This window comes from Staphylococcus sp. HMSC62D11, assembly GCF_001839145.1.
Classification (GTDB): domain Bacteria; phylum Bacillota; class Bacilli; order Staphylococcales; family Staphylococcaceae; genus Staphylococcus; species Staphylococcus lugdunensis.
The window spans coordinates 212,724-270,394 of record NZ_KV840184.1; the positions used below are offsets into that span (position 1 = coordinate 212,724).

At 33.2% G+C, this 57,671-nt stretch carries 49 protein-coding genes, 1 riboswitch and 1 other annotated feature (2 of these 51 cut by a window edge); of the genes, 4 read left to right on the forward strand and 45 right to left on the reverse strand.

Translation table 11 applies throughout. The features are described from left to right. The 28 genes from hemL to HMPREF3267_RS04110 all read right to left on the reverse strand — a co-directional run. On the reverse strand, window positions 1-1,007 hold the 5' portion of the coding sequence (gene hemL, locus HMPREF3267_RS03975) for a glutamate-1-semialdehyde 2,1-aminomutase (protein ID WP_002458906.1). The gene continues 277 nt to the left of window position 1, outside the view; only the first 1,007 of its 1,284 coding nucleotides appear in the window; its start codon is at window positions 1,005-1,007; its stop codon lies beyond the left edge, outside the window. Between the two features lie 13 nt (window positions 1,008-1,020). After that, window positions 1,021-1,995 (reverse strand): porphobilinogen synthase, encoded by a 975-nt coding sequence (gene hemB / locus HMPREF3267_RS03980; protein WP_002458905.1) that lies wholly within the window; start codon window positions 1,993-1,995, stop codon window positions 1,021-1,023. Next, a complete protein-coding gene (locus tag HMPREF3267_RS03985) occupies window positions 1,985-2,665 on the reverse strand; it encodes a uroporphyrinogen-III synthase (protein WP_002458904.1) in 681 nt (226 codons plus the stop codon). Before HMPREF3267_RS03985 ends, hemB begins: the two co-directional genes overlap by 11 nt. Before the next feature lie 28 nt (window positions 2,666-2,693). Continuing rightward, the gene (hemC, locus tag HMPREF3267_RS03990) at window positions 2,694-3,626 is read right to left on the reverse strand and encodes a hydroxymethylbilane synthase (RefSeq protein WP_012990824.1); all 933 of its coding nucleotides are present in this window, start codon (window positions 3,624-3,626) and stop codon (window positions 2,694-2,696) included. A 60-nt stretch (window positions 3,627-3,686) separates the two neighbouring features. After that, complete coding sequence (locus tag HMPREF3267_RS03995) at window positions 3,687-4,499, reverse strand: cytochrome C assembly family protein (RefSeq protein ID WP_002458902.1); 813 nt, start codon at window positions 4,497-4,499, stop codon at window positions 3,687-3,689. Between the two features lie 21 nt (window positions 4,500-4,520). After that, window positions 4,521-5,867, reverse strand: a complete 1,347-nt coding sequence (hemA, locus tag HMPREF3267_RS04000; protein WP_062077714.1) for a glutamyl-tRNA reductase — start codon at window positions 5,865-5,867, stop codon at window positions 4,521-4,523. A gap of 142 nt (window positions 5,868-6,009) precedes the next feature. Further along, complete coding sequence (gene yihA, locus HMPREF3267_RS04005) at window positions 6,010-6,597, reverse strand: ribosome biogenesis GTP-binding protein YihA/YsxC (RefSeq protein WP_002478064.1); 588 nt, start codon at window positions 6,595-6,597, stop codon at window positions 6,010-6,012. 136 nt (window positions 6,598-6,733) lie between these two features. Beyond that, a complete protein-coding gene (clpX, locus tag HMPREF3267_RS04010; protein ID WP_002458899.1) occupies window positions 6,734-7,996 on the reverse strand; it encodes an ATP-dependent Clp protease ATP-binding subunit ClpX in 1,263 nt (420 codons plus the stop codon). Between the two features lie 203 nt (window positions 7,997-8,199). Further along, window positions 8,200-9,507 (reverse strand): trigger factor, encoded by a 1,308-nt coding sequence (gene tig / locus HMPREF3267_RS04015; RefSeq protein ID WP_002458898.1) that lies wholly within the window; start codon window positions 9,505-9,507, stop codon window positions 8,200-8,202. Window positions 9,508-9,670: 163 nt separating this feature from the next. Next, window positions 9,671-10,594 (reverse strand): hypothetical protein, encoded by a 924-nt coding sequence (locus HMPREF3267_RS04020; RefSeq protein ID WP_002478062.1) that lies wholly within the window; start codon window positions 10,592-10,594, stop codon window positions 9,671-9,673. 16 nt (window positions 10,595-10,610) lie between these two features. Next, window positions 10,611-11,222 (reverse strand): NUDIX domain-containing protein, encoded by a 612-nt coding sequence (locus HMPREF3267_RS04025; RefSeq protein WP_002478061.1) that lies wholly within the window; start codon window positions 11,220-11,222, stop codon window positions 10,611-10,613. A gap of 279 nt (window positions 11,223-11,501) precedes the next feature. Next, window positions 11,502-11,858 carry a 50S ribosomal protein L20 gene (gene rplT, locus HMPREF3267_RS04030; protein WP_002458895.1) on the reverse strand — a complete coding sequence of 119 codons (357 nt, stop codon included), beginning with the start codon at window positions 11,856-11,858 and terminating at the stop codon, window positions 11,502-11,504. Window positions 11,859-11,905: 47 nt separating this feature from the next. Further along, window positions 11,906-12,106 (reverse strand): 50S ribosomal protein L35, encoded by a 201-nt coding sequence (rpmI, locus tag HMPREF3267_RS04035; protein WP_002458894.1) that lies wholly within the window; start codon window positions 12,104-12,106, stop codon window positions 11,906-11,908. 28 nt (window positions 12,107-12,134) lie between these two features. Continuing rightward, window positions 12,135-12,662: a translation initiation factor IF-3 gene (infC, locus tag HMPREF3267_RS04040; protein ID WP_002478060.1), complete on the reverse strand. Its 528-nt coding sequence runs from the start codon at window positions 12,660-12,662 to the stop codon at window positions 12,135-12,137. 23 nt (window positions 12,663-12,685) lie between these two features. Then, window positions 12,686-12,811, reverse strand: a sequence feature (ribosomal protein L20 leader region). Window positions 12,812-12,873: 62 nt separating this feature from the next. Beyond that, a complete protein-coding gene (locus HMPREF3267_RS04045) occupies window positions 12,874-14,367 on the reverse strand; it encodes an amino acid permease (RefSeq protein ID WP_002458892.1) in 1,494 nt (497 codons plus the stop codon). A gap of 238 nt (window positions 14,368-14,605) precedes the next feature. After that, window positions 14,606-14,781, reverse strand: a riboswitch (Lysine riboswitch). Between the two features lie 49 nt (window positions 14,782-14,830). Then, window positions 14,831-16,768: a threonine--tRNA ligase gene (thrS, locus tag HMPREF3267_RS04050; protein WP_062077716.1), complete on the reverse strand. Its 1,938-nt coding sequence runs from the start codon at window positions 16,766-16,768 to the stop codon at window positions 14,831-14,833. Between the two features lie 359 nt (window positions 16,769-17,127). Then, window positions 17,128-18,048 (reverse strand): primosomal protein DnaI, encoded by a 921-nt coding sequence (gene dnaI / locus HMPREF3267_RS04055; protein WP_062077717.1) that lies wholly within the window; start codon window positions 18,046-18,048, stop codon window positions 17,128-17,130. Then, complete coding sequence (locus HMPREF3267_RS04060; RefSeq protein ID WP_002478057.1) at window positions 18,048-19,424, reverse strand: replication initiation and membrane attachment family protein; 1,377 nt, start codon at window positions 19,422-19,424, stop codon at window positions 18,048-18,050. Before HMPREF3267_RS04060 ends, dnaI begins: the two co-directional genes overlap by 1 nt. Continuing rightward, window positions 19,425-19,895, reverse strand: coding sequence for a transcriptional regulator NrdR (gene nrdR / locus HMPREF3267_RS04065; protein ID WP_002458887.1), 471 nt, complete (start codon window positions 19,893-19,895; stop codon window positions 19,425-19,427). It lies immediately after the preceding gene. Window positions 19,896-20,211: 316 nt separating this feature from the next. Further along, complete coding sequence (gene bioB, locus HMPREF3267_RS04070; RefSeq protein WP_062077719.1) at window positions 20,212-21,219, reverse strand: biotin synthase BioB; 1,008 nt, start codon at window positions 21,217-21,219, stop codon at window positions 20,212-20,214. Between the two features lie 174 nt (window positions 21,220-21,393). Beyond that, a complete protein-coding gene (gene gap, locus HMPREF3267_RS04075; protein WP_062077721.1) occupies window positions 21,394-22,395 on the reverse strand; it encodes a type I glyceraldehyde-3-phosphate dehydrogenase in 1,002 nt (333 codons plus the stop codon). Window positions 22,396-22,541: 146 nt separating this feature from the next. Then, a complete protein-coding gene (gene coaE / locus HMPREF3267_RS04080; RefSeq protein ID WP_070823832.1) occupies window positions 22,542-23,147 on the reverse strand; it encodes a dephospho-CoA kinase in 606 nt (201 codons plus the stop codon). Window positions 23,148-23,162: 15 nt separating this feature from the next. Next, complete coding sequence (mutM, locus tag HMPREF3267_RS04085; protein WP_062077723.1) at window positions 23,163-24,035, reverse strand: bifunctional DNA-formamidopyrimidine glycosylase/DNA-(apurinic or apyrimidinic site) lyase; 873 nt, start codon at window positions 24,033-24,035, stop codon at window positions 23,163-23,165. Window positions 24,036-24,051: 16 nt separating this feature from the next. Further along, window positions 24,052-26,685, reverse strand: coding sequence for a DNA polymerase I (gene polA / locus HMPREF3267_RS04090; RefSeq protein ID WP_062077725.1), 2,634 nt, complete (start codon window positions 26,683-26,685; stop codon window positions 24,052-24,054). A gap of 373 nt (window positions 26,686-27,058) precedes the next feature. Further along, entirely contained in the window at window positions 27,059-28,768 is a 1,710-nt protein-coding gene (gene pnpS, locus HMPREF3267_RS04095; protein ID WP_002458881.1) for a two-component system histidine kinase PnpS, read from the reverse strand. Then, window positions 28,768-29,478, reverse strand: coding sequence for a response regulator transcription factor (locus HMPREF3267_RS04100; protein WP_002478052.1), 711 nt, complete (start codon window positions 29,476-29,478; stop codon window positions 28,768-28,770). The genes pnpS and HMPREF3267_RS04100 overlap by 1 nt, the downstream gene beginning before the upstream one ends. A gap of 203 nt (window positions 29,479-29,681) precedes the next feature. Further along, the gene (gene icd, locus HMPREF3267_RS04105) at window positions 29,682-30,950 is read right to left on the reverse strand and encodes an NADP-dependent isocitrate dehydrogenase (RefSeq protein ID WP_002478051.1); all 1,269 of its coding nucleotides are present in this window, start codon (window positions 30,948-30,950) and stop codon (window positions 29,682-29,684) included. A gap of 47 nt (window positions 30,951-30,997) precedes the next feature. After that, window positions 30,998-32,116, reverse strand: a complete 1,119-nt coding sequence (locus tag HMPREF3267_RS04110; RefSeq protein WP_002458878.1) for a citrate synthase — start codon at window positions 32,114-32,116, stop codon at window positions 30,998-31,000. Between the two features lie 346 nt (window positions 32,117-32,462). On the opposite strand from HMPREF3267_RS04110, the gene HMPREF3267_RS04115 reads away from it, so the two are divergent. Beyond that, a complete protein-coding gene (locus HMPREF3267_RS04115; protein WP_002458877.1) occupies window positions 32,463-33,821 on the forward strand; it encodes an amino acid permease in 1,359 nt (452 codons plus the stop codon). Between the two features lie 553 nt (window positions 33,822-34,374). On the opposite strand, the gene pyk is transcribed toward HMPREF3267_RS04115, so the two are convergent. The 8 genes from pyk to HMPREF3267_RS04155 form a co-directional block, all read right to left on the reverse strand. Next, window positions 34,375-36,135, reverse strand: coding sequence for a pyruvate kinase (pyk, locus tag HMPREF3267_RS04120; protein ID WP_002478049.1), 1,761 nt, complete (start codon window positions 36,133-36,135; stop codon window positions 34,375-34,377). Between the two features lie 17 nt (window positions 36,136-36,152). Further along, entirely contained in the window at window positions 36,153-37,121 is a 969-nt protein-coding gene (gene pfkA / locus HMPREF3267_RS04125) for a 6-phosphofructokinase (protein WP_002458875.1), read from the reverse strand. A gap of 162 nt (window positions 37,122-37,283) precedes the next feature. Next, window positions 37,284-38,228 (reverse strand): acetyl-CoA carboxylase carboxyltransferase subunit alpha, encoded by a 945-nt coding sequence (locus HMPREF3267_RS04130; RefSeq protein ID WP_002478048.1) that lies wholly within the window; start codon window positions 38,226-38,228, stop codon window positions 37,284-37,286. Between the two features lies 1 nt (window position 38,229). Beyond that, entirely contained in the window at window positions 38,230-39,087 is an 858-nt protein-coding gene (gene accD / locus HMPREF3267_RS04135) for an acetyl-CoA carboxylase, carboxyltransferase subunit beta (RefSeq protein ID WP_002458873.1), read from the reverse strand. Between the two features lie 88 nt (window positions 39,088-39,175). Then, window positions 39,176-40,405, reverse strand: a complete 1,230-nt coding sequence (locus HMPREF3267_RS04140; RefSeq protein ID WP_002458872.1) for an NADP-dependent malic enzyme — start codon at window positions 40,403-40,405, stop codon at window positions 39,176-39,178. Between the two features lie 204 nt (window positions 40,406-40,609). After that, window positions 40,610-43,804, reverse strand: coding sequence for a DNA polymerase III subunit alpha (locus tag HMPREF3267_RS04145; RefSeq protein WP_062077729.1), 3,195 nt, complete (start codon window positions 43,802-43,804; stop codon window positions 40,610-40,612). A 19-nt stretch (window positions 43,805-43,823) separates the two neighbouring features. Further along, window positions 43,824-44,768: a DHH family phosphoesterase gene (locus tag HMPREF3267_RS04150; protein ID WP_002492619.1), complete on the reverse strand. Its 945-nt coding sequence runs from the start codon at window positions 44,766-44,768 to the stop codon at window positions 43,824-43,826. Window positions 44,769-44,784: 16 nt separating this feature from the next. Further along, window positions 44,785-46,086, reverse strand: coding sequence for a DRTGG domain-containing protein (locus HMPREF3267_RS04155; RefSeq protein ID WP_002478044.1), 1,302 nt, complete (start codon window positions 46,084-46,086; stop codon window positions 44,785-44,787). A 240-nt stretch (window positions 46,087-46,326) separates the two neighbouring features. Between HMPREF3267_RS04155 and HMPREF3267_RS04160 the strand changes: the two genes are divergently transcribed. Next, window positions 46,327-46,740, forward strand: a complete 414-nt coding sequence (locus HMPREF3267_RS04160; RefSeq protein ID WP_002478043.1) for a universal stress protein — start codon at window positions 46,327-46,329, stop codon at window positions 46,738-46,740. Window positions 46,741-46,821: 81 nt separating this feature from the next. Here the strand turns inward: HMPREF3267_RS04160 and HMPREF3267_RS04165 are convergent, their stop codons facing one another. Continuing rightward, window positions 46,822-47,511: a metal-dependent hydrolase gene (locus HMPREF3267_RS04165; protein ID WP_002478042.1), complete on the reverse strand. Its 690-nt coding sequence runs from the start codon at window positions 47,509-47,511 to the stop codon at window positions 46,822-46,824. Window positions 47,512-47,671: 160 nt separating this feature from the next. On the opposite strand from HMPREF3267_RS04165, the gene HMPREF3267_RS04170 reads away from it, so the two are divergent. Beyond that, window positions 47,672-48,727, forward strand: a complete 1,056-nt coding sequence (locus HMPREF3267_RS04170; protein ID WP_002458866.1) for a M24 family metallopeptidase — start codon at window positions 47,672-47,674, stop codon at window positions 48,725-48,727. Window positions 48,728-48,783: 56 nt separating this feature from the next. Here HMPREF3267_RS04170 and ald read toward each other — a convergent pair whose 3' ends face one another. Beyond that, the gene (gene ald / locus HMPREF3267_RS04175; RefSeq protein ID WP_002478041.1) at window positions 48,784-49,905 is read right to left on the reverse strand and encodes an alanine dehydrogenase; all 1,122 of its coding nucleotides are present in this window, start codon (window positions 49,903-49,905) and stop codon (window positions 48,784-48,786) included. Between the two features lie 141 nt (window positions 49,906-50,046). Here ald and HMPREF3267_RS04180 point away from each other — a divergent pair, with 141 nt between their 5' ends. Next, window positions 50,047-50,547 carry a universal stress protein gene (locus HMPREF3267_RS04180; protein ID WP_002458864.1) on the forward strand — a complete coding sequence of 167 codons (501 nt, stop codon included), beginning with the start codon at window positions 50,047-50,049 and terminating at the stop codon, window positions 50,545-50,547. 360 nt (window positions 50,548-50,907) lie between these two features. On the opposite strand, the gene HMPREF3267_RS04185 is transcribed toward HMPREF3267_RS04180, so the two are convergent. From HMPREF3267_RS04185 to ezrA, 7 genes are all read right to left on the reverse strand, one after another. Further along, entirely contained in the window at window positions 50,908-52,104 is a 1,197-nt protein-coding gene (locus HMPREF3267_RS04185; RefSeq protein ID WP_002458863.1) for an acetate kinase, read from the reverse strand. 81 nt (window positions 52,105-52,185) lie between these two features. Further along, entirely contained in the window at window positions 52,186-53,133 is a 948-nt protein-coding gene (locus tag HMPREF3267_RS04190; RefSeq protein WP_002478040.1) for a class I SAM-dependent methyltransferase, read from the reverse strand. Window positions 53,134-53,251: 118 nt separating this feature from the next. Continuing rightward, window positions 53,252-53,746: a thiol peroxidase gene (gene tpx, locus HMPREF3267_RS04195; RefSeq protein ID WP_002478039.1), complete on the reverse strand. Its 495-nt coding sequence runs from the start codon at window positions 53,744-53,746 to the stop codon at window positions 53,252-53,254. 105 nt (window positions 53,747-53,851) lie between these two features. Beyond that, the gene (locus tag HMPREF3267_RS04200) at window positions 53,852-54,622 is read right to left on the reverse strand and encodes a TSUP family transporter (protein ID WP_002458860.1); all 771 of its coding nucleotides are present in this window, start codon (window positions 54,620-54,622) and stop codon (window positions 53,852-53,854) included. 37 nt (window positions 54,623-54,659) lie between these two features. Further along, window positions 54,660-55,883, reverse strand: a complete 1,224-nt coding sequence (gene thiI, locus HMPREF3267_RS04205; RefSeq protein WP_002478038.1) for a tRNA uracil 4-sulfurtransferase ThiI — start codon at window positions 55,881-55,883, stop codon at window positions 54,660-54,662. Beyond that, window positions 55,883-57,016 (reverse strand): cysteine desulfurase family protein, encoded by a 1,134-nt coding sequence (locus tag HMPREF3267_RS04210; RefSeq protein WP_002478037.1) that lies wholly within the window; start codon window positions 57,014-57,016, stop codon window positions 55,883-55,885. Before HMPREF3267_RS04210 ends, thiI begins: the two co-directional genes overlap by 1 nt. Before the next feature lie 264 nt (window positions 57,017-57,280). Then, window positions 57,281-57,671, reverse strand: partial view of a septation ring formation regulator EzrA gene (ezrA, locus tag HMPREF3267_RS04215; RefSeq protein WP_002478036.1) — the 3' portion only. Its footprint extends 1,304 nt past the window's final position; the window shows 391 of its 1,695 coding nt (coding positions 1,305-1,695); its start codon lies off the right edge, out of view; the stop codon is at window positions 57,281-57,283.

The window sequence follows — 57,671 nt, forward strand, 5'->3', positions numbered from 1 at the left end:
AATCCTTGTTCTAATAAATCCCCTAATTCTTGGAAGTAATCATAAGATGCTGGGGTTAGCTGACTTAGCGTTTCATAGCCGCTTGTCATTGCCAACGGATTACCTGATAAGGTTCCCGCTTGATAAATATCGCCTTCAGGAGCAATATGGTCCATGATTTCTTTTTTACCACCGAAGGCTCCTACTGGCAAACCGCCGCCGATGACTTTTCCTAAACATGTTAAATCAGGAATTACATTAAAATAACCTTGAGCACAATGGTATCCAACACGAAAACCAGTCATTACTTCATCAAAAATAAGCAACGCTCCATATTGAGTCGTAATATCTCTTAAACCTTGTAAAAAGCCATCAACTGGTGGGACGACTCCCATATTTCCAGCTACTGGTTCAACGATTATACCAGCAATATCATCACCATAGTTTTCAAATGCCAATTTGACTGCATCTAAATCATTATACGGCACTGTAATTGTATTTTTCGCTGTGCCTTCTGGAACACCTGGTGAATCAGGTAATCCTAATGTAGCAACACCTGAACCTGCTTTAATTAGTAAAGAGTCACTATGACCGTGATAACAGCCTTCAAATTTGACAATTTTATTGCGTCCTGTATAACCACGAGCTAATCGTAAAGTATCTAATGTTGCCTCGGTACCTGACGATACCATACGTATCTTCTCAATTGATGGTACCCGTTCAATAACAAGTTTAGCAAGTTGATTCTCTTTTAGCGTTGATGCACCAAAACTCGTCCCTTTATCAACAGCTTCATGCAACTTTTCAATAACTTGTGGGTTCTTATGCCCTAAGATCAGCGGCCCCCAACTCAATACGTAATCAATATATTCATTGCCATCTATATCGTAAATTTTGGATCCTTCAGCATGATCCATAAATATTGCAGGCGTATCTACTGATTTAAAAGCTCTAACAGGACTATTTACACCACCAGGCATTAAATTTTCAGCTATAGCCATTGCTTCTATTGATTTTTCGTAACTCATAGTCTACCTCCCTCTATTTATCTAAATAACGACATATATCTTTTGCAAAATAAGTAATAATCATATCTACACCGGCACGTTTCATTGATACCATTTGTTCCATTACAACACGTTCTTCATCAATCCAACCATTTATTGCTGCAGCTTTTGTCATTGCATACTCACCACTGACGTTGTATGCCACTACAGGGATATTCGTATTATTTTTAACGTCCCGCACAATATCCAAATAACTTAAAGCGGGTTTAACAATCATCATATCTGCGCCTTCTTTTAAATCACTTTCTAATTCTCTTAATGCTTCTAAACGATTTGCTGGGTCCATTTGGTAAGTCTTTCTATCACCAAATGATGGTGCAGAATCAGCAGCGTCTCTAAATGGTCCAAAGAAACTAGAAGCATATTTAATACCATAACTCATAATTGGTACATTATAGTAGCCTGCGTCATCCAAACCTTGGCGTATTTCAGCCACAAACCCATCCATCATATTGCTAGGTGCAATAATATCTGCACCAGCTTCAACTTGAGAAACAGCTGTTTTAACAAGTAATGGCAATGATTTGTCATTATCAACATCATGTGTATGTTCATCAATGACACCACAATGGCCATGGTCAGTGTATTCACACAAACAAGTATCTGCAACAATTAATAAATCTTCGTGCAATGATTTCGCTTTACGAGTTGCCTGTTGAACAACACCATTAAGATCATACGCACCTGAACCAACTTCATCTTTAGCATTTGGAACACCAAAGAACATAATTGCTCTAATTCCTAAATCATATGCTTCATTAATTTCATCATCTAATAAATTTAAGCTTATTTGATATACTCCAGGTAGAGAAGTAATCTCACTTTTTACATTGTCCTTTTCAACTACGAATATAGGATAAATTAAGTCTTCTTTTCTTACGTGATTTTCTCTTACTAAATTGCGCATCGTTTCTGAAGTACGCAATCTTCTGTGTCTATCAAATTTCATTGTAATTCCTACTTTCTATAATTTTATTTATCAATGATTCTAAGGTTTGATTATCAGCAATCTTAGGTTCATACCCATAATATCTAATCGTGTTAGCAGTCTGACGGCCAATTGCGTAGTAAGCATAAAAGTTTGGAAGGTTAGCTTCTTCAAAAAAGTAATGCACAGCTGAAGAACTTGAAAATGTAAGTGCATCGATTTTGTTATTTGATATCAACTTAATTACTTCATGGATATTATCTCTATGTGCAATAGGTGTATACAAGTCAATCTTTACTACCTTATTATTTTGTGATAGTTTCCGTTGCAAATAAGGTCGCGCTTGTGCGCTACTAGGTATTAGAAGCTTTTGATTTTGCAACTTCAACTTAGAAATAAGTCCTTCTTGGGAATAATCATCAGGTATAAAATCAACTTTTATACCTAGTTCTTGGCATAGTTGTGCTGTTTTATCCCCTATCGCTGCTACATACTTTATATTAACGCTATTAAAAAAAGGATAAAATAATTGTACAGCATTTTTAGAAGAAAAAATAATCCAGTCATAGTTATCGTGCAATAGCTGAGTGTTAAATTCAAGCGATTGGATTTTAATAAACGGTTTATGCACAATCTCAATCAAATCACTTTTTACATTACTCGTTTGCGTCATTACTACAACTGGCTTCATTTTTCATTACACCTCAATATTTATGGTATTAATGCAATTGTTGGTCGTTTAATTTTCTAATTATTTCATAAGCACCTTGTTCAATTAAAACATCGCTAACTTTATTACCTAATTCTATAGGATTATTGCCGCTTTCAGTATGCTCATATCGTTCTTTTCCATCAGGAGTCATAATCAATCCAGTAAATTCAATATCTCCATTAGGTTTATTCATTGCATAACCCCCTATTGGAACTTGACAACTGCCGTCCATTGCTGCAAGAAATGTTCTCTCTGCTGTTACACAGTCAGCTACTTGTTGATTGTGCACTTGCTTAAGTAAAGCTAACAACTCAACATCATCACTACGACATTCTATCCCTAATGCACCTTGTCCAATTGCGGGTAATAAAACATCTTTATCTAAATAAGTTGTGACAATATCATCTGACCAACCCATACGCTTTAGTCCTGCTGCAGCTAAAATAATAGCATCATAATTTTCAGTTTCTAATTTATGAAGACGCGTATCTATGTTACCTCTTATCCATTTAATCTCAAGATTAGGATATTTTGCTAAAATTTGTGCGCCGCGTCGTAAAGAACTAGTGCCAATAATACTACCATCTGGCAACTGATCAAGTGGCGTATGATTTTTTGCAATGTACGCATCAAATGGATTTTCTCTATCGGGAATGCAGCCTAAAGTTAAACCTTCAGGCAGAATACTTGGAACATCTTTTAAAGAATGTATCGCAAAATCAATTTCTTTATTAAAAAGTTCGTGTTGGATTTCTTTGACAAACAAGCCTTTGCCCCCAACTTTAGATAATTGTTTATCTAAAATCTGGTCACCTTTTGTCACAATTTCTTTAATTTCTATTTCTAAATCCGGATTAATTTCTTTTAATTTATCAATAAATTGCTTGCTTTGTGTCAAAGCTAATTTACTTCTTCGTGATCCCACAACCAATTTGCGCATAGACTATCCTCCTAAAAATACATCTGCAAAGTAAATAGCATCATAAGCCATAATATAAACCTATGAAAAATGTGTTGTACAGAAAAGATTTATCATACATAGGCAAAACAAAATAATATTAAAATAAATGAGATGCTTCGCACTTAGCCATCGTTTAACATGGCATAATAAATAAATAGCATAAAGTGAAGTAATAATTGATGATAAAATCACTTTAGGATCTATAAAAATACTTTTACCAACTGAAAACACACCCCATTGTGCTCCTAAAATAATGCTCATTATCATTAGGACAAAGCCGGCTAATGATGAATAAAAAACAATATTTTCTAATGAAGCAACACTGCCAATGCGAAAATATTTTTGATCAAAATTTTTCTCTTTAAGGTTGCGATATTGAATAATAAAAAGTAGTGCATTGACAAATGCTAATGCATAAAATGCATAACTAAGTACCGCAAGCCCAATATGGACTAAAAGAAGCTCATTAATTACAGCGCTTTTTTCTACGTGGGTTGAGTAGTTATCAGGTTGGAATGTACTCATTGTTAACAGCACTAATCCTATTAAATTCAAGAAAAATACTGAGAAACTCATACTCTTTATTAAATTTAATATTAATGAAATTGTGATTAATATCCAAGCCAAAAAGAAAAAAACATCGAATATAGAACCTAATGGCACTTCATGTTGCGAAGTGATATATACAGACAAAGAGATTGTTTGTAACATCCAAACAATCCCTAGTGTGTAATTTCCAAAAGTTCTCACTTTATGTGTTTTTCTAACAAAATCCCAAAAATAACATAATAAACTTAAAACATATATGATTAAAATAACTTCGTGAAATCTAATAAACAGGGTTTCTTGCATATCATCACCATATTAATATGCTTATTCAAAACTAAAAATACGACGCACTGCTAATTCACTTTCTTGATCTGCCTTGCGTTCTTTTACTTGCTGATATGGATCTTCTGCATCTATATCAAAAATGTTTTGAAATAGCTCTAATTTTTCATAACTGTTTTTATCATTACTTAATTCTTTAGCTTGTTTAATAGGATCCTTTAGCATTTGATTGATGATACTTTTAGTGTGTTTAGAGATAACTTTACGTTCCCTTTCACTTAGATCAGGCAATTTGCGATCTATGCTTTCCATCGTTTCAGCCTGAATCGCCATAGCTTTTTCTCTAAGCGCTCGAATAACCGGAACTACTCCTAACATATTAACCCAATCATTATGGGCATCGATTGCTGAAGGAATCTGCTGTGCAATAATATCTGCAGCCAATTGACGCTCTCTTAAATTAGCATCAACTAATCCGTTTAAGTCATCCACATCATAACTAAAAATATTATCTGTTACAGACACTTGAGGATCTATGTCTCTAGGTACTGCGATATCAAGTAACAATAAAGAAGCCACTGAACGATATTGTACAACATACTCCATCATTTGTTTAGTAATAACATAATCAGGCGAACTTGTTGAACTAATTACCATGTCAGCTTGAATTAATAATTCTGGAAGCTCGTTCAAAGTTGCATAACTTACATTGTGTTTTTCAGCTAATTCTTGTGCTTTTGAATGTGTTCTATTAACTACTGTAATATTTGTTAATCCAGCACCTAATAAGTTAAGTAAAGATAGTTCACTCATTTCCCCTGCACCAATAATGATTGCTTGTTTACTTTTCAGTTTACCAAATACCTTTTTAGCTAATTCAACAGCAGCATAAGAAACACTTACCGCATTATCTGCAATATCTGTTTCATTATGTGCTTTTTTAGCAAAAGTAATCGCCTGTTTAAATAAATGATTAAAAATTGTACCAGTTGTTTGATTATCTTGGGCTAAGAAAAATGCATCTCTAATTTGACCTAAGATTTGTGTTTCACCTAATACAATTGAATCTAAGCCAGAAGTGACTCGCAATAAATGTTCTACTGCTTCGTCCCCCACTTTAACTTCTGACATCGCTTTAATATCATCTACTTCAAATCCAAATGAACGTGCTAAAAATCGTTGAATATAATAGCGACCCGTATGAATTTGATCAACAATAGCGTATACTTCAGTACGATTGCACGTAGAAAGAATAACGTTTTCCAAAATAGACTTCGTTTCAAATAAATCTAAATGTGCAATACGTAAGGCATCATTTCTAAAAGCAACTTGCTCTCTAAGTGCAACATCGGCAGTGCGATGATTTATACTTATAGCAATAAAATGCATTTTAACGCCCTCCATATACTTACAATAACCATAGTATAACATATATTATAATGTGTTTAAGTACCTTGCTTAAATAATTTAGAAACATTCTAATTTAGTTTCAAAAAATTGTCATAGTTTATGATGAACATATAGTGAATCTTTATAGATAAGGTTCAAGTAAATTCCATATTTGTTGTTGTCTACTGTTTTTAATTGAAGAATAACTAATGATATTATCTTCATCTTCTAAATCTAATTTTTCTTTTATATTCTTCAAATGCTTTTGCACTTTCCCTTTAGGAATTTTATCTTCTTTGGTGCAAATAACTAACGTTGGAATATCAAAATGCTTTAAATAATTGTACATTAATATGTCATCTTGTGTCGGATTATGGCGTAAGTCAACCAATTGAATAACAAGCCTTAAATTTTCACGAGTTGTGATATATTCTTCAATCATTTTGCCAAACTTTTCTCTTTGAGATTTGCTCACTTTTGCATAGCCATATCCGGGTACATCTACAAATATGAGTTGTTGATCAATATTATAAAAGTTTAATGTTTGAGTCTTCCCGGGCTGCTGAGATGTGCGTGCCATGTTTTTTCTACCAATCATACTATTGATAAACGTAGATTTTCCAACATTAGAACGACCACTTAAAGCTATTTCTGAAAGATTAGTATCTGGATATTGCTCTTCCTTTACGGCACTGATTAATAACTCAATATTGTTGGGATTTATCTTCATATTGTATCCTCGCTTTATCATTTAAAAATCTTTCCTAAATTACTTTATCATTTTCATACTCAAATTGTCATTATGAAATAATATAAAAAGCGAAATGGAATTGTAATTAAATTCTCATTTCGCTTTCATTTCTAATTTAAGCTGAAGTTTTATTTTTATTAATTAATTGTCCTTCTGAGTCATATAATTCTGGTTCTATTTCATTGTTTATTGTATCTGACGTAATAACAACTTTAAAGACATTCTCTGTTGATGGCACATCATACATAATATTGATTAATGCTTCTTCAATAATTGAACGCAAGCCACGTGCACCTGTTTTCCGTTCTATCGCTTTTTCACTAATTGCAGACAATGCATCATCCGTAAACTCAAGATCGACATTATCTAGTTCAAGCATTTTAGTGTATTGTTTTACAAGCGCATTTTTAGGTTGTGTTAAAATATTTTTTAATGCTTTAACATCTAATGTTTCTAAATTTGCTACAACTGGCACACGCCCAATAAACTCAGGAATTAAGCCATATGCTTGTAAATCTTCTGGTCTAATTTGTGCAAGTAGTGCTTCTTCATCATATTTATCAGCTTCATTACTAGCAAAGCCAATTACTTTTTCACCAAGGCGACGTTTAATCACTTCTTCAATACCATCAAAAGCACCACCAAGAATAAATAGTATGTTAGTCGTATCAATTTGAATTAGTTCTTGATTTGGATGCTTTCTTCCACCTTGTGGCGGTACACTTGCAGTCGTACCTTCTAAAATTTTTAGCAATGCCTGTTGTACTCCTTCACCTGAGACATCACGTGTGATAGATGTGTTTTCAGATTTGCGAGCAATCTTATCAATTTCATCGACATATATAATACCTTTTTCCGCTTTATCTATATCAAAATCAGCTGCTTGAATAAGGCGTAATAAAATATTTTCAACATCGTCGCCCACATAACCAGCTTCTGTTAAGCTTGTTGCATCCGCAATAGCAAATGGTACATTTAATGTTTTCGCTAACGTTTGTGCGAGCAATGTTTTACCACTACCAGTTGGTCCAATTAACGCGATGTTACTTTTTTGAAGCTCAACTTCATCTTCATTTGGACCTAATTGCTGTATACGTTTATAGTGATTATACACAGCAACTGCTAATGATTTTTTTGCTTTTTCTTGTCCGATAACATATTCATTTAAATGTGCCATGATTTCTTTAGGTGTAGGTACTTCAGTAAATTCTTCCGAAGATGTTTGTGCTAACTCTTCTTCAACAATTTCTGAACATAACTCAATACACTCATTGCATATATAAACGCCACTTCCTGCTACTAATTTCTTTACTTGATCTTGATCCTTACCGCAGAAAGAACATTTTAAATTTTCTTCGTCTTCATTAAATTTAAACATTCCTTTTACACCTCTATTCCCTAACGACTATACTAGAATGCATTTTACAATGCAACTTAATACTTCTACAACTCTTCTGCTTAAATGTAGAGTAGCAGATACATAAATGATGCACCTGCTACCTTCAATTATCTATTAAAATAATAATTTGAGAAATAATGAGTACATAAATATCTCAATTTGATTTGTTACATTGACGCTGTTTATTCTTTGTCTTCAGATTTTGCTTCTACTAATTTTGCGTTGTCGCGTAATAAGTCGATCACTTTTTGAATACGAACGTCATTTTTGATGATATCTGTATTTCCTAATGTATTTTTAATATCTTCAACTGAAAGGTTAAATTGTGAACTCATTTTTTCTAATTCTTTATCAATATCTTCTTCAGATACCTCAATGTTTTCAGCATCGGCAATTGCTGTAAGTGTTAAGTTTGTTTTAACACGTTGTTCTGCATCGCCTTTCATCTGTTCTCTCATTTGAGATTCATCTTGACCAGAAATTTGGAAGTACGTTTGTAAATCTAACCCTTGTTGCTGAATTCTTTGTGCAAATTCTTGAACCATACGATCTAATTCAGTATTAATCATTGCTTGAGGAATATCAATTTTAGCATTTTCTGTTGCTTTGTTGATTGCTTCTTCTTTTTCTACGTTTTCAGCGTTAGTTTCTTTTTGTTCAGCTAAACGCTTGCGTAGATTTTCTTTATACTCATCAACTGAATTTGCCTCAGAATCTAATTCGTTCGCAATTTCATCATCTAATTCTGGAACTTCTTTAAATTTGATTTCATTGATTTTAGTTTTGAATGTAGCTTCTTTACCAGCTAATTCTTCAGCATGATATTCTTCTGGGAAAGTAACAACAACGTCTTTTTCTTCTCCAGTTTTTAAGCCTTCTAATTGTTCTTCAAATCCTGGAATAAATGACCCTGAACCGATTTCTAGATCGTATTTTTCAGCTTGTCCACCTTCAAATGCTTCACCATCTACTGAACCAGAGAAGTCAATATTTACAGTATCGCCATTTTCAACTACGCCGTCTTCTTTAACTACCATATCAGCTAAATGACTCAAACTATGGTCAATAGACTCTTGTAATTCTTCATCTGTTAATTCTGTTTCTTGCTTTTCAATTTCTAAACCTTTATAGTCACCTAATTCAACTTCTGGTTCAACTGTAACAGTTGCTTCAAATTCAAAGTCTTTGCCTTTTTCAATTTGAGTTACGTTTACTTCAGGTTGATCAACTGGTTTGATACCTGTTTCTTCAATGGCTTCACCATATGCTTCTGGTAATAAAATATCTACTGCATCTTGATATAATGCTTCCACACCAAAACGTTGTTCAAAGATTGGACGTGGTACTTTTCCTTTACGGAAACCAGGTACATTAATTTGTTTAACTACTTTTTTAAAAGCTTTATCTAACGCTTTGTTTACTTTTTCTGCAGGAACTGTAACTGTCAATAATCCTTCGTTACCTTCCTTTTTTTCCCAAGTTGCTGTCATGTATAAATACCTCCATGCTTACTTTTTTAATTTTTCAACTCCATCATTATATCATACGACAATTATGGAGACAAACATTGATATTCTGGTGTTTAGCCATATTTGTGTAGTTTCACAACAAATTTATATTAACTGATACATCTTCAATTTAAAAGCGATTAGCCTACACATCTTTATCTAATTGCTGAATAAAACACAATATACTCATATTGTCTTCGTTGTGGCTTAAATCAAACATAGATTTAAAATAAGTAACATAGCCATCTATCCACTGTTGCTTATTATACAAATCATATATATCAAGTGGATAAAGTAAAATGGTGTGATTATTCATAATATGTCTTGCTTCATTTAAAAGATTAAATTCATTGTCTTCCAGTTTTTTCATTACTTCAGGAATCACTTGTGTCTTCATAGATGTATGCTCAAAACCTAGTAATAAATTAGGTTGGACTGTAAATGTTTGACTATATTTTCGAATAGAAATTTCTTTTGAATATTGCGCAAATCTTAGATACTCGATCATTACACTAAGCACATGTGGTGGTATTTGATAATAATGAATAATGTTAGCAATTGAATCTTTAAATTCATAATGTCCATTATCAATAAGTTGTAATATCAGTTGAGATTGCTCACGTCGCGATAATGATTCAAAGCGACCAAGCATATCCGTCACACGTTGTTTATCTTCTAATAATTGTGCTTTAGCAAATTCACGCATAGGATGAAGTGCCATCCTTGTTTCATGAAGTTTTACTTCATCAATAATTTGATCAATAACTTCCACTGCTTCAAAGTATTGTCCCAAGCCATTTAAACTTTGAATGTAATATATCATTAATTCATCATACTTTTGTAAGCCCTTCTTTAATAAAATAATCGTTTCTTCTCTGAGCTCTAAAAAAGCATTTAGCTGTAGTAATGTCTCACATTTAATCAAAGACAGCGTTTCATCAAGTTCAAAATGTGCTTCGTATGTTTCAAATAAATCATAAACTAACGTATGATTTTTATTTTTATGAGCATCAATAATTTCGTTTGTTAGCTTTAGTTGTGATCTAGGAAAAGGTATAACATCGGACATCTTATTTACACCTCAATTAATACAAATCTTGTAGAATTAAAGCACTCCAAGTTTCAAAATCGTCATAATTATCTATTTTACCTTGTTCCATCCATTTAATTCTTAACGTGTCTGTCTCCTTAGCCTCAACATCATTGGAATTGACTGTAATTTTAAAGACAACACCAATGTGTACACGACCAACTTCATTATTATCATCATTAATAAAACCAATATATTGCATATTCTGCGATTTGTCTGATGATAAACCAACTTCTTCCTCTAATTCTCTTTGTGCATTGACACGAAGTACTTCATTGACATTATCGGCGCCTACGACGTCATTCATATGACCACCTACGCCAATTGAACTCTGTCCGTGTAACCTTTGCTCGCCACCACCTGATAAACGTTCATAAACTAATATTTCACCATTTTCATTTTCGAGTAAGCAGTAAGATATTAATTGTTTATAACTTGGATCTTCTTCCATATCACCACGTCGTTTTACTTCATAAGCGTCTAACTTATTAAATATCTCTTCACCCTGATTACCATGTTTGGTTAAAAAACCATTAAATGCATTTTTATTATTATCAAATAATATTGATCTAGGAACTACAATAATTTGTTCATCAAATTTAGACATGTTTTTCTCCTTATTAAATATTTCTTATCTCACATTTTAGCAAACTATTAAAATGATTGACAATGTAATGAAAAGTGAATAATGGTGTAGAGTCTTGGACATAAGTCTCATAATAATAATATAAAGATGATTTAAAATTCTCTCTATCCTTCTCTTGAAATCAATACTGCATGCTATAAGTTATAAAAAACTACAAAAACGCTAAATTCTATTGAAACATGATAGAATTTAGCGTTTTTGTTTTAATCCGATACCTCTATGTCCCGGATTTTTGAAATATTATTTTAAAGCTTCTTTTGCTTTAGAAACTAATTCGCCAAAAGCTTTTTCATCTGAAATTGCGATTTCAGAAAGCATTTTTCGGTTAATATCGATGTCAGCTTTTTTTAAGCCATTCATCAAACGAGAATAACTCATGTCATGTTGACGTGCTGCAGCATTGATACGTGTGATCCATAATTTACGGAAATCACGTTTACGTTGACGACGGTCACGGAATGCATATTGACCTGATTTCATAACTTGTTGTTTTGCTACTTTATATAATGTATGTTTTGAACCAAAGTAACCTTTAGCTAATTTAATCGTTTTTTTACGACGCGCTCTTGTTACTGTTCCACCTTTAACTCGTGGCATATTAAATTCCTCCTTAGTAAATCACTCTATATGTTCATTATTGGTTGTTACTTTTTGTATGCAAGTAATTGTTTTACGCGTTTTAAGTCGCTTTTAGAAACTAATCTTGCTTTACGTAAGTGACGTTTTTGTTTTGTATTTTTATTTGCAAATAAATGTGAAGTAAACGCTCTAGAACGTTTTAATTGTCCTGAACCAGTTCTTTTAACACGTTTAGCTGCTCCACGGTGAGTTTTCATTTTAGGCATGATCCATTTCCTCCTACTAATCGTTAAATTATTTTTCGTTGACTGGCGCTAACATGATAAACATTTGACGCCCATCCATTTTAGGTTTTTGTTCAACAGTGGCAATATCTTTACACTCGTCAGCAAATTTTTCAAGAACACGTTGACCAATTTCTTTATGTGTAATTGCACGGCCTCTGAAGCGAATTGAAACCTTACATTTGTCACCTTTGGTTAAGAACTTACGTCCATTTTTCAACTTCGTTTGGAAATCATGTTCCTCAATAGTTGGACTTAGACGAATTTCTTTAACATTGATGACTTTTTGTTTTTTCTTCATTTCTTTTTCTTTCTTCTGTTGCTCGAATTTATACTTACCATAATCCATTATTCTTGCAACAGGCGGTTTAGCATTTGGAGCTACTACAACCAAATCTAATTCTACGCGTTCAGCCATTTCTAACGCTTCACGTTTAGATTTCACTCCAATTTGCTCACCATCTTGTCCGATTAAACGTAATTCTTTAGCACGAATTTTCTCATTAATTTGAGTTTGATCTTTTGCTATGATTGACACCTCCCAAAATTTTACGAAATTTTCCAAGCAAAAAAGAGCAGGTATAGCATACCCGCTCTTTAATCTGACATAATAATGCCTGTCATGTTAACCTGCCAACAGCTTGATGCGTCGCTACAGGTGAGAAACGGGTGTTTCTACTTGGTACGTTTCGTATTCAACGTATACAATCATAACAACATTATATGATTAAGTCAATTACTTTTATAAATTAATGGTGTTTTATTTCATTCATGTGAACATCTTGTCTTAAATCAACTTCTTCTAGTGGAATCTTTTTGGTTTTGTATCTTAATTTATGATAGATAAAGAACACTAAGAATACCGGAATACCCATATAAGTAATAACAAAGCGATTTAAATCAAATTCACCAGTTTTAATGAAATCCACATCTTGACCTATGATAACAATAACGCATAGAATACCAGCAAAAATAGGTCCAAATGGGAACCATTTAGCTTTGTATTTTAATTCTTTTTTATTATGGTGTTGTCGTTGGAATGCACGTCTAAATCGATAGTGACTTACAGCAATACCTACCCATGCGATAAAACCAGTCATGCCACTTGCCGCAACGATATATTCATATGCATTGCCACTAACCTTTTGAACTAAAAAGATAATAATCACTAATATTGCTGTGAGTAATAAAGATAAATATGGCACACCATATTTATTAGTTTTCCCGAAAATCGGGAATGCTAATTTATCTTTACTCATTGAATAAAGCATTCTTGTTGATGCATACATTCCAGAGTTACCAGCGGATAATACTGAAGTTAAAATAACTGCATTCATAAATGATGCGGCAAAAGCTAATCCAGCATTTTTAAAAACTAATGTAAATGGAGAAGTGGCAATGCTATTATCTCCGCCCATTAAGGCATTACTATCATAAGGTATTAACATTCCAATAACAAAAATTGCTAAAATATAAAATAACAATATTCTCCAAAACACTTGTTTAATCGCCTTTGGCACGGCACGCTCTGGATTTTCAGATTCTCCAGCAGTAATCCCTATAAGTTCTGTACCTTGGAATGAAAAACCTGCTACTAAGAACACACCTAATATAGATAGCAAGCTTCCGCCGAAATTCCCACCAAGTATAGGTCCTTCGCCTTTAGTAAATGTTTCAAAGCCAACAAATTTACCACCCATTATTCCAATAATAGTTAGAAGACCTATAGCAATGAAAATAATAACCGTAACAACTTTAATTAAAGCGAACCAGTATTCACTCTCACCATAGATTCTTACAGATAATGAATTCAATGAGAATATGATGACTAAAAAGATACAGCTCCATAGCCATGCAGGTATCCCTGCCATTGGTGTCCAATATTGAATAACTTGCGCGGCAATAGTTACATCCGCAGCAACCGTAATAACCCAGTTAAACCAATAATTCCAACCTAATGCAAAACCTAATGAAGGATCTACAAAGCGCGTTGCATAAGTACTAAATGAACCTGAGACAGGTAAGTATGTTGCCATCTCTCCTAAAGAAGTCATTAAGAAAAATACCATAATACCAATAATTGCATATGCTATCAATGCGCCAAGCGCACCTGCATCGTGTATGGCACCACCAGAAGTCATAAACAGTCCTGTACCAATACACCCTCCCATAGCAATCATAGAAATATGACGGTCTTTTAATCCTCGTATAATACCGCCATTTTGACTTTCAATCTTAGACATAAAAGCTCCCTTTCTTTTACGTAGAGGCTAGCTAAATACACCCGTTTTTCAATTGTAGATAAGGGACAAAACACATGATGAACGTATCTTTATATCGTCAAATACACAAAAATTTCCGTTGAGAAATTATTATTGTTTTACAAGTGTTTTATCGCGTCCTTTTCTTTTTATCAAACGAATCGATGTTAAAGCATAAAAAATGGTTACATATCTATAAGAGATATACAACCATTTTTTCTATATTGGTAGCACATCACATATTGTGACAGTACAGTATCTATTCGATAACTGTCCCAACAAACATTTATTATGGATAAACATTTGCTTCGGCAACATTACCTTTCACTCACCTATATGCGTCCCATAAAAACTATAGATAAGTTACTTATTAAAGTTGCAACCTCTAACTCAAATTTAAAATTTTATATAATGAATATACATTAATTCCTACTATATTACAAGACTATCTATGTTTTTTTAGTCTGATTTCATCAACTAAATTCCATATAAATTCGTCCCTTTCAAGCGTCTGTTGATCTTGAGAGCCGTATTGACGAACATTAACTTGGTTATTCTCAACCTCTTTATCACCGACAACAATTTGATATGGAATTTTCTGCATTTGTGCTTCACGTATTTTATAACCCATTTTTTCATTGCGATCATCAATTTCAACTCGTACACCTTGGGATTTTAATTCATCTTGCAAGTTTCTTGCATAGTCATAATGTAAATCAACATTGACTGGAATAATTTCAACTTGCTTAGGTGCCAACCATGTTGGAAAAGCGCCTTTTGTTTCTTCTGTTAAGAAAGCGACAAAACGTTCCATCGTAGATACAACGCCACGATGTATCACTACTGGTCTATGATACTCACCATCACTACCAATATAAGTTAATTCAAAGCGCTCTGGCAATAAAAAGTCCAGTTGTGCTGTTGATAATGTTTCTTCTTTGCCCATAGCAGTTTTAACCTGAACATCTAGTTTAGGACCATAAAATGCCGCTTCACCTATTGCTTCAACATAAGGCAAACCAAGCTCATCAACTGCTTCTTTTAACATTGACTCTGCTTTATTCCACATATCATCGTCATCCATATACTTCTCTTTATCTTCAGGGTCTCTGTAACTTAAGCGGAATGTATAATCTTCAAATCCAAAGTCTTTATATACATCTTGAATCATATGAACTACACGCTTAAATTCATCCTTAATTTGGTCAGGTCTAACAAAAATATGTGAGTCATTTAAAGTCATACCTCTAACACGCTGTAGGCCTGATACTGCACCGCTTGCTTCATAACGATGCATTGTGCCTAATTCAGCAAGACGGATTGGTAACTCACGATAAGAATGTGGTTTATTTTTATAAATCATCATATGATGAGGACAATTCATTGGACGTAATACCATTTCTTCATTTTCATCTAATTTCATCGGTGGAAACATATCATCTCTATAATGAGCCCAATGACCAGAAGTTCTATATAAATCGACATTTGCTAAAACAGGTGTATAAACATGGTCATATCCCATACTAACTTCTTTATCAACGATATAGCGCTCAATTTCACGTCGTATTGTCGCACCGTTTGGCAACCAAAGAGGTAATCCAGCACCAACTAACTGATTATTTGTAAACAACTCTAAATCTTTACCAATCTTACGATGATCACGTTCACGACGTTCTTCAAGTAATTGTAAATGTGCTTTTAAGTCTTTTTTGTCGAAGAAAGCAGTTCCATATATACGTTGAAGCATTTTATTATTGCTATCTCCACGCCAATATGCCCCTGCAGTAGATAATAACTTAAATTCTTTGATTTTTGCTGTTGAAGGTACATGTACCCCACGACATAAATCTGTGAAGTCGCCTTGTGAATACAATGTGACCATCTCATCTTGAGGAATTGCATCAATTAATTCTAATTTATAAGGGTCATCCTTAAAGAATTCTTTAGCTTCTTCTCTAGAAACAACCTTACGTTCAATTTTATGATTTTCATTAACGATTTGTTTCATCATTTTTTCAATCTTTTCAAAATCGTCTGAGGAAATTTTATTTTCCATATCAAAGTCATAATAGAACCCGCCTTCAATAACCGGACCAACTCCAAATTGTACATTTCCATATAAACGTTTTAATGCATTTGCCATTAAATGTGCTGTTGAATGTCTTAACACTTCTAATGCTTCTTCACTACCAGGAGTAACAATTTCGATTTCTCCATCTTCTTTAAGTGGTCGTGCTAAGTCAATGAGTTGCTGATTAAACTTACCAGCTACAGCTTTTTTACGTAATCCAGGACTAATTGACTGTGCAATTTCTTCAGTAGTAATACCTTTATCGAAAGCCTTCTTATTACCGTCAGGAAATTGAATATTTATTTTGGTCATACTAACATCCTCCTAAAATATGAACTAGTATCGTTGATTCTTTATTATATATAGCAGCAAAATAAAAATCCCATCCCAACAAAGGGACGAGATTATCGCGATGCCACCCTAATTAAGTAATGAAATTTCATATATCTTAAAGTACTTATATGAATATATCATCACTCTACCTCTACATAAGATAACGGTCTTGAGCCGGACACTCATTACAAATGTCTACAAATGAAGGAGTAACACGAAAAGTTATTAACCATTTTTCATCAACCAATGGCTTTCTAAATAATACCCTTAACATGTCATATCTTCAAAAATTTCAACGATATAGATTTACGTTCATTATACAACACATATTTAAAATATCAATTGTTTCTATAATTTTTTCCTTCTAAATATACATCATCAGCTAAGCTTTTTATACGCTCTATAATCCTTGCAGCTTTTGTTTTTTCTGCCCCTTCACGTGTTATAGACAAATGATGTTCCAATTCTTCAAAGCTTAAATTAGAACTAAAGAAAGTTGGCAATTCTTGAACCATACGATAATGTAATAAAGGTCCAATAATTTCATCTCTAACCCATGGAGTTACTTCTTCAGCACCTATATCATCTAACATTAATATTCCAGCTTCTCTAATTCGAGCTAATCGTTGTTCGTAACTGCCGTCTTTAAAACCATTCTTTAAGCTTCTAATATATTCAGGCAAATATACGATAGTTGAGGCAACTTTTTGTGATTTTAACTGATTAGCCATCGCACCTAAAATAAACGATTTTCCTGTTCCAAATGGTCCATAAATGTATAAGCCTTTGACACTTTTACCATTAATAATACTTTTACATATGTGATTAGCTTTTATCGCTATTTCTAATCGATCTCGATCTTCAGTAAATATATCATTTAACTTTGCATTAAGTGTGTCACGCTGCATATGGTGGGAAGTAACTAGTTGGCTATCAAAACGCGCTTCATCGTATTTAATTTTACAAGGACATGGTAAATATTTTATTTTTATGCGTTCATCTTCAACATAAAGTTCAGGTATGTGTCCTTTAACAAAGTTGGGACATGAATGATAATCATGACCATCATAATGCTTTTGCTGGTCTTTAAATTCTTGCAATACATTTAAATCACGATCAATCATGGCATTTGTTAATTCACTTTGGTGCATAGTTAAAAATTGCTTAACATCTGGATTGTTAATAACTTGTTGCTTGATTTGTGAAATACGCTGTTCTAAATTTGAATCTGATCCCATAATATTTTTAAAGCTTTTCATTAATCATCACCCCAATCTTTTTTTAATTGCTCTAGGAATTGTTGTCTATCTTTCTCCAAATTGTCATCTTTTTTCTTTATTTTCTCTTGTCTTTTAGCAGTGTCTCTGTTTTCCAGCCACTTCGGTGTTTTCTCTCTAGAAACAATTTGTTTTCCATAATAACGATTCTTTGCATTTTGAGGTTTTCGCTCTACTTGTTTTGGTTCATTCATTTTTAGTGCTCGTTCGTATGCTTCTTTTGCATTTGAAATGCCTAATTTTTTCCAATTAGAAGCAACTTCAAATATATATTTTTTAGGCAACATCATTTCGTTTTTTAACATCACAAATTGTAATAATATATTTATGACGCCTAACGGTAGTTTTTCTCTACTAACCAATTCTTCTATCATCAGCTTTTGTTGATGAGTCGGTTCTGAACCCGACCATGAGGAGAGCATATCAACTGGGCTTATATTATCTAAACTAGATAGCCACTCGTCTTGTTTTGTATTAGTCGAGTTATCACGCGTATGTTGGCTCTCAGAATCATAATATTTATCAGCATTTATCGCTAATTTAGGCAATTGCTGTTCATGCTCAATTAAATAATATGATCTTGCTTGTTTGCGTAACTCTTCAAACGATAAAGTTTGTGCACTTGTAATTGAGTTTAAAATCATGCGTTTCATTGCCTCAACGGTTAAACCGTATAAAGTAGCCAATTGTAAGATTAAAGCTTTAGCTTCATCTGTAACTATTTCACTACTAATAAAATGATGTTGAAGTAACTCTTTAAGTAATTCGAAATCAAAGTGCTCATTAGACAAATCAAGACCTTTATAATATTGAGATGATTTAATGTTTTGACTATCAATTTTAATATCTTTATTAGGCATTTTAAAAACTTCAGTAAATTTGTGCGTAATATTTTGATAATTTGTTAAATCTTTTCTATCTTGCTCAAAATATTGTTTTAACTGTACAAAGCGCTTTTTATCGACTTCACTAAATAAAAAAACTGACAGCATAGGATCATTAAAAAATTGATAAGCTGTAGGTGGTTGTATTAGTTCATAGATAAAATTTGAATTATCAGATTGATGGCGCACAAAAGATTTAAGCAAGCCAATCCCCTCTAAATAATCCATTGTCTTTCTAAAATCTAATAAATTAACCTTTAACTCATTCATAATGGTATAATGCGTTAGCAATTCCTGATTATTTTCAGATACAAACTGATTTAAATAATGGTATAAACCAATGGCATGCGTACCAATCAATGGAGCATATAATCGATTTAATATTTCTAAGTGAGCCTGACTAAGCTCAAAATGACGAATAACTTCAAAACTGTCTCTTGGTCTTAAATCAAATTGGTAAGCTTGCATGGTCATTTAAGAGTCACTCCGTTTATTATCATTTAAGATACCTTGCATGGAAGCTAGAAGCTGATCAACATCTTTAAATTCTTTATATACGGATGCGAATCTGACATAAGAAACTTGATCGACATGCATAAGTAAATTCATTACATGTTCCCCAATATCTCTCGAAGAAATTTCAGTGTGACCCTCATCACGCAATTGCCATTCTACTTTGTTTGTAATATCTTCTAATTGTTGATAACGCACAGGTCTTTTTTCACAAGATCTTACCAAACCGTTTAATATTTTTTCTCTTAAAAATTGTTCACGTGTACCATCTTTTTTAACAACGATTAATGGGCTCACTTCTATGTGTTCAAAAGTAGTAAAACGCGTGCCGCATTTCTCGCATTCACGGCGGCGACGAATTGCATTTGCTTCATCTGCATGTCTTGAATCAACAACTTTTGAATGTGTAGAGCTACATTTTGGGCATTTCATTTATATCACCCTCTTGATTAGATTATGCTTCATTATACTATATTTTCTATTTTGACAAAAGCAGTGACATGTTCATTGAATCCATACAGAATTTTAACAAATAGCAATTTAACATAACTTTTTTATACACGCTAGTCTTATATATTTATAAAACCTTTTCTATTTTACTTTTTTCAAGAAAAATTATTCAATTATGGCTTTACTTTACAGTTTGCCCCTCCATAATAAATATTACTTATTCTCAATAGTAGAACAATATATTAAATATTTTTTAATTGATGTTGCTTGTTGAATTGTAACGTTGTTTTTTCTGTATTTACTTTGATTTGAATTGTGGATGACTAAAAGTAATTTCATCGTCATTGCCATAATCAATTTCAAAACCTAGATCTTCGAGCATTTGATAATCTAACTCATTTGGTTGACCACCGGTAATTAAATAGTCACCTACAAATATCGAGTTTGCAATTTGTAATGCAAGTGGTTGCAATGATCGCAAATTTACTTCACGGCCACCTGCAACACGAATTTCTTTTGTTGGGTTTATTAAGCGGAATATAGATAATATTCTTAAACACTTCATAGGCGTTAAATCATCCATACTACCAAATTTTGTTCCTTGTATCGGATGTAAAAAATTCACTGGAATACTATCAGCATCTATTTTTTTCAATGCGAAAGCCATATCAATTATGTCTTCATCGCTTTCACCCATACCACATATTACGCCTGAACATGGTGAAATATGATGTTCTTTCATATATGATAACGTTTGTATACGTTCATTATATGTATGTGTTGAAACAACTTGCCCATGATACGACTCGCTAGTATTAATATTATGATTATAGCGATCAACTCCAGCAGCTTTTAATTTTTCTGCCTGCTCTTCGTTAGCCAATCCAAGACAGGCACAAATTTTTAATTGTGGATGATCCTTTTTTATATCTTTTACCGTTTTTGTAATATGTTCTACTTCTTTGTCACTTGGTCCTCTACCACTCATAACAATACAATACGTACCAATTTTATTATTTGAAGCAACATCTGCGCCCTTACATATTGTTTCATTTGACACCAAGGCGTATCGTTGTTTGTGCTTCATCTCTCTAGATTGACCACAATAGCCACAATCTTCAGAACAAATTCCACTTTTTGCATTCAAAATCATATTTAGTTTGACTTTATGACCGAAATAATGTCGTCTAATTAAATAAGCTTCATGCACTAAATCTAATGTAGCTAAAGAAGCATCCCTGTAAATTTTTAAGCACTCAGCCTGAGTTAAATATTTCCCGTTAATAATTTGATTTGCTAAGTTCATTTCCCCACATACCTTTCTGCTTTCAATATAGTTATATCTTAGTCTTTGATATCAATATTGTAAACCTTAAACATTTTTAAGTTTACAATATACTTGTTCTATTTCTGTTAAGACTTAAAATATAAAACGAGGTAAGTTTCCAACTTACCTCGTATTGATGCAGTAATAAATTGTTTATTTAATTAGTTCTCCAAGTTGATTTGCTACCTCAACTACTCTATTAGAATATCCCCATTCGTTATCATACCAGGCTATAACTTTAACCTTATTATCTCCCATGACCATTGTATTTTTAGCATCTATAACTGCTGAATGAGGATTTGTATTATAGTCCTTAGAAACTAGAGGGGCCTCTTCAACATCAATAATTCCTTGTAAGTTTGCATCTCTAAATGCATGATTAACTTCATCTACTGTCACTTTTTGTTTTAAATCAACGACTAAATCAACTAATGATACATTTTGAGTTGGCACACGAAGTGCTATGCCGTGTAGTTTGCCATCCAATTCTGGCATAACTTCTTTTAATGCTTTAGCAGCACCTGTTGATGTTGGTATAATACTTTCCCCACAAGAACGCGCTCTTCTCAAATCTTTATGCGGATTATCTATATTATTTTGATCATTTGTAATTGCATGTACCGTTGTCATTAAGCCATTTTCAATGCCAAAACTATCATTTAAAACTTTTGCAACTGGTCCGATACAATTCGTAGTACACGACGCATTACTAAATATGTCATATGTATCTGTATCTAAGTCTTGATCGTTAACACCTTTAACCACCATCTGTACTTTTCCGCCTTTTGATGGTCCTGTCAATAACACTTTTTTAGCTCCTGCTTGAATATGTGCCTTAGCTTTATCACCATGGTTAAATTTACCGGTCGCTTCAATGACGATATCTATTTCTAAATCTTTCCAGGGTAAATTTTCTGGGTTTCTATCAGACACTAATTTAATATCATGGCCTTCCACTCGAATTCCACTTTCAATAGGTTCTACTCTTTTATCGTATCTCCCATGTGTTGTGTCATAATTAATTAAATGTGCAATTGTTTCAGGAGGATAGCTAGCATTGATGGCAACTACATTCAATGCCTCATTCTTTAGTGCTATTCTTAGCACCATTCTTCCAATTCTACCCATTCCATTAATTGCAATATTCGTTGACATTAAAAGCACCCCTTATATTCTTTATGTTATACTTTATGCAATTAGTATAACATAATTTATCTTCATTGGAAGCGTTTACTTTTAGTTTTTAGAAATTTTTTATATAAAAAACCTTTTACAAATGTATGTAAAAGGTTCCTCTATATTTATTCTTGATTTATATATCCTTGATCAGTCAAAATGTGTTCTACGTTTTGTTTTAATTCTAATTTATCCCCCAAATTATCTATTACTATATCAGCCATTCTACTTTTTTTATCAATAGAAATTTGACTATATACGCGTGCTTTGGCTTCTTCCAAACTTAAATTATTTCTTTCCATTAACCGGTCAATCTGAATACTTTCTGAAGTATATACTAACCAAACTTCATCTACCGTATCTTCTAATTCATTTTCAAAAAGTAACGGAATGTCCATCACCACATTATAACCTTGATTAAGGTAGTGTGATTTTTCTTTATCCATTAGTTGATGCACGATAGGATGTACAATTTCATTTAATTCTGTTCTTTTATCAGGGTGATTAAACACGAGTTGACCCATATATTGACGATTCATTTCACCATCATCATTAATGGCTTCGTTCCCAAATGTTTGGCGGATTTGCTCCAATCCAGCAGAACCTTTTTTAACTGCTTCTCGAGCTGCAATATCTGCATCTACGACTTTAAATCCATAGGCTGTAAGTAATTCTGATACTGTTGATTTACCAGTGGCTATCCCACCTGTTAGTCCTATTACTTTTGGCATAAACTCACTCTTTCATTATTTTTGACAAACCGGACAAAAATGACTATTACGTGTAGCAATCACTTGCTGTTCTATTTTATGTCCACATTTTTTACATTGCTGTTGTTTATATACATTTAAGCGTAACTGCATCGTGCCTGTCTTACCATCTGCATGACGATAATCCGAGATACTCGTTCCGCCATACTCAATACCCTCATTCAAAACGGCTTGAACTTCTAAAAAAAGATTTTGTCTTGCTTGCTGATTTAAGCTTTGCACTTCAGTGGCGGGATGTATTGCAGATCTATATAATGCCTCACAAGCATAGATATTCCCACAACCTGCAATAACTTTATGATCAAGGATTAATTGTTTAATAGGTTTGTGCTGTACTTTAGGTTGGTTTAAATAAGTCAAATAATGATCTAATGCGCTTTCGTCAAAAGGTTCGGGCGCCATATTTTTGAACGATGCGTAATTATTTAGTGCTTGTACATTTCTAATTTCACCAAAACGTCGAATATCTGAATAAACAAGTAATTTACCATTACTTAAATGAAAAATAACATGCCAATGTTTTCTATAGTTTGGAGCATGTATCTCATCTAAATGATTTACGATAAAAAAACCACCTGCCATTCCTAAATGACTAATCAATACACGGCACTCCTGATTCTTTTCAATATAAATATTAATGTATTTACTGCGTCGCTCTACTTTATATATTTTATAACCCTCTGTAAACTGCCTAAAACCATCAAGATTAATCCCTTTAATGATTGTTTCTTTACCGTCTGACTTGCCGTCAATGACTTTTGAAGAAAATGTTACTGATTTTATAATCGTGTTAATTATAAAAGGTTCAATACCTCTTTTAACATGTTCAACTTCTGGTAATTCTGGCATACTTTATTTCCTCTTTCTATTTAGCATCATACCATGTAGCTCCATAGCTAGAATCTACAAGCAATGGGACAGCAAGTGTTAATGCATTATCCATAATTTCTTCAACAAATTCACTAAAATCTTGTACCTCAGACTTTGGAACTTCAAATATTAATTCATCATGCACTTGAAGTAATAATTTGGCATGATAGTTTGTTTCTCTTACATTTTTATCAAATTGTACCATTGCCAATTTAATAATATCTGCAGCACTACCTTGAATAGGCGTATTCATGGCTGTTCTTTCAGCAAAACTTCTTAAATTAAAGTTGCGGCTCGTAATATCTGGAATATAACGGCGTCGATGTAATAACGTTTCAACATAACCATTGGCTTTTGCATCTTTAACAATATCGGTCATATATTGTTTAACACCTGGAAAACTAGCCAAATAATCATCAATAAAAGCTTTTGCTTTTTTACGTGTAATACCTAAATTTTGGCTAAGACCATAATCACTTATACCATAAACAATGCCAAAATTAACCGCTTTTGCTTGTCTACGCATTAAATCATTAACTTGATCTTTTTCAACTCCAAACACTTTCATAGCAGTAGCAGCATGAATGTCGTCTCCATGTATAAAAGCTTCTTTTAAACTTTCATCTTGAGTCATATGTGCTAATACACGAAGTTCAATTTGAGAATAATCCGCAGATAAAATAACATAATCATCTGACGTTGGTTTAAAGGCTTTACGAATTTTACGACCTTCCTCAAGACGAATCGGTATATTTTGTAAATTCGGATCAATTGATGAAAGACGTCCAGTTTGCGCTAATGTCTGATTAAAACGCGTATGGATACGTTGATCGTCACTTATGACTTTTTGCAAGCCTTCTACATATGTTGATTGTAATTTTGACAACTGTCGATACTCAAGAATGTAATCAATAATAGGATGTTTACCTTGTAACTGTTCAAGTACATCAACCGCAGTAGAATAACCCGTCTTTGTTTTTTTAATAATAGGTAATTTTAATGTTTCAAATAAAACAATGCCCAATTGTTTAGGTGAATTAATATTAAATGATTCACCTGCTGCTTCATATATTTCTGAAACAAGATTATCCAATTTTTCTTGAAGCTCGTTTTGCATTTTCTTAAGATCATTTACGTCTGTATAAATACCTGTTTCTTCCATGTCAGCAAGTATTCTCGCTAATGGCAACTCTAAATTATTCAACAAGTCCATTTGATTATGGTCTGACAGAATGTCTGACATTAATGGTTTACAATTATAAATGGCTTGCATAATGGCAGCGATATGCACTTCCAACACATCATCTAGTGGAACTTGTCGTTTTTTCCCTTTACCATATACAGCAATATCACTTTTGACAAAATTTTGATTATAATAACTTACTACGGATTGAACATCTTCTATAGTACGAGATGGATCAATAATATAACTTGCTAACATAACATCAAAATCAATATGCTGCAGATTAATTTCTAAACGATGTGCAGCAACATAAGTCTTTTTAGCATCAAAAACAATTTTATTATTATGATCATTTTCTAACCACTCAATGAGTTCAGTATATTGATGGATATCCTCAGCCGAAATAACGATATATTGATTTTGTGCATATAATCCAAACTTTAAAATTTTATCCTTTAAATAATTACTACCATCAATTTCAAAATGTATGATTGCATTATCTAGCTTTTTAAAATTTATATTATCAAAATGATGGATCACTTCAAAATTGTGTTCAGTTTCACTGTTATTTTCACTAGCACTACTGTCTATATCATTAAGTAATTGTTTAAATTCTAATTTTTGGAAAAGCTCAATTTTATCTTTATTATCATTTAAATCGCCCATAATTGTATCTTTAAGATTCACTTTTATAGGGCTGTCACAATTAATTGTAGCTAAATCTTTACTCATAAACGCATCGGCTTTACTATTCTCAAGGTTTTCCTTAAGTTTTTTTCCAGAAACTTCATCAAGATGATTATACACACCTTCAACAGAATGAAACTGGTTAAGTAACTTAATTGCCGTTTTTTCTCCAACACCAGCTACTCCAGGTATATTATCAGAAGTATCTCCCATAAGACCTTTCATATCAATAATTTGTTTTGGTAACAATCCATTATATTTTTCAGCAATGAATTCTGGTGTGTAATGATCTACATCAGTAACCCCTTTTTTCGTGTAATAAATTGTTACATGGTCCGTTGCTAATTGTGTTAAATCACGATCTCCTGTAATAATAATCGTTTCTAACCCTGACGCTTCAGCTTGTTTGCTCAACGTACCAATAATATCATCAGCCTCATAATTTTCTAATTCATAATACTTAATATGATATGCATCTAATAACTGTCGAATATATGGGAATTGTTCACTTAATTCTGGAGGCGTACTTTGTCTCCCACCTTTATATTCACTATATTTTTCGTGTCTGAAAGTCGTCTTACCTGCATCAAATGCTACTAAAAAATGATTAGGTTGCTCTTCTTTCAATATTTTCTCTAGTAACATAGCAAAGCCATATATTGCATTTGTATGAATACCAGCCTTATTCGACAGCAAAGGCAAAGCGTAAAATGCCCTGAAACTCAAACTATTTCCATCAATTAAAACTAATTTATCCACAATCAAACCTCCAGACCATATTTACCTATATTCTAGCATATAAAGAAGCACTTAACGAGCATGGCGAGTTTTATAGTTCCACTGTCTTTGGGCTAGTGGAACTTATGCATTTGCTCTGCAAAGGCGTTCCATTTTCTCCATGAGCTTCAGCTCAGGTATTCCTTTATTGCACTTAACGAGCATGGCGAGTTTTATAGTTCCACTGTCTTTGGGCTAGTGGAACTTATGCATTTGCTCTGCAAAGGCGTTCCATTTTCTTTTAACTACCTTTAGTTCTCCCTTCATTTGAAAATTGAAATACGCAAAAAACTGACGACAAGTTCTAAGTTTTGTCGTCAGTTTAAAATAATATCTATTGAATGTATGAATAATTTTATACTTCGTTATTACTATAATTATCTGTAAAAGTTACTTTGAATGTTGATCCTTTATTCGGTTCACTCTTGACACTAATGACACCATGGTGTGCTTCAACAATATGCTTCGTAATTGATAAACCTAAGCCTGTACCACCTGAATCTCGACTTCTTGCTTTATCAACACGGTAAAAGCGTTCGAAAATATGCTTTTGTTCTTCTTTACTAATACCAATACCAAAATCTTGTATTTCTAAATATACTTTTGATTGTTGACGATAAACTCGCACAATAACTCGATTATTCTCCAAAGAATAGTTAATAGCATTTGATAGCAAGTTCGTAATGACTTGTGCAATTTTATTTTTATTCGCTTTGAAAATAATATCTGGGCTAATTTCATCTATAATTTCGATATTTTTGTCTTTCGCCTGATTTTGTAAGTTATCTACAGTATTGTGTGCAAGTTCCGATAAATTGACATACGCTGTCTCTAATTCACGTTGTTGTTCTATATGTGACAAATCTAATAAATCCATAACTAAAGACTCGATTCGATTAGATTCTTTTAAAATAATATTTAAAAACATATCTAAAGATGCCACGTCATCTTTTGCACCTTCTATCAATGTTTCAGCAAAACCTTTAATAGAAGTGATTGGAGTCTTAAGCTCATGTGATACATTAGCAACAAATTCTCGTCTTAAATTTTCCAATTTCTTTAAGTTAGTTATATCATGTAAAACAACTACCATACCTTGCAAATGTTTTTTAGATTTTGACAGAATTGGCACGCAAGAAACATCAAAATATTTATGATGTACATTATTGATATTAACTTCAACTTGATTATACATGCTTTTTTCGGTTTTAAATGCTTCTAGAATCAGTTGTTTTATCTTATCATCAATAAAATCATTATAATCCTTGTTTTCAACCTTTTCTTCTAAACCAAAAACTTCATAATATGAATGATTGGCTACAACAATTTCACCATACTTATCAATCATTAATACAGAACTTGGTATATTTTCTAATGTAGTTTTTAAACGGTTTGATTGGATTTTTTGTTTATTATTTAATTTTTGTAAACGGCGTGCAAGTTCATTTGTTGTAACAAACAACGCCTTTGTTTCTTTGACGTTACTTTCAGGTACTCGAACATGATAATATCCATCAGCGAGTAACGAGGTCGCATATGTAACTTCGTTAATCGGTCTAATATATGTACGTTTAATACTTCTAACTGCTAAATAAATTGCGATAAGTACAACAACACCAATTAACGCTATATATTTCCAAAGCTCTTTCTGTAAATTAACCATCTCATCATCTATTCCACTAATGTATATAGCCTCATTGCTAAATTTATTTTTAAAAGTATAGTGGTATCCCTCATCAGCGCGGTCATAAATAATATTAGATGGATTAGCTGCATTATCAATTGCAGGGTTAATATCATAATGGCTTTTTGTTTCAAATATAATTTTATTTCCCTCTGTTATTTTGACAGAAATGTTTTCATTTTTTGCGATATTTTTAATTTCTTCAGTTTTACCTTGTTCTTCTAATTTTGAATAGTTTTCAGTTTTCTTAGTTAAATCAGCAACTTTTTTGTCCGTGAGCGTCTGATATATTGAATGATGCATAATAGCGCCTAATCCGATAAAACTTATTATTGTTATTGTACATAATAGTAAGAGTAACCGTTGATGAAATTTAAGCATTAAGCTTTAGGACGCTCCAATTTATAACCTAAACCTCTAACCGTCTTAATCAATTTTGGTTGTTTAGGATTTTCTTCTAATTTATCTCTTAAATGACTAATATGTACATCCACAATTCTAGAATCACCAGCAAATTCATAATTCCAAACTGAATTAAGCATGTGTTCTCTAGTAATAACTCTTCCTTGTCGTTCAATAAGGTAGAGTAAAAGTTCAAATTCTTTAGGTGTCAGTTCTAATAATTCATCATCTTTATAAACTTCAAAAAATTCTGGACGAATGCGTATATTTTCAATTAAAATATCTTCTTCGTTTGCTGCATCATTTGCAGCTTCATTAACAAACTGAGAACGTCTTAAAATTGCTTTAACCCTTGCAACTACTTCTCTAGGTGAAAACGGTTTTGTCATATAATCATCAGCGCCTAATTCCAAGCCTAAAACACGATCGAATTCATCATCTTTAGCTGTTAACATTAAAATAGGAACTAAGTTTTTGTCTGAACGAATCGTCTTACATACTTCAATTCCATCTTTTTTAGGTAACATAACATCCAGTACAATTAAATCTGGTTGTACTTTTTCTACCTTTTCTAGTGCTTCTTCACCGTCATATGCGACTTCGACGATATATCCTGCCGTTTCTAAGTTGTATTTTAGTAATGTTACGATTGATTGCTCGTCATCTACCACTAAAATTTTTTGTGACATGATGTGCCTCCTATATTGTAATTGCATTTTCACATTCATTATAACTGAAGTTTAAAAAAAAATAACATATCAAACATTAACTTTACATAATTTTTACATTAATTTAAATATAACCTAATATTAAGAGATTATGTACCCATTTAAAAGATAAAATCGAAATTCATTTTATAAATGAATTTCGATTCATATCTACAAACCAAGTCTTATTTTAAATTTTTAATTAATTCATCAGCAAATTCAGAAGTTGAAACTTCTGTTGCACCATCCATTAAGCGAGCAAAATCATATGTTACTATTTTTGAAGCGATAGTTGACTCAATGGCATCTGTAATTTTATCAGCTGCTTCTTGCCAGCCAAGATGTTCTAACATTAAGACAGAACTTAATAATTCAGATGATGGATTAACTTTATTTAATCCTGCATATTTAGGGGCAGTACCATGTGTAGCCTCAAATATAGCATGTCCAGTTTCATAGTTGATATTAGCACCTGGTGCAATACCAATACCACCAACTTGTGCTGCTAAGGCGTCTGAAATATAATCTCCATTTAAATTCATAGTAGCAACAACATCATGCTCTGCAGGACGCGTTAATATTTGTTGTAAGAAAATATCCGCAATAGAATCTTTAATGATAATCTTACCTTGTTGTTCAGCTCTTTCTTGAGCTTTATTGGCAGCCTCTTTACCATCATTTTCTACAATCTCATCATATTGCTGCCAAGTAAATACTTTATCAGCAAATTCATTATGCGCTAAATCATAACCCCATTGTTTAAATGAACCTTCAGTAAATTTCATAATATTACCTTTATGAACTAATGTGACAGATTTACGACCATTATCAATGGCATATTGTATAGCGGCTCTGACCAAACGCTCAGTACCTTCTTTTGATACAGGTTTAATACCAATTCCAGATGTTTCAGGAAATCTAATGTTCGATGCACCCATTTCATTTTGTAAGAAATCAATCACTTTCTTAACTTCTTCAGTACCTTCTTTAAATTCGATTCCAGCGTATATATCTTCTGTGTTTTCTCTAAAAATCACCATATCTACATCTTGTGGTCGTTTTACTGGAGATGGTACTCCTTTAAACCAACGAACTGGGCGGAGACATGTAAATAAATCAAGTTGTTGACGTAAAGCTACATTAAGTGAACGAATACCTCCACCAATTGGTGTTGTTAATGGTCCTTTAACAGCTATTAAATATTCTTCTATCGTTTTTAAAGTTTCGCTAGGTAGCCATTCTCCTGTTTCGTCATAAGCCTTTTGCCCAGCTAATACTTCTTTCCACACAATTTGTTTTTCACCGTTATAAGCTTTCTCAACTGCGGCATCAATCACGCGGCTAGCTGCTTTCCATATATCTGGTCCAATACCATCCCCAATAATAAATGGAATAATAGGTTCATTTGGAACTTGTAACCCATCTTGTGTTTTAACAATTTTTTCTGCTGACATAATTTGAACCTCCATTATAAAAATTCACATTAGTAATTAATTAACTGCTATCTTTCTTCAATAGGGATATATTTTCGATCTTTCTCACCAATATATTTAGCTCGCGGTCTCATAATACGATTATCTCTATATTGTTCTAAAATATGAGCTGTCCATCCAGCTGTACGGCTGACAGCAAATATTGGCGTAAATAAATCATGTGGGATATCCATACTATGATAAACAGTAGCACTAAAGAAATCGACATTAGGAATAAGCCCTTTTTCTTCCTTCATTCGTTTTTCAATAGCAATTGAAATATCATATAATTCACTTCTTCCAGTTTCTGAAGTGATTTTTCGGCTCATTTCTCTGAGATATTTCGCACGTGGGTCGCCTTCTTTATATACACGATGACCAAATCCCATTATTTTTTCCTTATTTGCAAATTTTTCATCTAAATAATCGTCAACCTGGTCTACAGACTTTACTTCAGATAACATGTTCATTACTCGTTCGTTCGCTCCACCATGCAAAGGCCCTTTTAAAGAACCAACGGCTGCTACAATACCAGAGTACATATCTGATAAAGAAGAAACTGCACAGCGAGCTGTAAATGCAGATGCATTTAATTCGTGATCCGCATGTAAAACTAAAGCTTTATTAAACGCCTCAACTTCAATATCTGTAGGTAACTCTCCTCGTAGCATATATAAAAAATTCCCCGCATAATTTAATTCTGCTTTCGGTTTAAGCGGTTCTTTACCGTCTCTTACTCGAGCGAATGCTGTCACTAATGATGCTACTTTTGCTTGAATACGTATAGATCTTTCAAGAATTTTTTCTTCACTTTCTCCTTCAGCATTCGGATCAAAATGTGCAATGTATGAAACTGATGTACGTAAAGCTGTCATAGGATGAACATTATCAGTTACATATTCCTCAAAATGTTTATAAACTCGAGGATTTAATGTCATATAATAGTTTAATTTCTTCTTTAAATCTGCCAATTCCTCTTCAGTTGGTAAACGATAATTTTTTAATAAAAAGACGATTTCTTCAAATTCAGCATTTTCTGCTAAATCATCAATATCGTATCCTGCATAAGTTAATTGACTTCCAATAATTGAGCTGATTTTTGTTTCAGCTGCAATAACCCCTTCTAAACCCTTTTTTAATTCTGCCATATGAAATTCCCCTTTTCTTTTCTTTTATAATGGCTTTCAACTAATATTATAGCTAATCAATTTTCATTTGTGAACGCTTATTCTTTATACATGTAAACGTGTAAAGATAATAGTTAACAAACTATTAATACTCTTATACCCCAAAATCAGCGCTGTTATAACAATTCTATACAAATTTATGTTGTTCATTAGTCTGATTTTATTGAATATTTCAATTTTTTATTATATTTGATAACAATTTGTTAACACGATTTTAAGGAAAATTTTATAAAATTTATGAAAAATAATTGTCGAATGAAGTTTATAAGTGCATAATAATAATATCTAAATGTAAGGGAGTTGTCTTATGGAGGATAAATTACAAAGAGAATTGAGTAACCGTCACGTGCAATTAATCGCCATTGGTGGTGCAATTGGTACTGGATTATTCTTAGGTGCCGGACAAACGATTGCAATGACAGGTCCATCCATCTTATTAACGTACATCCTCATTGGATTTATGTTATTCATGTTTATGAGAGGCTTAGGGGAAATTATTATTCAAAATACTGAATTTAAGTCTTTTGCTGATGTAACTAATAAATATATTGGACCTTTCGCTGGTTTCGTGACTGGTTGGACTTATTGGTTCTGTTGGATTATTACGGGGATGGCTGAAGTAACTGCGGTAGCAAAATACGTAAGTTTTTGGTTTCCGCAAATTCCAAACTGGGTCAGTGCACTTTTCTGTGTACTCATATTAATGACGTTCAATCTTTTGAGTGCAAGATTATTTGGTGAATTAGAATTTTGGTTTGCCATTATTAAAATTGCAACAATTGTCGGGTTAATTGTCGTTGGTCTAGTGATGATACTTATGGCTTACAAAACGCAATTTGGATCTGCTAGTTTTGCTAACTTATATCAAAACGGTATTTTTCCGAAAGGTGCATCTGGATTCTTTATGTCATTCCAAATGGCATTGTTCTCTTTCGTAGGTATCGAAATGATTGGTGTTACAGCCGGTGAAACAAAAGATCCACAAAAAACTATACCTAAAGCAATCAACTCTGTACCATTACGTATTTTAGTCTTTTACGTCGGTGCATTAGCAGTTATTATGTCAATTATACCTTGGGATAAAGTTAGTCCTGACGATAGTCCATTTGTTAGACTATTCGCGTTAATCGGTATACCATTCGCTGCAGGACTCATTAATTTTGTTGTTCTAACAGCTGCTGCGTCATCTTGTAATAGTGGTATTTTCTCAAATAGTCGTATGTTATTTGGACTTGCCGATCAACAACAAGCACCACCTATTTTTAGAAGTACTAATAAACAAGGTGTGCCACATATTGCTATTATTGGTTCATCTGTATTTTTATTAGTTGCAGCACTATTGAACTATATTTTCCCAGATGCAACTTTAGTATTCACGTATGTTACGACTATTTCAACTGTATTATTTCTTGTAGTTTGGGGACTTATTCTCTGGGCATATATTAATTATAGTAGAAGAAATCCAGAGCTACATAAACAGTCGACATATAAATTACCAGGCGGCAAATACATGGGATATATCATTCTATTGTTCTTTGTTTTTGTTTTTGCATTGCTATTTGTAAATGTTGAAACAAGAAGAGCGATTTACTTTACGCCCGTTTGGTTTATTATTTTAGGACTTATGTATTATAGATATAAACAAATGGCGAAGAAAACTAAATAATAACCAAATATAAAGATTTGTAAATAAGTTATTTAACATTTAAAAACAACTTAAATGTTAATTTGCAGCTAGGATTCGGTTATTTAAATCTCAATTATGGACAGATTGGGATGTAAATCCCAAAATAAAAGCATAAAGATGATTGGAAATTAAAAATCATCTTTATGCTTTTTTAATATTCAATATTTCATATTATTATTTTGCTTGGTGAAATTTTTTCGTATTTTTCTTTGTTGGGGACCACCCCACCTTGCTTTGCTTGATAAAATGTTTTTTGCATTTCTCTTTATTGGCACCCCGTCTTCAGCTTGTTAAAGACATTTATATCTCAGCCCGTTATTTCTTATACTATTTATCTCTATCATGCTCTATTTATTGTAAAAAAGGAGCGGGACTGAATTCATCGTCCCGCCCCGGCAAGGTTGCTAGGATTGAAAAAAGCTTGGTATAAGCGTATTTTCAACCCAGTCAATTACTGCCAATATATAGTCCATAGTCTAAAATATAATTATATCCCAGACCCAGACTCTATTACGATTTAATGTTTAAGTTATTAAAGTACGTTTGCATAGCCTTCAAAGATTTTTCCTTGTGCAGCATCAACTGTAATTAATATACCATCTTTAATTTCTTTAGTAGCATGTTCTACGCCAACAATCGTTGGAATGCCTTTTTCTAAACCAACAATAGCACTTGGAGAAGTAATACCGTTTTCTTCAGTGATTAAGCCAGCTGCTTTTTCAATGTATGGTACTAAAGTTTCGTCAACTGAAGTAGTAATAATAATTGAATTGCTTAAGTCTTTTCCTTCTAAATCGCTGGCATCATCTGCAACAACAGATTGACCTACAACTGATTCACGGCCAACACCTTGACCTTTTGCAATTTCATCACCAACAAGATGTAACTTCATCATATTAGTTGTACCTTTTTCACCAGTTGGAACACCAGCAGTAATAATGATTAAATCCCCATTTGTTACGCGTCCTGTTTCAACAGCAGTTGCGACAGAGTTATTTAATAAATCATCAGTGGTTTTACGACCTTTTTTAATAACTGGATATGCACCCCAAACAAGTGCTAATTGGCGAGCTGTATGTGCACTTGGTGTAACAGCAATGATATCTGAATGTGGTCGATATTTAGAAATTGTTACTGCAGTCGAACCACTTTCAGTAGCTGCAACGATAGCTTTAACGTTTAAATTAAGAGCTGTATGTGCTACAGAAACCCCAATCGCGTTAACAAATGATGTTTCAACTAGTTTTGTACGATCTGATAATAATTTTTTGTAGTCTTGCGCAGCTTCAGCAGATACAGCAATATTTCTCATTGTTTTCACTGCTTCTTCTGGGTATAAACCAGCAGCTGTTTCACCTGATAACATTACGGCATCCGTCCCATCATAAATGGCATTAGCTACGTCACTTGCTTCAGCACGAGTTGCACGTGGATTACGTTGCATAGAGTCTAACATTTGCGTAGCAGTAATAACAGGTTTTCCTAATTTATTACATTTTCTAATTAAATCTTTTTGAACAATTGGTACAGATTCTGGTGGAATTTCAACACCCATGTCTCCACGTGCTACCATTAATCCGTCAGATACTTCTAATATTTCTTCAATATTGTCAATACCTTCTTGGTTTTCAATTTTAGGGAAGATGGTAATATTATGATTGTTTTCTCTTTCTAAAATTTCACGAATATCTAAAACATCGCTTGGACGTCGAACAAAACTTGCAGCGATATAATCGACATCTTCTTTAATTCCAAATAAAATATCATCTGCATCTTTATCTGTAATACCAGGTAAGTTTACTCTGACACCAGGGAGATTGACACCTTTTTTATTTTTTAATTCACCTGTATTTAAAATTTCACATCTAACTTCGCCGTTAGCTTTATCTATTTCCTTAACTTCAAGTTCAACTAAGCCATCGTCTAATAAAATGTATGAACCTACTTGAACATCATTAATTAAATTTTCATAAGTTACTGAAAATTTTTCTGGTGTTCCTTCTACTTGAGTCATACTCACAATAACTTCTTTGCCTTTTTCTAACATAATTAGGCCATCTTTCATGTCATGAGTACGAATTTCAGGACCCTTAGTATCAAGTAAGATTCCAATTGTTTTCCCAAGTTTTTTCGCTACTTTTCGAATCGTATCAATTCGTGCTTTATGTTCTTCATGACTGCCATGAGAAAAATTCAAACGGGCAACATTCATGCCAGCTTTCATTAATTTTTCTAACATTTCTTCTGATTCAGATGCAGGTCCTATTGTACATACTATTTTAGTCTTTCTCATTCTAATTGCCTCCTAAATTAAATAGATAGCTTTTTAGCTAGTTCATAAATATCATTGTTAAATTTATGATCTGAAATTTTGAAAATCTCATCGAATGGCGTAGCTGTAAGTTGGTTATGCGTAATACCTACGCCAAGACCAGATTTACCTTGAATTAACAAATCAACTGCATGACCGCCTAACCTTGATGCGAGTACACGGTCAGTGCCTGAAGGGCTTCCACCGCGTTGAATGTGACCTAATACTGAAACACGTGTGTCAACGTTTATATATTTCATTAATTCATCCGCACATTCTTGGCCACTCATACAACCTTCAGCAACCATTACAATTGAATGTTTCTTACCACGTTTAATACCACTCTCTATTTTTTCGGCAACGTCTTTAATTTCTGTTTTAACTTCTGGCACCATAATCGTTTCGGCACCTACTGATAGACCAGCCCACAAAGCTAGATCTCCACAATCACGTCCCATTACTTCTACAATAAATGTTCGAGCATGGCTAGAAGCTGTATCCCTTATTTTATCGACACATTCAATGATTGTATTTAATGCTGTGTCAAAACCGATTGTAAAATCAGTACCATTAATATCGTTATCAATCGTACCTGGAACACCTATAGTTTGAATTTCAGGACATTCTTCGCTAATACGTTGTGCGCCTCGATAACTACCATCGCCACCAACGACAACCAGACCTTCAATCCCTCTCTTTCGAAGATTATCTATCCCAACTTTACGATGCTCTGCTTCTTTAAATTGAGGACATCTCGCTGAGTATAAAAATGTACCTCCACGTTGTATGGTATCCCCTACAGAGCCAAGTTCTAATTTATGGATATTATCATCTAGTAAACCTTGGTAACCTTGATAAATGCCATAAACCTCGATGTTGTTGTAAATCGCTGTACGAACAACTGCTCTTACTGCAGCGTTCATACCTGGTGAGTCACCACCGCTAGTTAATACTGCAATTTTTTTCATGACGACATACCTTTCTTAACTAGATTTCTCTTTAACTCTAAATTACCACACTTTTTGGGGTCATTCCATCAATATTATTAAGGTTTATTGATGTAAACGTTTTAATTGTTAAGTTTATATTAAAAGAGTGAAATGGTAACCATTTCACTCTTTTACACTTAATTAATCAACAAATGAACCAATATGTCTGAATTTATTATATCGGTCTTCTGCTAATTGTTTTTTATTTAATTTTGACAATTCAGCAAGTTCGTTTTCAAATGCCGCTTTAATATGTTGTGCTTGAATCTCAATATCTCTATGTGCACCACCTAAAGGTTCTTCAATAACATTATCAATAATCTTTAATTGTAATAAATCATTAGCGGTAATTTTCATCGTTTCAGCTGCCATCTTAGCTAAACTACTATCTTTCCAAAGTAATGCTGCAGCGCCTTCTGGTGATATTACAGAATATGTACTATTTTCCAGCATTAAAATGCGATTGGCAACACCAATTCCTAATGCACCACCGCTACCACCTTCACCTATAACAATAGCAATGACAGGGACTGTTAATGATGCCATTTCGATTAAATTTTTCGCTATAGATTCACTTTGCCCACGTTCTTCTGCTGCCTTTCCTGGATAAGCACCTTTCGTATCAATAAATGTAAAGATAGGACGATTAAATTTCTCAGCCTGTTTCATTAATCGTAACGCTTTGCGATAACCTTCTGGGTGAGCCATTCCAAAATTACGATAAATATTATCTTTCGTATCTTTACCGCGTTGTTGACCAATCACAGTTACTGGCATTTCATTTAAGTACGCAATGCCTCCTACCATAGCAGGATCATCACGAAAGTTTCGATCACCGTGAAATTCTATAAATGCATCAAAGATATGTGGAATATAATCCAATAAAGTAGGTCTCTCTTGTAAACGAGCAATTTGAACTCGATCCCAAGGTTTCAAATTTGTATAAATCTTTTTAGTTTCTCTTTTTAATGAAGCCTCTAATAAATCAATTTCATCTTGTAAATCCACATCATTTTTTTGTTGAGATTCTTTTAATGATTCAATTTTGTTCTTTATATCATATAGCGGTTTTTCAAAGTCAAGCATCCTAATTCACCTCTTGATGCATTTTTAAGATTTGGGCTAATGTTTCTTTCATGTCTTTACGATGAACGACTTTATCAAGTTGTCCATGTTCTAATAAAAACTCAGCCGTTTGAAAATCTTCAGGTAATTTTTCATTAATTGTTTGTTCGATAACACGTCGTCCTGCAAATCCGATTAATGCTTTTGGCTCACTCAAGTTGATATCACCAACCGAAGCAAAACTTGCGGAAACCCCACCTGTTGTGGGATGAGTTAAATATGAAATATAGAGTAAACCTGCGTCAGAATGACGTTTTAATGATACGCTTGTTTTACCCATTTGCATTAAAGAAATAATACCCTCTTGCATCCTTGCTCCACCACTTGCAGAGAATAAGATAAAAGGTAATCGATGTTCAGTACAATAATCAATAATGCGACATATTTTTTCACCTACTACCGATCCCATACTCCCCATACGAAACCTTGAATCCATTACAGCAATACCAAATGGTAGATTTTCTAATGTTGCAATGCCAGTGACAACTGCTTCCTGTAAATCTGTCTTTTGTTGATCTTTTTCAATTTTTTCTTCGTAACCTGGAAAATCTAAAGGATTTGCTGATGTCATGCCTTTATCAAATTCTTGAAAACTACCTTCATCAGAGACAGCTTCAATACGTTTATAAGCTGTCAAAGCAATGTGATGGTCACAATTGAAACAGACATTTAAATTTTCCGCTAGTTCTTTTGTATACATAATCTTTTTACATTTAGGACACTTGGTCATAATACCCGCTGGCACATCATTTTGCTTGGAATCCTGTACTGTTAAATATTTCTTTTTCTTACTACTTCTGTTAAAAAAATCTTTAAACATGCATAAACCTCCACGTCACTAAACATCTAAAGCACTATATTATATTTAAAGTTATCTGATATATCTTTAATATCTTATGTTTACTTGCTTATTGTATATCTGTTAGTTTCATCGTTTTATCATAAATTGCTTGTGGTTCAACTTCAATTCGAGCTACACCAGTTTCCATTGCAGCTCTTGCAACTTCTCTAGCAACAGATGGTGCTACACGCTTATCAAATGGATCAGGAATACAATAATCAGGTCTTAATTCATCCGGTTGAATAAGATTCGCAATTGCTTCTACTGCAGCTTTTTTCATTTCTTCATTTATATGCGTTGCTTCAACTTCTAATGCGCCACGGAATATTCCAGGAAAAGCAAGTACATTATTGATTTGATTTGGAAAATCCGACCGACCTGTACCAATAACCTTTGCTCCTGCTTCTTTGGCATCTTCCGGTTTAATCTCAGGATTGGGATTAGCCATAGCAAAAATTATAGCATCTTTAGACATTGATTGTACCATTTCCTTAGTTAATAAATCGGCAATTGATACACCTATAAAAACATCTGCCTCTTTAATAACATCTTGTAAGCTTCCTTCTATTTTATCTTTATTTGTAAATTTAGCAACAAATGATTTTGTTTCATTCATTCCATAAGGTCGATCTTCATATATTGCACCTTTAGAATCACACATAATCATATGACGTACGCCATATGCATCCAATAATTTACAAATAGCAATGCCAGCTGCGCCAGCACCATTTAATACTATTTTAATATCAGATAGTGGCTTGTCTACAATTCTTAATGCATTTATAAGTCCAGCCAGAGTAACGATAGCAGTACCGTGTTGATCATCATGGAATACAGGTATATTGGTTTCTTTCTTTAAGCGCTCTTCAATTTCAAAACAACGTGGAGCTGATATATCTTCTAAATTAATGCCTCCATAGTTCGGTGAGATTAATTTGACTGTTTGGATTATTTCTTCAGTGTCAGTAGTATCTAAAGCAATTGGTACACCATTAATACCTGCAAAACTTTTAAATAGTACCGCTTTGCCTTCCATAACAGGAATGCTCGCAGCTGCTCCTATATTACCTAGTCCTAATACAGCTGTACCATCTGTAACCACTGCTACAGTATTTCTCTTAATAGTATAATCATAAACCGTTCTAGGATCTTCGTGTATTTCTTTACAAGGTTCAGCAACACCTGGAGAATAAGCTAAGCTTAATTCTTTTTTATTCGTTACTTTAACGTTGGGTGTAACTTGCAATTTACCTTGATTTTCTTTATGCATCTGTAAAGCGTCATCTCTTAAAGACATTACATCAACCCCTATTCATTTTTTGGATACTTATAATGAAGATGTTGAGACAAAACCACGATTAATCAAACACTCGACCTCTTCTTACGTTTAGAAACAAATCATAATTCTAACCATCATTTTATGTATATAAAAATAGTAAACTCATGATTGTTTACATTTAATCATCAGTTTACTATATCATAATTTAATGTTTGTTAAAAGTTATATAATTCTTATGTCTTCTGGCTTATAGTTATCTATAAGCTGTTCGATTTTACCTTGTTCACGCTCAATGTAGCCAACATTTTGCATTTGTTTCGTAGTTTCATCAAAATAGTTCACATCAATACTTTTAAAAGATTTCTCAGTTTGTAACTGTTGTTTTAATCGTTGTTTATCATTGATATGGCGCAATACAATTTGCTTCGCATGGCTAATCTTGTGCTGCTGATAGTCTTCTAAGTAAGTAATTTGCTGAATAACTAATTGCTGCTTCTGATTACGTTGTTCAAACTTCCCACTGACAATATACATTTCATTTTCTTGTATCTGATTACCATATTGACGGTATTGCTCTGGAAAAATCACACCATCAATAACTTTAATACCATCATTTACAACAACAAAAGCCATTTGTTGGCCTTTCTTCGTCCTTATCTGTTTGATTTGATCGAACTGCACAAGAATAGGTTGATGATTAGCAGCATTAGCCAATGTATAAATTCCTAAGAACTGTTTGCGATGAAACATTTTTTCAACTGGATGTTTTGAAATATAAAACCCAAGATATTCTTTTTCATACGTGCTTAACTGTAAATCATTCAATTCTTCTCGTTCCTCAATCTCATCTTTAGGGGTCATACCCGCAATGTCAAAAATATCTAAACCAACATGTGTAATATCATCGACTGCTTCATCTATCATTTGAAGTGATGTTGCGCGATTGTGCCCCAGCGAATCAAATGCCCCAACTAAAATTAAAGACTCTAAAAGTTTACGTGTTTTTATACGTTTGGGTATGCGTTTAGAAAAATCTTTAAAACTTTTAAAATTTCCTTGTTCTTTTCTATTATTTACGATTGTTTTCACGCTTTGATAGCCTACACCTTTAATTGCACCTAAAGATAGGTAAATACCTTGTGGTGTTGCTTTATAAAACCAATGACTATGATTAATATGTGGTGGTAAAATTGCAATCCCCTGTATCTTTGCTTCTTCAATAATTGCCGCTGTTTTTTGCTCATTTCCCACAACATTACTTAAAATATTAGCGTAAAAGTAATGTGGATAGTGTACTTTTAAATACGACATGATATAAGCTATTTTAGAATAACTAACTGCATGCGCTCTAGGGAAACCATAATCAGCAAATTTTAAAATTAAATCAAAGATTTGTTTACTTATTTGTTCTTCATAGCCATTTCTTTGGGCGCCTTCAACAAAATGTTGTCGTTCATTTTCTAATACAGCACGATTTTTCTTGCTCATTGCACGTCTTAATATATCCGCTTCTCCATAACTGAAGCCAGCAAATCGACTAGCAATTTGCATAATCTGCTCTTGATAAATGATAACACCATATGTACTTTTTAAAATGGGCTCTAAATCTGGATGTAAGTATGCTACCTTTGATAGTTCGTGACGTCGTGTAATATATGTGGGTATTTCTTCCATTGGACCCGGACGATATAAAGAAGTTACTGCAACAATATCTTCAAAGTGTTGCGGTTTCAAGCGCTGTAACACGTGACGGACGCCTTCTGATTCTAGTTGGAAAATACCTGTTGTTTCACCTTGTGATAACAGTGCAAATACTTTAGGATCATCGAAAGGTATTGCTTCAATATCGATCTCAACATTTAAATCATATTTAACTTGTGTCACTATTTGATGGATAATAGATAGATTACGCAATCCTAAAAAGTCAATTTTTAATAATCCTAAACGTTCTGCTTCTGTCATTGTCCATTGAGTCAATAATCCTGTATCACCTATTGTTAAAGGAACGAAATTAAATAAAGGTTGGTCGTTAATAATAATTCCTGCAGCATGTGTAGATGTATGACGCGGTAATCCTTCTAATTTCTTACATAGTTCAAACCATTTTTCATGTCGATAATTGCGATGAACAAAGTCTTTGAATTTATCATTGTCATAGGCTTGGTTTAACGTAATACCTAATTGATGAGGAATAAGTTTTGATATTTCAGCAAGTGTAATTTCATCAAATCCCATAATTCGACCTACATCTCTTGCAACAGCCCTTGCCAATAGATGTCCAAAGGTAACAATTCCTGACACATGATATTCGCCATATTTTTGTTGCACATACTCAATGACGCGCTCACGTCTCGTGTCTTCAAAATCAATATCAATATCTGGCATCGTAACACGTTCAGGATTTAAAAATCGCTCAAACAGCAAATTATATTTTATAGGATCAATCGTTGTTATTCCCAATAAATAGCTAACTAATGATCCTGCAGAAGACCCACGGCCCGGTCCTACCATTACATCATGGGTTTTGGCATAATGAATTAAGTCACTAACAATCAGAAAATAGTCTTCAAATCCCATATTTGTAATGATTTTAAATTCATGATTTAGTCTGTCTATATAATTTTTTTGATTTAATTGTAATGTTTTTAAACGCTGCACAAGCTGTTTCCATAGGTATGCTTTAGAACTACTATTATCTGGTGTTTTAAATTGTGGCAACAATGATTGATGATATTGTATTTCTGCATTACACTTTTCAGCTAATGCTTGCGTTTGTGCCCACTCCTCTTGTGAAACTGTCAATTCGTCTAGCTCACTAGCTTCAAGGAAATGTTCATTTAAATTATCCATCTCATTAACTAAATCTAACTTTTCATTCAATTTAATAGCCTGAAGGGCGGCAATGGTATCTGCATCATTATCATTTAAATAACGTGCAGTTCGTAACCAGACTCGTGGCAATCCAAAATCATTTTTGCTATCACTATTTACATATATAAACTCATCATTTAAAAATTTTTCTAATATATGTTCGTGCTTTTGTTCTACTTGTTTAAAAACAATAGCAATGTTGCTTTGGTATTTAGTAATCCATTCAAATGGCACCAATGATTTATCTTTCATTTTGATAGCTGAAGATAACTGGTACATCGCTGTTAATCCTTCATTATTTAACGCATAAAGTACAGTTTCTACAGAAGATAATCCATCAGTAATATAGACAGTCATCCCGAAGATAGGTTTAATATTGGCAGACACACATGCGTCATAAAATTTTGGATAGCCATATAACACATTGGTATCAGTAATAGCTAACGCTGTATAACCTTGCTTTGAAGCTTTAGCCACAACATCTTCAATTTTTAAACTTGAATTCAACAAATCATATGACGTATGAATATTAAGATGTACAACCAATATTAACACTCCTTTCTTTTTAAACAGTAAGCTTTTGACGTAACAATCGCGCAAGTTGTTCAAATTCTTCCCAAGAATATACAGAGGCACCTGATGCATTGGGATGTCCACCACCATCAAATTGAGCGGCTACATCATTAATTGTGATACCTTTTGACCGTATTCGACAACGAATCTGTTCACCCTCATCGACTGCAAATACCCAAATTTTCAATCCTTTAATATCAGCTACTGTATTTACAAACTGTGATGCTTCATTCGGTTTAATATGATATTGCTCAAGTACATCATTTGTAATCTTGATCTGGCAAAATGCATCATCATCTTTAAGTTGGAAATTTTGTAAAACATAACCTTGAAACGGCATTAATTTCGGATCTTTCTCAGATAATTTATTCAACTCTGCATTATGATTAAATGGGAAAGTTAATAAAAAACTAGCTACTTTCATTGTATGAGGCGTTGTATTATTAAATAAGAAACGACCCGTATCACCAACAATACCTAAATACAATACCCGCGCTATTTTAGAAGACATTAAATAATTGTCATTAAAATGTGCAATCATATCATAAATAATCTCACTTGTAGACGAAGCTTTGTCGTTTACATAGTTGATGTCCCCATATTGATCTACTGGTGGATGGTGATCTATTTTAATCAAAGACTTACCTAAATTATATCGTAAATCATCAATTCTTGGTGCATTTGCTGTATCGCAAATAATGACAAGTGCATCTTGATAATCTCTATCTGAGATTGAATCTAAATCCCCTATAAATGACAATGATGGCTCAGCTTCTCCAGTAGCAAAAATGCGCTTATCAGGAAACTTAGCTTGCAAATAATACTTTAAGCCTAGTTGTGAACCATAAGCATCTGGATCTGGCCTTACATGACGGTGTATAATGATTGTCTTCGCACGTTCTATTTCATCCATAATTTGATTCCATATTTTTTCCATAATCCAACTCCCCTAATTAGATAATATCTTCAAACATTTGACACATTATCATACCTTTAGCAACTTTTTGATTATTACAATTCATCGCTACTTCAAGTTTTGCAAAATTCCGTCCAACATCTAATATATCGTATTTAACTTCAATTGAAGATTCGATTGTAACAGTTTTAATATATATAATATTTAAACTTTCAATCATCACATCGACTTTTTTATATTTTCTCATTTTATATTGCACTGTTTCTTCTATAATTGCTACAAAGACCGCTTTGCTTAATGTACCATATTGATTAGTTAGTAATGGTGATACTTCAACAGCAATTGACTCTGGAGTAACTGCAATATGTTTAGCAATTTGGTCGTTGATTGTCTCACCAATTTGTGGTTGCCGTCCTAATAATTGCATGGATTTCAAAACATCTTCTCTTGTGATAACACCTAATATTTTCTTGTTAGTTGTAGTTACTGGAAGTATTTCAATTCCTTCCCAAATCATCATATGTGCACAGCTCGCCACAGTCGTTGATAATTCAACATTTATAGGTGGTTTTGTCATCACACTTTGTATGACATCATCATGGTCCATATCGATGGTTTCTTTGCTCGTAATAATGCCTACTAGTTTCCAATTTTGATCCACAACAGGAAAACGACTATGGCCAGTAGTCTTTGCTTTTTCTTTATACTCTTTTAGACCCATGTGCGAAAAAATTACGGTCGTTTCATTAACTGGTTTAACAATATCTTCAACAATCAAAATTTCTTTACGAATAATTTGATTAAACATGGCCCTGTTAATAATATTTGCAACTAAAAATGTATCATAGTTTGACGATAAAATAGGTAATTGATGCTCATTAGCGTAATTTATTATTCTTTTTGACGTCTTAAAGCCACCGGTAATTAAAACAGCACATCCTCTTTTCAACGCTTCAAATTGTGCATCTTCTCTGTTTCCAACAATAAGTAGTGTCTGTTTACTAATATATTTTATCAAATCTCTAATTTCCATTGCACCAATCGCAAATTTTGACACTGTTTTGTGCAGTCCTTGTCTACCACCTATAACTTCGCCGTCAATCATCTTAACGATTTCGCTGAAAGTTAAGTTTTCAATTTCATCACGTTTCTTCTTTTCAACTCGAACTGTGCCTACACGATCTATCGTCGTCACTAAGCCAAGTTGTCCAGCATCCTTAATCGCTCGATAAGCCGTGCCTTCTGATACTTCTAACACTTTAGCAATTTTTCTGACCGAAATTCTTTGACCTACTGATAAGGCTTCGATATAAGCTAAAATTTGTTCATGTTTAGTCATTTTAATACCTCTACTATTTTTGGACATTGTTATATGTATTATAACTTTTTAAAGCTAAAAAATCGATTTAATATCACAAAAAATAAAGCCTTTTAATTAAAATGCTCACCTTATTCTTTAATTACATATTATTCATTACTTATAAAGTTATTTTATTTTGAATAAAGTTTATTTTTCACACAATTATTATTGGAAAACAAGCATAATTCTACTACAATAAGGGTGAGGAGGGATGTATCTATGTATAAAAATATTTTATTGGGTGTAGATATTCAACTTAAAAACGAAAAAGCATTAAAAGAAGTGTCCAAATTAGCTGGTAAAGATACTGTGGTTACTATTTTAAACGCTATTGGAGAACAAGATGCTCAAGCATCTATAAGAGCTGGTGTTCATCTTGATAAGCTATGCGAAGATCGTGACAAAGGTCTTGCAAAAACAAGAAAAATACTCGATGACTACGGTATTAAATATGACCAAATTATTGTGCGTGGCAGTGCAAAAGAAGAATTACTTAAGCACGCAAATAGTGGCAAATACGATATCGTTGTTTTAAGTAACCGCAAAGCTGAAGAACAAAAGAAATTTGTTCTCGGTAGTGTCAGTCATAAGGTAGCTAAGCGCGCACACATCCCTGTATTAATCGTTAAATAGTTTCAATTCTGTATGAATATTAAAAAGGACTCAGTTATCACTAAGGTTTCTGAGTCCTTAAACTTTTACACTAATTCTATCTTAAAACTTAACCGCTTCACCTGGTTCAAGTATTTGTACATCACCATATGTTACAGCTTCTTTAAATTCTTGTGGATTTTGTTCAATTAATGGGAATGTATTGTAGTGTATTGGTACAGAAATTTTGGGTTGAATAAATTCATTAATCGCATAGCTTGCATCATCAATCCCCATTGTGTAATTATCACCTATTGGAATGAAGCAAACATCTACAGGATGACGTTGAGCAATCAACTTCATATCGCTGAATAGACCTGTATCTCCTGTATGATAAATTGTCTTACCTTCTGTTTCAATAATTACACCCATCGGCATACCCAAGTAGATTGGAATTCCGTCCTCATTTGTTAGGCTTGAACTATGGAAGGCTTGGACATATTTCACAGTTCCAAATTCGAATTCTGCCTTTCCTCCAATATTCATACCGCGAACATTTTCTACACCTTTGTTTGTAGTTAAATAACCCTCTAATTCTGCTGAACCAATCACCGTAGCATGATTACGATTTGCTAATTCAACCGTATCACCAAAATGATCTTCGTGTGCATGAGTTAATATAATATAATCAACCTCTAACGTTTGTTCATCTAAGTCACACTTGTCATTACCTGAAATAAAAGGATCGATAATAACTTTTTTACCGTTGCTCTCAAAATAAACTGTTGATTGTCCGTGAAATGAAAGTTTCATCATATTTCCTCCTTAAAACGTCTGTAATTTAGTTATACCCTACATATTACAATTTTAACAATAAATTATAAGTTAAAGATAGGATTCATTAATGAGTATATTTTGAAAAATAACCTAAATAGCCGTATTATGGATTTAAGATGATTTAGGAGGTAAACACATGACAAACACAGATACAATCATTGAAACGTTAAAGGATCAGCAAGCTGACGCTGCATGGATTACAACACCACTTAATATCTTTTATTTTACTGGTTATCGCAGTGAACCACATGAACGATTATTTGCTCTGCTAATTAAAAAAAATGGAGAACAAATATTATACTGTCCTAAAATGGAAGTTGAAGAAGTAAAAGCATCTCCCTTTGAAGGTAAAATCATTGGCTATCTAGATACTGAAAATCCATTTAATTTAATGACACAAACATTTAATAAAATGTTGATAGAAAGTGAGCATTTAACTGTTAAACGACAACGTGAATTGGCACAAGGCTTTAACGTAAAATCATTTGATGACATTGATTTTACTATTAAACAGTTAAGAAATATTAAATCAGCTTCTGAAATTGAAAACATCAAAAAAGCGGCCCAACTCGCTGATAAATGTATAGAAATTGGTGTTTCTTTCTTAAGAGTTGGTGTAAAAGAACGCGATGTTGTAAATCATATTGAAAATGAAATTAAAAAATATGGTGTTTCTGAAATGAGTTTTGATACCATGGTATTATTTGGCGACCATGCTGCATCACCTCATGGCACACCAGGAGATCGTGAGTTACAAGACAATGAATATGTCCTCTTTGATTTAGGTGTAATCGTTAACCACTATTGCAGTGATATGACTCGAACTGTGAAATTCGGTACACCTGAAAACCAAGCACAGGAAATATATGATATTGTATTAAAAGCGGAAACAACTGCAATTAAAGCTATTAAGCCAGGTGTAAAGCTTAAAGCAATTGATAAAATAGCACGAGATATTATTTCTGAGGCAGGTTATGGAGAATATTTCCCACATCGTTTGGGACATGGACTTGGATTAGAAGAGCATGAATATCAAGATGTTTCTAGTACAAATGAAAACGTATTAGAAGCTGGAATGGTCATAACAATTGAGCCTGGCATTTATGTACCTAACGTAGCAGGAGTGAGAATTGAAGACGATATTCTAGTTACTGAAAATGGTTATGAAATACTTACGCGTTATGATAAATAAAATATTGCTATACTAAAACGTCCGGATAACTTTAATCCGGACGTTTTTTACCTCAATTATTTTTCTTTAAGCGCATCTTCAACTGAAAGGTATTCTAAATTAAATGCTTCAGCAACACCTTTATTTGTAACATGACCTTTATACGTATTTAAACCTTGAGACAATGGATGGTTAGCTTTAAATGCTTCTTTATACCCCTTATTAGCTAGTAATTGTGCGTATGGTAGTGTTGCATTATTCAATGCAATCGTTGATGTGCGTGGTACTGCTCCAGGCATATTCGCAACTGCATAGTGCACCACGCCATGTTTAATATACGTAGGATCATCATGTGTCGTAATTTTATCTGTCGTTTCGAAGATACCACCTTGGTCTATGGCAATATCAACTACGACCGCGCCATCTTTCATTTGTTTAATCATATCTTCTGTAACAAGATTTGGTGCTTTAGCTCCTGGAATAAGTACTGCACCAATAACTAAGTCACTTTCTTTCACTGCATTTTCAATATTAAGTGGGTTTGACATAATAGTATGAATACGACCATCAAATAAATCATCAAGTTCCTGTAATCGCTTAGGATTTACATCTAAAATTGTTACATCTGCACCTAAACCAAGTGCAATCTTAGCAGCATTTGTACCAGCTTGTCCTCCACCAATGATTGATACACGTGCTTTAGGTACCCCTGGAACACCACCTAGCAAGATGCCCATTCCGCCTTTAACTTTTTGTAAAAATTCTGCACCAATTTGAGCTGACATTCGACCTGCAACTTCACTCATTGGTGTAAGCAATGGTAATGAACGATCTGGTAATTGCACTGTTTCATATGCTATCCCAACAACTTTTTTATCGATAAGTGCCTGTGTTAATTTTTCTTCATTAGCCAGATGTAAGTAAGTAAATAAAATAAGACCTTCTTTAAAATATTGATATTCTGATTCCAATGGTTCTTTTACTTTGATAACCATTTCAACATCCCAAACATCAGATGCATCATTTATAATTTTGGCACCTGCTTGTTCATAATCAATATCTTCAAAAAATGAGCCCATACCAGCGTTAGTTTCAACAAGAACTTCATGCCCTTGCTCAACTAAAGCATGCACACCGCTGGGTGATAAGCCCACTCTGTTTTCATTGTTTTTTATTTCTTTTGGAATCCCTATTTTCATTCCTTCCACCTCCATCCATATCGTAACGCTATCACTATGAAAGCGCAATCAAAATATACACAAAATTGTAAAACTATATTAATTTAATATTCTGTAAATTGTGGTAAAATAAAATTAAGAAAAGCGAAAGGGGCAACCGCAATGTTAACTTATAAAAATATTCTAATCGCAGTAGATGGATCACATGAAGCTGAATGGGCTTTTAACAAAGCTGTAGATGTTGCAAAACGTAATGAGGCTAAATTAACGATTGTTAACATCATTGATTCAAGAACGTATTCTTCATATGAAGTGTATGATGCTCAGTTTACTGAGAAATCTAAAAACTTCTCAGAGGATTTACTGAGAGGCTATAAAGAAGTTGCTACAAAAGCAGGTGTTCCAACAGTTGAAACGCGTTTGGAATTCGGTTCACCAAAAGCTATTATTCCAAAAAAACTAGCATCTGAATTACATGCAGATTTAATTATGTGCGGTACATCAGGTCTTAATGCAGTTGAACGATTTATCGTTGGCTCTGTTTCAGAAGCTATTGTACGTCATGCACCATGTGACGTATTAGTGGTTCGTACTGAAGAAATCCCAGAAGATTTCCAACCACAAGTGGCTACAGCAGAACTTCGTAAGCAATATCAAGCGTAATTAAATCACTTTTATTTATATTATATTGACGAGGCAAAGACATAAATGTCTTTGCCCTTTTTTGTTACTATATTAAACGATACTAAGACATAGCTAAGTGCTTTTAAGTTCGAATTCCATAGGCGACACAGTCACATGAGAAAACAGAACAAGGAGTCCAAAGCACAGTAAAGCTGGTTAAACCTTTTTTAGCAAAGCAAGTTGGGTAGCTGAAGTTCTCACCTATGTATGAGAAACAACAATTCACAATATTGAGTATAAAAGAAACACAAAGCTAATTTATGTCAAACCTGTAATACACCCTTATAATTAAAGGAGACGTCCCTATTTCAGAAACGTCTCCTTTTTAACTTTAAATTATTATAAATCGCCAAATTTAACTGTGTCTCTTGCAATCATAACTTCTTCATTTGTTGGAATAACTAAGACTTTTACTGGTGAATGTGGGTAATTGATAAAGGCTTCTTTACCACGTAATCCTTCATTCTTCTTAGGATCCCAATATACGCCCATAAATTCTAAGCCCTCAAGAACTTTTGCACGAACAACATCAGAGTTTTCTCCAACACCAGCTGTGAATACAATGACATCAACCCCATGCATTCTTGTAGCGTACGAACCAATGTATTTATGAATTCTCTCTGCAAAGACATCTAAAGCAATTTGTGCACGTTTATTACCTTCTTGAGCATCTCCTTCAAGGTCACGCAAGTCACTTGAAGTACCAGAAATACCTAATAAACCAGATTCTTTATTCAATACATTTAGAACTTCTTCAGCTGATTTATTTGTTTTTTCCATAATAAAAGGAATAAGTGCTGGGTCAATATTTCCTGAACGTGTACCCATAGTCACACCAGCTAAAGGTGTGAAGCCCATAGAAGTATCAATAGATTCTCCACCATCAATAGCTGCAATTGAGGCACCATTACCAATATGACATGTAATAATACGTAATTCTTCAATTGGTTTACCTAATAACTCTGCAGCACGTTGTGAGACATACTTATGACTCGTACCATGGAAACCATATTTACGAATGCCATAATCTTCGTAATATTGATAAGGTAAGCTATATAAATAAGCTTGTTCTGGCATTGTTTGATGGAATGAAGTATCAAATACTGCCACATGTGGAATATTAGGTAATAATTTTTTAAATGCTCTAATTCCCATCAAATTAGCTGGGTTGTGAAGCGGTGCTAATTCAGATAATGATTCAATTTGTTTCTCTACTTCATCAGTTACAAGAGCTGATGTTGGGAACAATTCACCACCATGAACAACACGGTGACCAGTTCCTTCAATATCATTGATATTTTCGATGAAGCCATGTTTTTCAAAACTATCTAACATGATATTAACTGCTTCTTCATGATCTTTAATATCTCTTACTTCTTTTACTTTTTCATCATTTACTTCTACAGTAAAAATTGAATCCTTTAATCCAATACGTTCAATTAAACCTTTTGTTACTAATTTTTCTTCAGGCATTCTAATCAATTGAAATTTCAAAGAAGAACTACCAGCGTTAATCGCCAAAATTAATTTCGACATTTGTCCTTGGCCTCCATTTTTTATAATAGTATCCTATACTATTTAACCATTAATACAGTAGTAATTCAAGAGTAATACAGTTTAATTTTCTGGATGATTTGTTACTAACCAATCATTCAATTCAGCAATAAATGATTGAAATTGATGTGGATTCTTAAAATCAGGTATATTAGCCAATAAAACTTCAACCGATTTAGTCACATGTGGTTTTTTCTTTTGTAAAATTAAAATAGATTTGCGCGCATGTTCACTTTTAAACAGTGTTTTAGGTAAGTTTAAAAATGCTTGCATTTCTGTTTCTGTAGCAATAAAATTCTGCAGCTGTTGTACCCTATCCCCTTCAAATATAGAGCTAGGTACTACTAAAAATGCATAACCACCTTGACGTAAAGCTGTTACACTCTGTTCAATCAATAAATGATGTGAAAAACTATGTCCTTCTTTAAATCCTAAAACCATATCTTTACTCCGTTCGTCAACAGGATAATATCCAATAGGAAAATCTCCAATCACAACGTCGGCTTCTTCTAAAGGTAGTGGCATGATAGCATCTTGAGGATATACATCAAAAGGTATTTCTAAAAAGTTCGCTAAATGGACACTTACTCTTGATAACACGGGATCAACTTCAATAAGATGATGCATGAGCGTCGATTCTTTCAATACTTCATTTACTGTTGCGCTTAAATGGCCAGCACCACTTGCCATATCAACAACATGTAATTCTTGCGATTTTGCCATAAACTTTTGAACTAAAAATCCCAAAATCAATCCTATTGAGTCAGGGGTGATTTGATGATTGGCCTGTATTGTTTCTTCCTGTAATAAACTTAAATAGGCAAATTGAAAGGCTTTACGACGATCTTGTAATGTAGCTTGTTCAAGTAAATCTCGACGCTGTTGATACACATATTCCATCGCTAATCCTAGATTTTCGATAAAGCTTTGTCCATTTTCTTTATTCAAGCTCTTAGCCTTTTCATCAAGCGTTTTAAATAACGTTTCCATGATGGTTTCTTGTTCTTGCATGATAACGAGACTTCCTTTCTCATAAAAAATGTCCACATTATTTCTTGAGAAGTCAATATCTTTATGTTCTCATCGATTGAAATAACTGTGGACACATCAATTTAATATTATTAACAGATTATATTTGTTGATATGCTTCTAATGCAGCATCAAAGTTTGGAAAATCAGTGTTTTCACTTACAATTTCTTTATATACAACTTTATTATTTTTATCTAAGACGAATACTGCTCGATTTAATAATCGCATTTCTTCGATAACTACACCAAAATTTTTACCGAATGAAAGTTCTTTATGGTCACTTAACGTAATGACATTATCTAAACCATTCGCTGCACACCATCTCTTTTGTGCAAAAGGTAAATCTACAGAAATCGTTAATACAACACCGTCTTCTTTCGCTGCTTCTTCATTAAATTTACGCGTTTGTTGATCGCAAACACCAGTATCTATAGAAGGAACCACACTAATTAATTTCTTTTGTCCTTGATAAGTATCTAATGTTACCTCACTTAAATCATTAGCCAATACTGTGAAATTCGGCGCTTGATCTCCTTGTTGTACTTCTGAACCTAATAAATGAATAGGTTGGTTATTGAATGTGACTTCAGCCATAATCGATGACCTCCTAATAATGTTATATACTTCATATATGTCATCATACGCCATACATAATTACAAAATCAATCATTTAATCTATAAAGAAAGTACTATTTTTTCTTATAACCAATCTCTGACATAATCAAAAATATTTTTTAATATTAACATTGAAGTGACAGTGACAAATAATAATTTTATATATCCTACACCCTTGGCAATCGCAAAGCGCGCACCAACATATGATCCAACAATCATGCTTATAGCCATAATGAAACCAATCATATAATCAACATGCCCCAAAATCATAAACAAGATAAGTGCACCTATATTTGACGCAAAATTCAAAACTTTAGCATTTCCAGCTGCACTTAAAAAATCAAAACCAAATAGCAATAATACAAACAGCATAAATGAACCCGTACCTCCACCCAAAAAACCATCATAAAAACCAATAATAAGCATGAGTGTTACAAAAATTATTGCTTTTACAGGCGTTAATTTAGTAAAAGTACGTACACTTCCCCAATCTTTTTTCACTAGTGTATATACCATTACTAATGTCAATATGATAATAATTAATGGTTTAAGTACTTCTGCCGGCAGAAAGATAGCTAAACTAGCCCCTCCAGCTGCAAATATGAATACAAATGGAAAGAGCTTGAGAACGATGTTCAAATCCACATGTCCGGACCGAATAAATTTAATCGTACTCGTCAAGGATCCAAAACTGCTTGCAAGTTTATTTGTACCTAATGCTAATGCAGGTGGTAAACCAATTGCCAACAAAGCGGGCGTTGATATTAAGCCACCCCCACCTACAACAGCATCAATGAATGCAGCTAAAAAGCCAAATAAAATGATAATTAAAACAATGTAAATATTTATATCCATCACAGCATCCCCTTACACTTAATAACTATCAAAGATACTAAAATAATTCATTTATTAAAGCAGCTGTGTCTTCATCTTTTTTGCTTTTATAATTTTTATCTATTGTTAATGTTTCAATCTGTTCTACCGCTTGTTGTATCAAACTATCAAAATCAAACACACGCTCATATTTTTCAACCTTATCAAAATCTGGTTCTGTTACAGGATTTTTTGGTGTAAAAATAGTACAACAATCTTCAAACGGTTGAATTGATACGTCATATGTACCAATCTTGCGTGCCATTTTAACAATTTCTTCTTTATCAAGTGTCAATAGAGGACGTAATACAGGTGTAGAAGTAACATGATTAATAGCATACATACTTTTCAACGTTTGACTTGCTACTTGTCCTAGATTTTCTCCATTAACAATCGCATGTGCACCTATTTCATGAACAACTTTGTCAGCAATACGCATCATCATACGACGCGTAGATGTCATTGTGTATCTTGGGTGAACAACTTTGTTGATTTGTTTTTGTAAATTTGTAAATGGAACAATATGCAATTTAATTGGACCTACACGTTGAGACATAATGCGTGTAAGTTCAATGACTTTTTCTTTGGCTTTTTCACTTGTAAATGGTGGGCTATGGAAATGTATGGCTTCAATAGTTACACCACGACGCATTACTTCAATTCCTGCAACCGGTGAGTCAATACCTCCTGATAACATTAATAATGTTTTGCCACCTGTACCAACTGGCAACCCACCAGCGCCTTCAAAGATTTCATGATATACATAAATCGCGTCTTTTCTAACTTCAACACGTAGTTCATAGTCTGGTTGTTTTACGTTCACTGTAAGTCCAGGAACATTTTCAATAACAGCGCCACCCACTATACGTTGTAATTCATAAGTATCTAATGGAAAAGTTTTATCTGAGCGTTTAACATCAATTTTAAAAGAAGCATTTGTGTTAAAATTTAATGCTAATTTGATACAAAGTTGATTGATTTCATCAACAGTTTTGCCAGTTTTTAATACTGGACTTACTGATTTAATACCGTAAATTTGAGTTAAGCGCTGGATGACTTCATTACAATCCGTTTCTTCTTCTAAATCTATGTACATGCGATCTCTTTTTCCCATGACATGCGTGCCATTGATTGATTTTAATGCTTTATTCACATTGTCCTTTAAGCAGTTGACAAACTTTTTACGGTTAGCCCCTTTTAAAGTGAGCTCACCATACCTAACTAAAATATGATCATAATTCATTACTTTAATAACTCCTTCACTTCTCCATATATTTCATTAAATGCTTTTTTGAATGTATCTATATCTTCTTGGCTTGTAGTATCACCAAAGGATATTCTAATGCTTCCTTCAATGCGTTTATCTGACAATCCCATAGCTAACAATACTTCATTAAGTTTTTCTCTTTTAGAAGAGCAAGCACTCGTTGTTGAAACCATAACATCCAGTTTAGAAAATGCATTGACAAGTACTTCTCCTTTAACGCCTGGAAATGCGATATTAACAATGTGTGGTGCAGCATTTTCTGGCGAGTTTAAGTATACACCTGGATAATTTTTTAACATATCTACAATTTGCTGTTTAAATGATGCAAATTTTTCATACCGTGATAACAAGTGTTCATTAGCTAATTTTAACGCTTTGACCAAAGATACATCCATAGGCAAGTTAACAGTTCCACTACGTACACCATACTCTTGACCGCCACCTTGAATAATCGGTGTGAGCTTTCTCACATTATCTATGAGAAGTAAACCTTGTCCCTTTAAGCCATTAAATTTATGACCACTCAGACTCATGCTATTGATTCCTTCTATTAACAGAGGTATTTTACCAAATGCCTGTACAGCATCTACATGAAAATGCGCTTTAGGATAGTGCTTTAATAAATCTACAATAGCTTGTATAGGTTGAATTTGTCCCATAATATTATTAACATGCATACACGTTACAAGACCAACATCTTCGGACATTAATTGTTTTAAATGTTCCACATCTATTATTCCTTGCGAAGTAACATTTACATATTTTAATGTAAAACCTTCTTGTTCTAAACTACGCATTACTTCTAACACTGAAGGATGTTCTAAAACGGATGTTATAATGACATTAGCTGTATCTCTTTTTCTATAAGCGATACCTTTTAATGCGATATTGTTTGATTCAGTTGCGCCACTAGTGAATAGAACATCAAATTGCGGACAATTCATGATTTGTGTTACTTGCTTTTTCGCTTGTTGCAATATTTGCGCTGCTTGTAACCCAGCATAATGTGGGCTATTCGGATTATAATATAATGACTGATTCACCTTTACAAAAGAATCTATTACGTCTAGATTGGCTTTCGTTGTTGCCGCATTATCAAGATAAATCAAAACCAACACTCTCTTTCATTTAACTGTATTCTATTAAAACCATTATCTGCTATTTTTATAAAAATTAATACTCAAGCATTATACTATTTTTTTGAAAAATTAAAAGTAAATTTCTTCATTTGTCTCTTTTAAGATTCTACTGCCCAATTGAATTCGTAGAGCAGAGTGCAATTTAATTTTATTACGGAGTCAATATAGTATAAGTAGGCTGGAACATAATCAAATGTCCCAGCCTATTTTATGCATTTCTATTGTATAGTGCAATTATTCTTTTGTCATTTGTTCTTCTATATATTTTGTTATACCTGGTTCAACTTTCTCAAGTGCTTGTTCAGCAAGCTCAATTGATCGTTTATAACGATTGTTTTTAAATAGGCGTTCTGCTTCGTTTAGACTCTTATCTAAACTATTATCATCTTTACGATAGCGATTACCGTATTGTATTAATCGTTCTGCATAAACTGCATTTACTAATACATCATTAGCCTCGTCTTCAAACGTATTCATTTGAATTACAATTTTAGCAACTTTATCCTTTAATTGCTTGACATGAATAGGTTTGGTACTAAACTGTTCATTTACAGCTCTAACTTCGTGATCAATCTCATTTTTCATAATGATAAATCGTTCTGGTACACTTGTTAGATTAGATGCA

Excerpts from the sequence above, each read along its gene's own strand:
- hemB (WP_002458905.1), bottom strand. The coding sequence starts at position 1,995 with ATGAAATTTGATAGACACAGAAGATTGCGTACTTCAGAAACGATGCGC.
- HMPREF3267_RS03985 (WP_002458904.1), bottom strand. The coding sequence starts at position 2,665 with ATGAAGCCAGTTGTAGTAATGACGCAAACGAGTAATGTAAAAAGTGAT.
- hemC (WP_012990824.1), bottom strand. The coding sequence starts at position 3,626 with ATGCGCAAATTGGTTGTGGGATCACGAAGAAGTAAATTAGCTTTGACA.
- HMPREF3267_RS03995 (WP_002458902.1), bottom strand. The coding sequence starts at position 4,499 with ATGCAAGAAACCCTGTTTATTAGATTTCACGAAGTTATTTTAATCATA.
- hemA (WP_062077714.1), bottom strand. The coding sequence starts at position 5,867 with ATGCATTTTATTGCTATAAGTATAAATCATCGCACTGCCGATGTTGCA.
- yihA (WP_002478064.1), bottom strand. The coding sequence starts at position 6,597 with ATGAAGATAAATCCCAACAATATTGAGTTATTAATCAGTGCCGTAAAG.
- clpX (WP_002458899.1), bottom strand. The coding sequence starts at position 7,996 with ATGTTTAAATTTAATGAAGACGAAGAAAATTTAAAATGTTCTTTCTGC.
- tig (WP_002458898.1), bottom strand. The coding sequence starts at position 9,507 with ATGACAGCAACTTGGGAAAAAAAGGAAGGTAACGAAGGATTATTGACA.
- HMPREF3267_RS04020 (WP_002478062.1), bottom strand. The coding sequence starts at position 10,594 with ATGTCCGATGTTATACCTTTTCCTAGATCACAACTAAAGCTAACAAAC.
- HMPREF3267_RS04025 (WP_002478061.1), bottom strand. The coding sequence starts at position 11,222 with ATGTCTAAATTTGATGAACAAATTATTGTAGTTCCTAGATCAATATTA.
- rplT (WP_002458895.1), bottom strand. The coding sequence starts at position 11,858 with ATGCCACGAGTTAAAGGTGGAACAGTAACAAGAGCGCGTCGTAAAAAA.
- rpmI (WP_002458894.1), bottom strand. The coding sequence starts at position 12,106 with ATGCCTAAAATGAAAACTCACCGTGGAGCAGCTAAACGTGTTAAAAGA.
- HMPREF3267_RS04045 (WP_002458892.1), bottom strand. The coding sequence starts at position 14,367 with ATGTCTAAGATTGAAAGTCAAAATGGCGGTATTATACGAGGATTAAAA.
- thrS (WP_062077716.1), bottom strand. The coding sequence starts at position 16,768 with ATGACCAAAATAAATATTCAATTTCCTGACGGTAATAAGAAGGCTTTC.
- dnaI (WP_062077717.1), bottom strand. The coding sequence starts at position 18,048 with ATGAAAAGCTTTAAAAATATTATGGGATCAGATTCAAATTTAGAACAG.
- HMPREF3267_RS04060 (WP_002478057.1), bottom strand. The coding sequence starts at position 19,424 with ATGACCATGCAAGCTTACCAATTTGATTTAAGACCAAGAGACAGTTTT.
- nrdR (WP_002458887.1), bottom strand. The coding sequence starts at position 19,895 with ATGAAATGCCCAAAATGTAGCTCTACACATTCAAAAGTTGTTGATTCA.
- bioB (WP_062077719.1), bottom strand. The coding sequence starts at position 21,219 with ATGAACTTAGCAAATCAAATTATTAACGGGAAATATTTAACTCAGGCT.
- gap (WP_062077721.1), bottom strand. The coding sequence starts at position 22,395 with ATGTCAACGAATATTGCAATTAATGGAATGGGTAGAATTGGAAGAATG.
- coaE (WP_070823832.1), bottom strand. The coding sequence starts at position 23,147 with ATGCCAAAAGTAATAGGACTAACAGGTGGGATAGCCACTGGTAAATCA.
- mutM (WP_062077723.1), bottom strand. The coding sequence starts at position 24,035 with ATGCCAGAATTACCAGAAGTTGAACATGTTAAAAGAGGTATTGAACCT.
- pnpS (WP_002458881.1), bottom strand. The coding sequence starts at position 28,768 with ATGCTTAAATTTCATCAACGGTTACTCTTACTATTATGTACAATAACA.
- HMPREF3267_RS04100 (WP_002478052.1), bottom strand. The coding sequence starts at position 29,478 with ATGTCACAAAAAATTTTAGTGGTAGATGACGAGCAATCAATCGTAACA.
- icd (WP_002478051.1), bottom strand. The coding sequence starts at position 30,950 with ATGTCAGCAGAAAAAATTGTTAAAACACAAGATGGGTTACAAGTTCCA.
- HMPREF3267_RS04110 (WP_002458878.1), bottom strand. The coding sequence starts at position 32,116 with ATGGCAGAATTAAAAAAGGGTTTAGAAGGGGTTATTGCAGCTGAAACA.
- HMPREF3267_RS04115 (WP_002458877.1), top strand. The coding sequence starts at position 32,463 with ATGGAGGATAAATTACAAAGAGAATTGAGTAACCGTCACGTGCAATTA.
- pyk (WP_002478049.1), bottom strand. The coding sequence starts at position 36,135 with ATGAGAAAGACTAAAATAGTATGTACAATAGGACCTGCATCTGAATCA.
- pfkA (WP_002458875.1), bottom strand. The coding sequence starts at position 37,121 with ATGAAAAAAATTGCAGTATTAACTAGCGGTGGTGACTCACCAGGTATG.
- HMPREF3267_RS04130 (WP_002478048.1), bottom strand. The coding sequence starts at position 38,228 with ATGCTTGACTTTGAAAAACCGCTATATGATATAAAGAACAAAATTGAA.
- accD (WP_002458873.1), bottom strand. The coding sequence starts at position 39,087 with ATGTTTAAAGATTTTTTTAACAGAAGTAGTAAGAAAAAGAAATATTTA.
- HMPREF3267_RS04140 (WP_002458872.1), bottom strand. The coding sequence starts at position 40,405 with ATGTCTTTAAGAGATGACGCTTTACAGATGCATAAAGAAAATCAAGGT.
- HMPREF3267_RS04150 (WP_002492619.1), bottom strand. The coding sequence starts at position 44,768 with ATGGAAAAAATATGGAATCAAATTATGGATGAAATAGAACGTGCGAAG.
- HMPREF3267_RS04155 (WP_002478044.1), bottom strand. The coding sequence starts at position 46,086 with ATGACTAAACATGAACAAATTTTAGCTTATATCGAAGCCTTATCAGTA.
- HMPREF3267_RS04160 (WP_002478043.1), top strand. The coding sequence starts at position 46,327 with ATGTATAAAAATATTTTATTGGGTGTAGATATTCAACTTAAAAACGAA.
- HMPREF3267_RS04165 (WP_002478042.1), bottom strand. The coding sequence starts at position 47,511 with ATGAAACTTTCATTTCACGGACAATCAACAGTTTATTTTGAGAGCAAC.
- HMPREF3267_RS04170 (WP_002458866.1), top strand. The coding sequence starts at position 47,672 with ATGACAAACACAGATACAATCATTGAAACGTTAAAGGATCAGCAAGCT.
- ald (WP_002478041.1), bottom strand. The coding sequence starts at position 49,905 with ATGAAAATAGGGATTCCAAAAGAAATAAAAAACAATGAAAACAGAGTG.
- HMPREF3267_RS04180 (WP_002458864.1), top strand. The coding sequence starts at position 50,047 with ATGTTAACTTATAAAAATATTCTAATCGCAGTAGATGGATCACATGAA.
- HMPREF3267_RS04185 (WP_002458863.1), bottom strand. The coding sequence starts at position 52,104 with ATGTCGAAATTAATTTTGGCGATTAACGCTGGTAGTTCTTCTTTGAAA.
- HMPREF3267_RS04190 (WP_002478040.1), bottom strand. The coding sequence starts at position 53,133 with ATGCAAGAACAAGAAACCATCATGGAAACGTTATTTAAAACGCTTGAT.
- tpx (WP_002478039.1), bottom strand. The coding sequence starts at position 53,746 with ATGGCTGAAGTCACATTCAATAACCAACCTATTCATTTATTAGGTTCA.
- HMPREF3267_RS04200 (WP_002458860.1), bottom strand. The coding sequence starts at position 54,622 with ATGGATATAAATATTTACATTGTTTTAATTATCATTTTATTTGGCTTT.
- thiI (WP_002478038.1), bottom strand. The coding sequence starts at position 55,883 with ATGAATTATGATCATATTTTAGTTAGGTATGGTGAGCTCACTTTAAAA.